This is a genomic window from Streptomyces sp. NPDC086549 (genome assembly GCF_044746205.1).
In the GTDB taxonomy this organism is placed as follows: Bacteria; Actinomycetota; Actinomycetes; order Streptomycetales; family Streptomycetaceae; genus Streptomyces.
On the sequence record NZ_JBIVBS010000017.1, the window covers coordinates 111871 to 168878 of the forward strand.

At 68.2% G+C, this 57008-nt stretch carries 49 protein-coding genes and 2 pseudogenes; 27 read left to right on the top strand and 24 right to left on the bottom strand.

All coding sequences use genetic code 11. The features are described 5' to 3' along the window. Positions 1 to 137: 137 nt before the first annotated feature. Complete coding sequence (locus tag ACIPSA_RS39710; RefSeq protein WP_003992177.1) at positions 138 to 341, bottom strand: cold-shock protein; 204 nt, start codon at positions 339 to 341, stop codon at positions 138 to 140. A gap of 287 nt (positions 342 to 628) precedes the next feature. On the opposite strand from ACIPSA_RS39710, the gene ACIPSA_RS39715 reads away from it, so the two are divergent. Together ACIPSA_RS39715 and ACIPSA_RS39720 are read left to right on the top strand one after the other, a co-directional pair. After that, positions 629 to 1477, top strand: coding sequence for a menaquinone biosynthetic enzyme MqnA/MqnD family protein (locus ACIPSA_RS39715; RefSeq protein WP_402644061.1), 849 nt, complete (start codon positions 629 to 631; stop codon positions 1475 to 1477). Between the two features lie 82 nt (positions 1478 to 1559). Continuing rightward, the gene (locus ACIPSA_RS39720) at positions 1560 to 3368 is read left to right on the top strand and encodes a serine/threonine-protein kinase (protein ID WP_402644064.1); all 1809 of its coding nucleotides are present in this window, start codon (positions 1560 to 1562) and stop codon (positions 3366 to 3368) included. 135 nt (positions 3369 to 3503) lie between these two features. Here ACIPSA_RS39720 and ACIPSA_RS39725 read toward each other — a convergent pair whose 3' ends face one another. Beyond that, entirely contained in the window at positions 3504 to 8057 is a 4554-nt protein-coding gene (locus tag ACIPSA_RS39725) for an FtsK/SpoIIIE domain-containing protein (protein ID WP_402644067.1), read from the bottom strand. 200 nt (positions 8058 to 8257) lie between these two features. Between ACIPSA_RS39725 and ACIPSA_RS39730 the strand changes: the two genes are divergently transcribed. Then, positions 8258 to 8560, top strand: coding sequence for a WXG100 family type VII secretion target (locus ACIPSA_RS39730; protein ID WP_402644068.1), 303 nt, complete (start codon positions 8258 to 8260; stop codon positions 8558 to 8560). Positions 8561 to 8771: 211 nt separating this feature from the next. On the opposite strand, the gene ACIPSA_RS39735 is transcribed toward ACIPSA_RS39730, so the two are convergent. The 4 genes from ACIPSA_RS39735 to ACIPSA_RS39750 form a co-directional block, all read right to left on the bottom strand. After that, positions 8772 to 9515, bottom strand: a complete 744-nt coding sequence (locus ACIPSA_RS39735; protein ID WP_402644069.1) for a hypothetical protein — start codon at positions 9513 to 9515, stop codon at positions 8772 to 8774. Beyond that, entirely contained in the window at positions 9512 to 11011 is a 1500-nt protein-coding gene (locus ACIPSA_RS39740; protein ID WP_402644071.1) for a C2 family cysteine protease, read from the bottom strand. The genes ACIPSA_RS39735 and ACIPSA_RS39740 overlap by 4 nt, the downstream gene beginning before the upstream one ends. A 4-nt stretch (positions 11012 to 11015) precedes the next feature. Then, complete coding sequence (locus ACIPSA_RS39745) at positions 11016 to 11333, bottom strand: hypothetical protein (RefSeq protein WP_402644073.1); 318 nt, start codon at positions 11331 to 11333, stop codon at positions 11016 to 11018. Between the two features lie 137 nt (positions 11334 to 11470). Continuing rightward, positions 11471 to 11797 carry a hypothetical protein gene (locus ACIPSA_RS39750; protein ID WP_402644074.1) on the bottom strand — a complete coding sequence of 109 codons (327 nt, stop codon included), beginning with the start codon at positions 11795 to 11797 and terminating at the stop codon, positions 11471 to 11473. Between the two features lie 1489 nt (positions 11798 to 13286). Between ACIPSA_RS39750 and ACIPSA_RS39755 the strand changes: the two genes are divergently transcribed. Further along, entirely contained in the window at positions 13287 to 13670 is a 384-nt protein-coding gene (locus ACIPSA_RS39755) for a hypothetical protein (protein ID WP_402644075.1), read from the top strand. 62 nt (positions 13671 to 13732) lie between these two features. Here ACIPSA_RS39755 and ACIPSA_RS39760 read toward each other — a convergent pair whose 3' ends face one another. Beyond that, a complete protein-coding gene (locus ACIPSA_RS39760; RefSeq protein ID WP_402644077.1) occupies positions 13733 to 15697 on the bottom strand; it encodes a hypothetical protein in 1965 nt (654 codons plus the stop codon). A gap of 59 nt (positions 15698 to 15756) precedes the next feature. Continuing rightward, the gene (locus tag ACIPSA_RS39765) at positions 15757 to 16083 is read right to left on the bottom strand and encodes a hypothetical protein (protein ID WP_402644080.1); all 327 of its coding nucleotides are present in this window, start codon (positions 16081 to 16083) and stop codon (positions 15757 to 15759) included. A gap of 200 nt (positions 16084 to 16283) precedes the next feature. On the opposite strand from ACIPSA_RS39765, the gene ACIPSA_RS39770 reads away from it, so the two are divergent. The 4 genes from ACIPSA_RS39770 to ACIPSA_RS39785 all read left to right on the top strand — a co-directional run bounded on the left by ACIPSA_RS39770 (position 16284) and on the right by ACIPSA_RS39785 (position 20206). Then, positions 16284 to 16556 carry a WXG100 family type VII secretion target gene (locus ACIPSA_RS39770; protein WP_402644082.1) on the top strand — a complete coding sequence of 91 codons (273 nt, stop codon included), beginning with the start codon at positions 16284 to 16286 and terminating at the stop codon, positions 16554 to 16556. A gap of 225 nt (positions 16557 to 16781) precedes the next feature. Continuing rightward, positions 16782 to 18773: a hypothetical protein gene (locus ACIPSA_RS39775; RefSeq protein ID WP_402644085.1), complete on the top strand. Its 1992-nt coding sequence runs from the start codon at positions 16782 to 16784 to the stop codon at positions 18771 to 18773. A 10-nt stretch (positions 18774 to 18783) separates the two neighbouring features. After that, the gene (locus ACIPSA_RS39780) at positions 18784 to 19902 is read left to right on the top strand and encodes a hypothetical protein (RefSeq protein ID WP_402644087.1); all 1119 of its coding nucleotides are present in this window, start codon (positions 18784 to 18786) and stop codon (positions 19900 to 19902) included. 13 nt (positions 19903 to 19915) lie between these two features. Then, the gene (locus ACIPSA_RS39785; RefSeq protein WP_402644089.1) at positions 19916 to 20206 is read left to right on the top strand and encodes a hypothetical protein; all 291 of its coding nucleotides are present in this window, start codon (positions 19916 to 19918) and stop codon (positions 20204 to 20206) included. A gap of 6 nt (positions 20207 to 20212) precedes the next feature. Here the strand turns inward: ACIPSA_RS39785 and ACIPSA_RS39790 are convergent, their stop codons facing one another. The 7 genes and pseudogenes from ACIPSA_RS39790 to ACIPSA_RS39820 form a co-directional block, all read right to left on the bottom strand. Next, entirely contained in the window at positions 20213 to 20803 is a 591-nt protein-coding gene (locus tag ACIPSA_RS39790) for a hypothetical protein (protein ID WP_402644091.1), read from the bottom strand. Between the two features lie 72 nt (positions 20804 to 20875). After that, entirely contained in the window at positions 20876 to 25315 is a 4440-nt protein-coding gene (locus ACIPSA_RS39795; protein ID WP_402644094.1) for an FtsK/SpoIIIE domain-containing protein, read from the bottom strand. Between the two features lie 556 nt (positions 25316 to 25871). Beyond that, positions 25872 to 26501 carry a hypothetical protein gene (locus tag ACIPSA_RS39800; RefSeq protein ID WP_402644097.1) on the bottom strand — a complete coding sequence of 210 codons (630 nt, stop codon included), beginning with the start codon at positions 26499 to 26501 and terminating at the stop codon, positions 25872 to 25874. A 37-nt stretch (positions 26502 to 26538) separates the two neighbouring features. Further along, entirely contained in the window at positions 26539 to 28524 is a 1986-nt protein-coding gene (locus ACIPSA_RS39805; protein WP_402644100.1) for a hypothetical protein, read from the bottom strand. Positions 28525 to 28569: 45 nt separating this feature from the next. After that, a complete protein-coding gene (locus ACIPSA_RS39810) occupies positions 28570 to 28902 on the bottom strand; it encodes a hypothetical protein (RefSeq protein WP_402644103.1) in 333 nt (110 codons plus the stop codon). Between the two features lie 19 nt (positions 28903 to 28921). Next, positions 28922 to 29185, bottom strand: a pseudogene (locus ACIPSA_RS39815) (hypothetical protein); the annotation flags it as partial. Positions 29186 to 29519: 334 nt separating this feature from the next. Beyond that, entirely contained in the window at positions 29520 to 29684 is a 165-nt protein-coding gene (locus tag ACIPSA_RS39820) for a hypothetical protein (protein ID WP_402644106.1), read from the bottom strand. A gap of 707 nt (positions 29685 to 30391) precedes the next feature. Here ACIPSA_RS39820 and ACIPSA_RS39825 point away from each other — a divergent pair. From ACIPSA_RS39825 to ACIPSA_RS39865, 9 genes are all read left to right on the top strand, one after another. Continuing rightward, a complete protein-coding gene (locus ACIPSA_RS39825) occupies positions 30392 to 31105 on the top strand; it encodes a hypothetical protein (RefSeq protein ID WP_402644108.1) in 714 nt (237 codons plus the stop codon). Positions 31106 to 31122: 17 nt separating this feature from the next. Continuing rightward, positions 31123 to 32022, top strand: a complete 900-nt coding sequence (locus ACIPSA_RS39830; protein ID WP_402644111.1) for a hypothetical protein — start codon at positions 31123 to 31125, stop codon at positions 32020 to 32022. Next, complete coding sequence (locus ACIPSA_RS39835) at positions 32019 to 33326, top strand: CpaF family protein (RefSeq protein WP_402644113.1); 1308 nt, start codon at positions 32019 to 32021, stop codon at positions 33324 to 33326. The genes ACIPSA_RS39830 and ACIPSA_RS39835 overlap by 4 nt, the downstream gene beginning before the upstream one ends. A gap of 98 nt (positions 33327 to 33424) precedes the next feature. After that, complete coding sequence (locus tag ACIPSA_RS39840) at positions 33425 to 34381, top strand: type II secretion system F family protein (RefSeq protein ID WP_402644268.1); 957 nt, start codon at positions 33425 to 33427, stop codon at positions 34379 to 34381. Further along, entirely contained in the window at positions 34378 to 35298 is a 921-nt protein-coding gene (locus ACIPSA_RS39845) for a type II secretion system F family protein (protein ID WP_402644116.1), read from the top strand. Before ACIPSA_RS39840 ends, ACIPSA_RS39845 begins: the two co-directional genes overlap by 4 nt. Positions 35299 to 35395: 97 nt before the next feature. Then, entirely contained in the window at positions 35396 to 35656 is a 261-nt protein-coding gene (locus ACIPSA_RS39850) for a hypothetical protein (RefSeq protein ID WP_402644119.1), read from the top strand. 25 nt (positions 35657 to 35681) lie between these two features. Then, positions 35682 to 36143 (top strand): TadE family protein, encoded by a 462-nt coding sequence (locus ACIPSA_RS39855; protein ID WP_402644121.1) that lies wholly within the window; start codon positions 35682 to 35684, stop codon positions 36141 to 36143. After that, positions 36144 to 36575, top strand: a complete 432-nt coding sequence (locus tag ACIPSA_RS39860) for a TadE/TadG family type IV pilus assembly protein (protein ID WP_402644122.1) — start codon at positions 36144 to 36146, stop codon at positions 36573 to 36575. Further along, complete coding sequence (locus tag ACIPSA_RS39865) at positions 36572 to 37033, top strand: TadE/TadG family type IV pilus assembly protein (protein ID WP_402644125.1); 462 nt, start codon at positions 36572 to 36574, stop codon at positions 37031 to 37033. Before ACIPSA_RS39860 ends, ACIPSA_RS39865 begins: the two co-directional genes overlap by 4 nt. 49 nt (positions 37034 to 37082) lie before the next feature. On the opposite strand, the gene ACIPSA_RS39870 is transcribed toward ACIPSA_RS39865, so the two are convergent. Together ACIPSA_RS39870 and ACIPSA_RS39875 are read right to left on the bottom strand one after the other, a co-directional pair. After that, positions 37083 to 37265: a DUF397 domain-containing protein gene (locus tag ACIPSA_RS39870; protein ID WP_402644127.1), complete on the bottom strand. Its 183-nt coding sequence runs from the start codon at positions 37263 to 37265 to the stop codon at positions 37083 to 37085. Positions 37266 to 37273: 8 nt separating this feature from the next. Beyond that, positions 37274 to 38125, bottom strand: coding sequence for a helix-turn-helix domain-containing protein (locus ACIPSA_RS39875; protein WP_402644130.1), 852 nt, complete (start codon positions 38123 to 38125; stop codon positions 37274 to 37276). A gap of 222 nt (positions 38126 to 38347) precedes the next feature. Between ACIPSA_RS39875 and ACIPSA_RS39880 the strand changes: the two genes are divergently transcribed. Further along, positions 38348 to 38758: an ATP-binding protein gene (locus ACIPSA_RS39880; protein WP_402644133.1), complete on the top strand. Its 411-nt coding sequence runs from the start codon at positions 38348 to 38350 to the stop codon at positions 38756 to 38758. Between the two features lie 15 nt (positions 38759 to 38773). Here ACIPSA_RS39880 and ACIPSA_RS39885 read toward each other — a convergent pair whose 3' ends face one another. Beyond that, positions 38774 to 39823 carry a hypothetical protein gene (locus ACIPSA_RS39885; RefSeq protein WP_402644271.1) on the bottom strand — a complete coding sequence of 350 codons (1050 nt, stop codon included), beginning with the start codon at positions 39821 to 39823 and terminating at the stop codon, positions 38774 to 38776. Further along, positions 39823 to 40476 carry a hypothetical protein gene (locus ACIPSA_RS39890; RefSeq protein ID WP_402644135.1) on the bottom strand — a complete coding sequence of 218 codons (654 nt, stop codon included), beginning with the start codon at positions 40474 to 40476 and terminating at the stop codon, positions 39823 to 39825. Before ACIPSA_RS39890 ends, ACIPSA_RS39885 begins: the two co-directional genes overlap by 1 nt. A 303-nt stretch (positions 40477 to 40779) precedes the next feature. Between ACIPSA_RS39890 and ACIPSA_RS39895 the strand changes: the two genes are divergently transcribed. The 4 genes from ACIPSA_RS39895 (at position 40780) to ACIPSA_RS39910 (ending at position 46461) form a co-directional block, all read left to right on the top strand. Further along, entirely contained in the window at positions 40780 to 43746 is a 2967-nt protein-coding gene (locus ACIPSA_RS39895) for a BTAD domain-containing putative transcriptional regulator (protein WP_402644138.1), read from the top strand. Further along, positions 43743 to 44471, top strand: a complete 729-nt coding sequence (locus ACIPSA_RS39900; RefSeq protein WP_402644141.1) for a prepilin peptidase — start codon at positions 43743 to 43745, stop codon at positions 44469 to 44471. The genes ACIPSA_RS39895 and ACIPSA_RS39900 overlap by 4 nt, the downstream gene beginning before the upstream one ends. A 124-nt stretch (positions 44472 to 44595) precedes the next feature. Next, entirely contained in the window at positions 44596 to 45810 is a 1215-nt protein-coding gene (gene mqnC, locus ACIPSA_RS39905; RefSeq protein ID WP_402644144.1) for a cyclic dehypoxanthinyl futalosine synthase, read from the top strand. 51 nt (positions 45811 to 45861) lie between these two features. Continuing rightward, entirely contained in the window at positions 45862 to 46461 is a 600-nt protein-coding gene (locus tag ACIPSA_RS39910; protein ID WP_402644146.1) for an imidazolonepropionase-like domain-containing protein, read from the top strand. A 38-nt stretch (positions 46462 to 46499) separates the two neighbouring features. Here ACIPSA_RS39910 and ACIPSA_RS39915 read toward each other — a convergent pair whose 3' ends face one another. Continuing rightward, positions 46500 to 47543, bottom strand: coding sequence for a chitinase (locus ACIPSA_RS39915; protein WP_402644147.1), 1044 nt, complete (start codon positions 47541 to 47543; stop codon positions 46500 to 46502). 390 nt (positions 47544 to 47933) lie between these two features. On the opposite strand from ACIPSA_RS39915, the gene ACIPSA_RS39920 reads away from it, so the two are divergent. The 4 genes from ACIPSA_RS39920 (at position 47934) to ACIPSA_RS39935 (ending at position 52705) form a co-directional block, all read left to right on the top strand. Continuing rightward, the gene (locus tag ACIPSA_RS39920; protein ID WP_402644150.1) at positions 47934 to 48239 is read left to right on the top strand and encodes a hypothetical protein; all 306 of its coding nucleotides are present in this window, start codon (positions 47934 to 47936) and stop codon (positions 48237 to 48239) included. Between the two features lie 20 nt (positions 48240 to 48259). Beyond that, positions 48260 to 50707: a bifunctional polysaccharide deacetylase/glycosyltransferase family 2 protein gene (locus ACIPSA_RS39925; protein ID WP_402644153.1), complete on the top strand. Its 2448-nt coding sequence runs from the start codon at positions 48260 to 48262 to the stop codon at positions 50705 to 50707. A 73-nt stretch (positions 50708 to 50780) separates the two neighbouring features. Further along, on the top strand, positions 50781 to 51887 hold the full coding sequence (locus ACIPSA_RS39930; RefSeq protein ID WP_402644156.1) for an acyltransferase: 1107 nt from the start codon (positions 50781 to 50783) through the stop codon (positions 51885 to 51887). 122 nt (positions 51888 to 52009) lie between these two features. Next, the gene (locus ACIPSA_RS39935; protein ID WP_402644159.1) at positions 52010 to 52705 is read left to right on the top strand and encodes a demethylmenaquinone methyltransferase; all 696 of its coding nucleotides are present in this window, start codon (positions 52010 to 52012) and stop codon (positions 52703 to 52705) included. Here the strand turns inward: ACIPSA_RS39935 and ACIPSA_RS39940 are convergent. Both ACIPSA_RS39940 and ACIPSA_RS39945 read right to left on the bottom strand, forming a co-directional pair. Next, on the bottom strand, positions 52692 to 52997 hold the full coding sequence (locus ACIPSA_RS39940) for a PASTA domain-containing protein (RefSeq protein ID WP_402644161.1): 306 nt from the start codon (positions 52995 to 52997) through the stop codon (positions 52692 to 52694). The two genes, ACIPSA_RS39935 and ACIPSA_RS39940, sit on opposite strands and share 14 nt — an antisense overlap. 125 nt (positions 52998 to 53122) lie before the next feature. Further along, a complete protein-coding gene (locus tag ACIPSA_RS39945) occupies positions 53123 to 53641 on the bottom strand; it encodes a GNAT family N-acetyltransferase (protein WP_402644163.1) in 519 nt (172 codons plus the stop codon). 47 nt (positions 53642 to 53688) lie between these two features. On the opposite strand from ACIPSA_RS39945, the gene ACIPSA_RS39950 reads away from it, so the two are divergent. Beyond that, entirely contained in the window at positions 53689 to 55023 is a 1335-nt protein-coding gene (locus tag ACIPSA_RS39950; protein WP_402644165.1) for a geranylgeranyl reductase family protein, read from the top strand. A gap of 32 nt (positions 55024 to 55055) precedes the next feature. Here ACIPSA_RS39950 and ACIPSA_RS39955 read toward each other — a convergent pair. Next, a pseudogene (locus ACIPSA_RS39955) lies at positions 55056 to 55339 on the bottom strand (peptide deformylase); the annotation flags it as partial. 110 nt (positions 55340 to 55449) lie between these two features. Beyond that, on the bottom strand, positions 55450 to 56262 hold the full coding sequence (locus ACIPSA_RS39960) for a C40 family peptidase (RefSeq protein WP_402644168.1): 813 nt from the start codon (positions 56260 to 56262) through the stop codon (positions 55450 to 55452). Between the last annotated feature and the right edge of the window lie 746 nt (positions 56263 to 57008).

Sequence of the window (57008 nt, forward strand, 5' to 3'; positions counted from 1 at the left end):
TCGTACTCATCACGCAGCACATGTGAACCCATGCGGCTTATGTGAACAGAAAATGAACGGGAAAAGGCAGGAGCCCCGTCGCCTTACGGCGTGGGGCTCCTTGGGTACTGCACTCAGGTTCTGCGATCAGGCAGAGATCAGACGGGGGTGACGTTCTCCGCCTGCGGACCCTTCGGGCCCTGCGTCACGTCAAAGCTCACCTGCTGGTTCTCCTCGAGGGAGCGGAAGCCGGAGGCGTTGATCGCGGAGTAGTGAACGAAGACGTCGGGGCCGCCGCCCTCCTGGGCGATGAAGCCAAAGCCCTTTTCGGCGTTGAACCACTTCACGGTTCCGGTAGCCATAAGCCCTCCTTGGGCTCAAAAGGGTTGCCCTGCTCCAGAACCTGCAAGTGCGAAACAGTGCTGCACAACTGCATTCGTCTGAAAACGACGAGAGCCCGCGGTCACATGCTCCGCAGGCTCTGTACTGCAAGGGAAACCAAACTGCAACTTGCGGCGAGCCTAGCATGTGGGCAGCGGAAAGCAATAGAGGCCAAGATCACGTCACCCGGATGTTTGAAGATCCCGCGAGTCGGGTTGACGATGGGGCCGGAGTCAGCACGGTACCCCATGGGGTCTAGTCTCGCGATGTGGACAATTCTCGCACCCGGCCGCGCGTCGGCCACATCCAGTTCCTGAACTGCCTGCCCCTCTACTGGGGGCTCGCGAGAACCGGCACCCTTCTCGACTTCGAGCTCACCAAGGACACACCGGAGAAGCTCAGCGAGCAGCTGGTGCGGGGGGACCTCGACATCGGGCCGATCACCCTCGTCGAGTTCCTGCGCAACGCCGACGACCTGGTCGCCTTCCCCGACATCGCGGTCGGCTGCGACGGCCCGGTGATGTCCTGCGTGATCGTCTCGCAGGTCCCCCTGGAGCAACTGGACGGCGCCCGGGTCGCCCTCGGCTCCACCTCCCGCACCTCCGTCCGCCTCGCCCAGCTGCTCCTCGCGGAGCGTTTCGGCGTACGGCCCGACTACTACACCTGCCCGCCCGACCTCAGCCTGATGATGCAGGAGGCGGATGCGGCGGTGCTCATCGGCGACGCGGCGCTGCGGGCCAACCTCCTCGACGGACCCCACTACGGACTCGCCGTGCACGACCTGGGCACGCTGTGGAAGGAGTGGACGGGCCTGCCGTTCGTCTTCGCGGTGTGGGCGGCCCGGCGGGACTACCTGGAGCGCGAACCGGTGATCACCCGTCAGGTCCACGAGGCCTTCCTCTCCTCCCGCAACCTCTCCCTGGAGGAGGTCGGCAAGGTCGCCGAGCAGGCGGCCCGCTGGGAGGCCTTCGACGAGCGGGTCCTGGAGCAGTACTTCACCACCCTCGACTTCCGCTTCGGCGAGTCGCAGCTGGCCGCGGTCGCCGAGTTCGCCCGACGGGTGGGGCCGACGACGGGCTTCCCGGCGGACGTGAAGGTGGATCTGCTCCAGCCCTAATCACTACGCTGCTGGGCAGCCAGGCGTAGGTCCCGTCGTTCGACGACAGGGACCGGACAGGCCCTAGGGGGAGGGGGACGCCATGCAGCCGCTCGGAGCCGACGAACCGACCGTCGTCGGACCCTACCGGCTCCTCGGCCGGCTCGGTGCCGGCGGGATGGGGCGCGTGTACCTGGGGCGCAGCACGGGCGGCCGCACGGTCGCCGTGAAGATCGTGCACCCGCACTTCGCGCTCGACGAGGAGTTCCGCGCCCGCTTCCGGCGCGAGGTCGAGGCCGCGCGCCGGGTGGGCGGCGCCTGGACCGCGCCGGTCCTGGACGCGGACCCGGAGGCCGCCGTGCCCTGGGTCGCCACCGCCTACGCGGCCGGACCGTCCCTCGCGGCGGCCGTGTCCGACGGCGGCCCGCTGCCCGCGCACTCCGTACGGGTGCTGGGCGCGGGCCTCGCCGAGGCGCTGGCCGCGGTGCACGAACTGGGCCTGGTGCACCGGGACGTGAAGCCGTCGAACGTCCTGCTGACCCTGGACGGACCGCTGCTCATCGACTTCGGCATCGCCCGGGCCACGGACGGCACGGCGTCGCTGACCTCGTCCGGCGTGTCGATCGGCTCGCCCGGCTACATGTCACCCGAACAGATCCTGGGCAAGGGGGTCACGGGCGCGGCGGACGTGTTCTCCCTCGGCGCGGTGCTGGCGTATGCGGCGACCGGGGAGCCGCCCTTCCCCGGGGACTCCTCGGCCGCCCTGCTCTACAAGGTCGTCCACGAGGCGCCGGAACTGGGCTCGCTCGACGGAGAGCTGCGGGAGGTGGCGGAGGCCTGCCTGGCGAAGGAACCGGGCGCGCGACCCGCCCCCGGTGAGATCGGCCGACGGCTGGCTCCCGAGGGGGCCGCGCGGCTGGTCGCGGGCGGGTGGCTGCCGGGGGCGCTGGTCGAGCAGGTCAGCCGGAGCGCCGTACGGCTGCTCAACCTGGAGACGGCGGAGGCGGTGCCGTCCGGGCCGGTGGGGTTCAGCAGTCCGTCGGTGGGCGGGACTGCGGGGTCGGAGGCCGGGGCGACACCGGGGGAGTTCGGACCGGCGCCGGACATGTCGGTGCCTGGAGTGCCTGGAGTGCCTGCTGGGGTGGTGGTGCCTGGGGTGTCTGGGGTGGCGCCTGAGATGCCTGTGGCGCCGACTGTCGCGCCGGGGGCCCAGGATGCCGTGCCGGGAGCCTCGACCGTCGTGCCCGTGCCCGTGCCGCGGGACGCGGTGCCTGCGGGTCAGCGCCCGGGGAAGGTCTCCGTCACCATGGCGGCCGGCTCCGCTCCGGGCGAGGGCGGCCGTGGGCGCCGGGTGAGCTGCACCGTGGCGCTCGCCGTCGCCGGGGCCCTGGCCGGGGTGACCGTGGGACTGGGCTTCCTGATCCGCCCGCTGATCGGCGGCGCCGACAACGACGCCGACAGCAGCGCAGGCGGCGGCCACGAGTACTCCCAGGCACCGAGCGCCGCCTCCAGCCCCGCCGCCTCCAGCACCGCCTCCAGCCCCGCCGCCACCGCGCCGACCGCCGTACCGGCCCGTTACCTCGGCACCTGGGAGGGCCAGGGCACCGCCCTCGACGGCAACCTGCCCATCGGCACGTTCCGGCTCACGGTCCACCCGGTGGGCCTCGGCGAGGAACTGGGCCGCATGACACAGACCGACCAACTCGGCGGCGTCTGCACCGACATCCTCACCCTGAAGAAGGTGACGAAGACGCAGATCGTCGCCACGTCCGTCGGGGCCAAGGGCAACCACGAGGGCTGCAACCCGGCTTCCCACGCGGTCGAGTTGACACCGGTGGGGGACGACCTCAAGTACACGTCGGACAGTTCGGCGGAGGGGAATCCGGTTTCGCGGATGTCGAAGGTCAAGTAGCCGTCGCGCGGCGCTGCCGGCGCGAAGGGCAGGAGCGCACCGACCGTCGCCGCGAACGTGCAGCCGCCGCCCGGCCGGCCGGATGCCAGGTCTCCCCACATCCGGTCTCCCCACTTCGGCCCCGCCGACCCCCGCTCACCCGGGAATCACCACGGTCCGCAGCTCACCGTCGCCCAGATGCAGCATCCCCTTGCCCGGCACCACCTGGCCGCCCACCATGCTCCGCGACAGCCGTACGCCGATGAGGTCCCCGCTCGACGACTCCTGCGGGGAGAGCAGGATGCCGCGGCGGGCCTTCTTCGCGTCGACCTGCCAGCCGGAGAAGCCGCTGCAGACGTCCTCCTCGTCACCGGCGATGACGAGGGCGAGGCCGCGCTCGGCGCCGCGCGAGACGATCCGCTTCATGTGCGACTCGGCGTCCAGGTCCTCCAGGATCTCGCTGTCGTCGACGAGGACGACGATCGGCTCCTCCAGGGACGCCGAGTCGATGACCTCCTCGAAGTCGTCCTCGTCGATGTCGTCGCCGGTGAAGACCTTCAGCACGCCTTCCGTGCCGTCGAGCCCGCGCAACGGCGACTGGCGAGGCGCCGCGAGGACCAGCCGTATGCCCTGCGAGAGATAGGACTGGGCGAAGTTCATCAGAACCGTCGACCGGCCGGACTTCGCCGGGCCCGCGATGACGAAGGACGGCACGCCCTCGGCCAGGTCCGGCCCGAAGCCGACGATCTCGTCGCCGCCGATGCCCGCCAGCGCCCACAGCCGGGAGCGGGAGGCCTCCGGGTCGCGCATCTCCCAGGCGTCGGCGAAGGAGATCCGGCTGGGCAGGCTGTCCACCCGGAAGGGACGGCGGGCGCGCGGGACGGACGCGTCCCGGGCCGTGGCCGCCTCGCCGATCGCGCCGATCGCCGCCGCCTGGCCCTGACCGGTGGTGTCCTCGGTGAGCAGCGCGAACTGCGTCTCCGTGCCCGACTCGTTGCGGAAGGCGCGCCCCGCCGGGATCTCCTCCGGCACCTTGCGGGCCGGGATGCCGAGCGTGGAGAAGTCGCTGCGGTCGGCGAGACGCAGGCCGTACTTGTCCTCGGTGAGCGTGGCGATTCGGCCGACGAGCAGGGTGCGGTCACCGGTCAGCACCAGGTGGATGCCGACGCTCGCGCCCTCCCGCATCATCGTCGTCAGCTCGTCCGTCAGCGAGCCGTGGTCGATCTCGCCGAGGGTGGGCACCCAGCCCTCCCAGCGGTCGAGGAGCACGACGATGTGCGGCAGCCGCTCGTCCGCTGGGGACGCGGCCCGCTGCTCGCCGATGTCGGCGTAGCCCTTCTCCGCCAACAGGTCCTGACGGCGGCCGAGTTCGCCCTTGAGCCGGTTGACCAGGCGGATCACCCGCTCGGTCTGGTTACGGCCCACGACCGCGCCGCAGTGCGGCAGCCGGGTCAGCGCGTTCAGCGCGCCGTTGCCGCAGTCGATGCCGTACAGATGGACGTCGGCGCAGGAGTGGGTGCGGGCGATGGAGCCCGCGATGGTCCGCAGCACCTGAGAACGGCCGCTGCGCGGCGCGCCGCCGATCATCAGGTGACCGAAGGTCGCGAAGTCGACGACGACCGGGCGGCGCGCCTGGTCGGCCGGCAGGTCCTCCACACCGTACGGCGCGGGCGGCAGCCTGCCCGGTGCGAGGGCCGCGACCGGCGCCTCGATCTCGTCGAGCAGCAGCGTCTCGGAGAGCGCGGGCAGCCACGGGCTGTGCTGGGCCGGGATGCCGAGCGCCTGGTTGGCGTCGCGGACCGCGTCCACGAGCACCTTGAGGTCGGTGATCTCCTCGTCTTCGCGCGCCTCGGCCTTCGGCTTCACCAGCGCGGCCCGGCCCAGGTCCTCCCAGGACAGCTCGCCCACCCAGGGCGCGAGGGCGGCGGGGTCGGCGGCACCGGGCCTGCGGCCGCCGACACGGCCGGACTGGAAGGGGACCAGGGACGCGTGACCGAGCCGTACGTACGCCCGGCCCGGCGTGTTCTTCGAGATGTGCCCGGCCTCGGGCGAGTCGATGACGTCGCTCGACTCGCCGCCGTCCGTGACGCGCAGGGCGATACGGAGGTTGGTGTTGGCGCGGATCTCGGGTGAGACGACACCACTGGGCCGCTGGGTGGCGAGCAGCAGATGGATGCCGAGGGACCGCCCCCTCTGGGCGATGTTGACGAGCCCCGTCACGAAGTCGGGCAGATCACGCACCATGGACGCGAACTCGTCGATGACGATGAGGAGTCGAGGAACCGGCGCGTAGGGCGAATCCCTGCGCACCAGGTCCTGGTAGTCCTCGATGTCCTTGGCGTCGGCGGCCGCGAGGATGTGCTCGCGCCGCTTCAGCTCGGCGCCCAGCGACTCCAGCGCGCGTTCGACGAGGTGCGCGTCGAGGTCGGTGACCATGCCGACGGTGTGCGGCAGCTTCACACAGTCCTTGAACGCCGAGCCGCCCTTGTAGTCGACGAGCACGAAGGTCATGTTCTCCGGCGTGTTGGCCACGGCCAGCGACGCCACGATCGTCTGCAGCAGTTCCGACTTACCGGAACCGGTGGTACCGGCGATCAGACCGTGCGGCCCGTCCTTGCGCATGTCGATGCCGAACGGACCGTCGTACGACTCACCGATCACCGCGAGCGTCGACTGTCCGCCCGTCCGCCACCGGGCGACGACGGCCTCGCTCGTCGGCGGCTCCAGCTGGAGCACGTCGAGCAGCCGGCTGGCACCCGGCAGGGCCGAGTCCTCGGTCTCTCCGCTGATGTCGCGCAGGGCCGACAGGGAGCGGGCGAGGCGCAGAGCCCAGGCGGCGGACACGAAGTCGGGCCGCACGTCCTTGATGCCCTCCGCGCCGGCCTCCTCGATGCGCAGCCGCAACTCGCGTGGCTGCTCGGCACGTTCGGCCTCGGGTGCCCCGGCCGCATGCCACGCCTGGAAGGACGGAAAGCCCCCGGCCACCTGCTGCTGGACCGCGGGCTGTGCGGACCCGCTCTCGTACTCCCGCGGCTTGGGCTCGGCGACGACGAACGCCTGGCACTCTCCTGGCAGGAACCGCTCCTCCGCGTCCAGGCAGATGGCGTACATGGCGACGGCGGGCCCCTCGCGCAGCACCCGTACGGCCCCCGGCAGCGACCGCAGCCGCCGCGACCCGTCCCACACCACGACGATGTCCGGCTCGCTGAAACCGGTGCCCTGCCCGCGGTTCTGCTCGGCGGCCTTCTTACGGGCGTCGAGGATCTGCGTCAGCTCGCCGATGCGGGCACCGACGGTCTCGGCGTCGGTGCCGATGAGAACGTTGACGTCCTGACCGCCGGACGGCCGGGCGTGCGGCAGCCACCGCACCCAGTCCCACTCGCTCTGCGCGCTGTTCTCGCTGAGCACGTAGCACTGCACGTCCATCGGACTGTGCAGCGCGACGGTCTGCCCGACCGCCCACCGTCCGAGGGCGCGGGCGGAGTCACCGGGCCCCGCCATGCCGATGACGCCGAGGGAGCGGAGGGACAGCGCGACGGGCGCGTCCTCGATGTTCCAGGTCACCTGCCGCCGGTGGTCGTCCTGCTCGGGATCGTCGAGCACGACCTCGGAGGGCAGCCGCCCGGTCCCGACACGGACGAGCAGATGATCGCGGTCGGTGCGCCGTCGCTCCCACAGCCGGGTACGCGGCCCCGTGCCCAGGGACAGGACGCCGGCCGGGTCGGGAACGGCGTTCCGCCGGTCCAGCCGCTCGGCAGTCAAGGCGTCCTGGGCGTCCTTCTCGATCCGCTCCTTCTGCTCCTTGTACTCCTTGACCTGCTTCGCATGGGACTTGCGCCCGTGCTTCTTGTCCATGAAGTAGTTGGCGAAGAGCATGATGGGGCTGAGCCCCGCCATGATCAGGTAGTACCAGCGGTGAAAGATGAGCACGGACACGACCGACCCCACGAGCGGCGTGAGCGCCATCAGCCAGGGCAACGGCCGGGCCTCGTACTCCCGGGGCGGGCTGGGCAGCCGGAACTTGGTCTGCCGGTCCGGCGGACGCAGCCGGGGCGGCCGGTTGTAGTCGAGCCCGACCCCGTCGTCGGACCACTTGAGGGCGGCGTTGGGCGGGCTGTAACGGGCCAGTTCCAGAAGGGTGTTGCCGACGGCGATCTGGAAGCCGAGCGGCCAGGAGTCGCCGTCGATCTTCTCGCCGTCGAGGGTGACCCCCTCCTTGCCCTGGTGCACGGCGACTTGGCAGGTGCCATCGGTTGCAACTGACAACGTCACTGCACGGGAGTCGAGTTCCGGATCCTCGATCCGGATGTACGACGCCGGCCCGCTGCCGATGTCGTACCGGCCGACCCCGAGCCGGTGCACGAACCCGGCCACGGGCCCGCCGACGACGCGCAGTTCGACGAGACCGGTGGGCTCGCCGGGCAGGCACCCGGCGGGATCCTGAAGGCTGACGACGGCCCCTTCGCGCAAGGGCGAGCCGACGACGGTCGCGCTCGGATCGACGGCGTACCCGTCTACGTACACGAGCGGCGCACCGCCCGCGGGCACCGCCCCGTGCTGCCCGATGGGAATGACCTGCGCCCCGATCTGCCCGACCAGCTTGGCCAGTTCCTGGGCGATGTCCCCCACGGTGGACTCGGGATCGGCATCGAGCACGACGTCGGCGGAGCCCCCGCCGAACGGATCGACGACGGTCAGAGTCAGGCGCACGCTGATCCTCCCAAGCCCGTGTGGCCGCTTTCGCCACGCAGGTCACAGAGAGTAGTTGAAGATATCCGTCCCCTTCGGCAACGGGGCAACGGGAGGCGGCCGGGCTTCCCGATGGCAACGACGAGTGCAACGGCCATAAGCTGCGCGCACAGGGAGCCACGTGGGATGGCCCTGCGGTGGTTTGAAGAGGGAGCGGCTTCATGGCCAAGGACCTTGATGTCACATACCAGGACATGCGCGATGCAGCCAAGCATGTCGTGAAGGAGAAGGAAAAGCTCCACGAGAAGCTCGACGCTCTGCGCAAGTACATCGCCAACCTGGTCGAGTCCGGCTACGTCACCAGGAGCTCGTCGAAGGCCTTCGACGAGAACTTCGGCGAGTTCGTGCGGGGAACGAAGAACGCGATCGACGGTCTTGACGGCATGGGGGACTACCTCACCAACGCGGCCGACAAGTTCGAGCAGATCGATGAGGAGCTGGCCAAGGCGGCCAGGAGCAGGTGACAGTCGGTTGACGGCCGTCGGCGCAGGCGCGACGAGCAGTCGACGCTCGCCGCGCCGGCTCGGCGGCGCCCAGTCGCAGGGCATTTCGGTGCGGCGGGAGTTTGCAACCGCGGTCACCCTTGCGGGTGACAATGAGTAGGGTGACCCGCCGACGCACCGTTACCGTGGCGGAGCCGTCTTCAGGGCTCCATGAACCCGGTACAGCTCAGCACTACTGGGCGTCGCCGACCTCGCGCAAGTCCACGTATCCCGCTTTGAAATCCGGCGAGTTCATCTCGACGTCCATGTTCCCGGCGTCGATGGTCACGACCTTCCACAGTCGGCCCGCGATCTCGACGGTGCCGCCGCCGCGTACATCGTCATAGAAGGCAAGCTGACCCTGACCCGGGGCCGTCACGCTGATCGAGACCCGGGGCGGACCACTTTGGATGTCCGACAGGACGGCTCCCATGGCAGGCCCGTTGTCGGGCACGTGCCAGCGCAGCCGCCAGTGACCGTCCTGCGTCGTCGGCCACTTGGCCATGTGCGCCCCCTCGATCGTTCCGCTGTGGTCCGGCGTGGTGAGAACCACCCGATAGGTGCAGATCTGGGCGACCATGAAGGAATGTCCCTTCAGGGTGACCTTCCGCCCCGCTGCCACGGTCTGCTTGGTCGTGTCCAAGGACAGCACTGCGGTGCGGTGCTTCCCGTCGGCGCCCGCCTCCGCGTAGGTCACCTTGCCGCCACCCGGCAGCGCGGCGGTGCCGCCCCGTAGGACGTGCACGCCCTTGGCGTCCTTGCCGCCGTCGCACTCCGGGCCCTTGTCGGCGGCCGGCACGGGCTGTGCTGACGAGGAGGAAGCCGAGAAGGTGGCCGAGGGATGCGTGGAGTCCGATGTCTTGGCACCGCCGTCCGTACCGCAGGCGGCGAGCATCAGCGTGAGGCAGACAGCACCGCCGATTTTCGCGATTCTCATTTCTTCACCTGCAGTTCCTGTGGGGTGTTGAAGTATTTTTCGTACTGATCGGCCGTCGCCACGACGTCCGGAGCGCCGCCACCCCACGGGTTGCCGAGGATGATCTTGCCGTCAGGGGTGAATCCTTTGACGTAGAAGACGTGCCGGCTGACGAAGCTGCTCTTCCATTCGTTCGGTACGTCCTTGGGGTCGACGGACCCGGTCGCCACGATCACCGGGTGATGCGACTCGAAGGACTTCTTGATGGAGTCCAGGTTGTTGTCGAGCGACTTGGAGTCGTGGCCGGTCACATAGGGCGGGGCCATGTTGGTGAAATCCCACTCGATGGCACCGTAGTCGCCGGACTCGGCGCGGTCGTAGAGCTTGTCCCCCATATGGTTGTCAGGGGATCCGCCCTTGTCGCCGCCGTACATCAGGGCGAACGCCTTCTCGTAGTACGCGGGCCAGGTCTCCTTGGATCCGTGGGCCGACACCAGGTTCCCGTTCTGGTCCATCGGAAGGTCGGGGGTGACGGTGACCCAGTGCTGATTGCCGTCCTTGTCCCAGATCCGGACGTCCACCGTGCCGTTTGGGTTCTGCTTGATCCCTTCGGCGATGAACTTCGGATCCGCCTGCGCTGTCGCGGTGAGGGACGCGATGTACCAGCAGTCCCCAAACTGACCCTGCGAGATGCTCGACGCGTCGACCTTTCCCGGGGTGGCGAACAGCGGGTCGGCGGGCGTGCCGTAGTGCATGCCCTGCACACCCTGGTTCAGCTGGGAGTTGTATCCCTGGAGCCACGCGTCCGTTGTGTCGAATCCCGGCTGCATTCCCGGGAACGCCGCCTCCAGCTTGGCCCAGTGTGACGGCCCTGTCTTCTTCAGCAGTCCGCTCAGGTGGTCGCGGAACTGGCCGACAGGAATGCCGTCGTGTGACTCCCACCACCACATGCCACTGTCGTCTGTCTTCTTCGCCAGGTCGCCGTAGCGGCGGAGGTCCTCGGCCGGGACCTTGGCCAGGAAGGCGTCGAATTCGGCGGGGGTCAGGGCGTTGAGCTTGTCCTTGACCGCGTTGAGATCGTCTCGGTTGCCGTCGTCGCCGAAGTCCTTGTCGTCCAGTGCGGCGAGCGCCGACAGTGCGTCGGTGATCTTCTTCTCGTCGGGGGCGTTCTCGTCGGCGAAGGCGAGCGCCGCGTCGATGGCGTACCCCTTGGCGAGCAGGTCGTTGCACTTCTCCAGTTGGTTGCAGCGGCGCGTGATCGAGTCGGACATGTCGTGCAGTTCGCCGCGAAGCGACCCCGGCAGGGTGCCGGCCCCGAAAGGCCAGAAGGAGAAGGGGTTGGCGAGCAGGGGTTCGAGGGCCGGGCTCGTGGTGGCGGGCTTGCCACCGAGCAGGCTTTGGGCCTGGGTCAGCACCGCGGAAATGTCGCTGTGCAGCTTGCCCACGTTGTCGCCCAGTGTCGTCAGGTTGCTCCCGAGGCTGCGGATCTTCGGGATGTCGAAGCCGGCGAATGGCATCAGCTCACCCGCCCGGCTTGTCGCTCTTGGCCTTTGCGGCCTCCTCATCTAGGTTGCGCGCCTCGGCCTCCCAACGCCGCGCGTCCGCCATCAGATCCCCGGCCATCGAGTGCAGTGAGCCTTTGCGGGCGCCGAGTGTCGCGGTGGATGCCTCTGCGAACGGGCCCTTCCATATGGCCTGTGTCGCGTACGACACCGTGTTGTCGAGATACGGCCCGAGCGACCCGGCAAGGGTCCGCGCCTTGCGGGCACACTCGCGCAGGTCATCCGCCCGTTGACGCAACTGTGCGGGTGTCTCGCCCCGTTCGACCGGTCTTCCCATGTCAACCCCGTAGTAGATCGGCCGCAAGGCACTGAGTGCAGATGCTAACAAACGAACGAACCGATCAAATTGCCACGCGCGTTCGGCAGTTGCCACACTTCCATGAGGGCGGGCACCGGCCGCCAAGACCGTCCGCCCTACGCCCCTCCGGCGGCGGATCCGACCCAGGTCTCGCAGCCAATGAGGTTGTTGACGGCCGTGAGGGCGGCGCGGAGGTGGAGGACGTACATCGCCTTGTCGCCATGGGCGTCGACGTAGGTGCTGTCGGCGCCGTCCGCGGTGAGGGAGGTGATCTTCAGATCGGCGGGTTTCTCCTTGACGCCTGCGATGGACTGGGGCAGAGCAACAGGGGCTGCCGTTGCATCGGTGTGGATCGCCGTGATACCCGAGACACGCCAGGAGCCAGATGAGTTCAGGGCGTATGGGGCCCTTGAGCCAGCGCTCTGTGTCCTGATCGCCCACAAACGGCCTGCGGTCCCGGGCGCCTTGGCCTGTTGCGCCCGGGACCCTCGCTGCCAAGGGATTCCGTATCGCTATCCCTCTGCGGCGCACCGCGTGCATGCGCAGGGCGGGTACGCCGACGTACTCGGCGCCGGATCGGTGCGCCCGCCGACCAGGACCTCGACCTCGCCTCGGTCCGCTGTCACCGCGCCCTCGGCGTCCATCTTGTAGCCGCGGAGAATGAGGCAGGAGAGGCGACGGGTGGAGTTAAGGAACGCATGCCCGGAATGCGCCGTGCGGGGCGGGTCAGCGGGTGGCCGCCGGGACTCGTACGCCGTGGATGCGTGTCGGGCCTACGTCGATGCCGAGGGTCGCCAGGCAGGCGGCGCGGCGACGATCGCGTTGGTGGCGGCGTTCGGTGAAGTCCAGGACGTCGGGCCGTACGAGGCGGGATGTGTTGCCGCCGAGGAGTTCGGTGAAGGGGGGGAGGTGGGGTGGGGGTGAATTTCTCCTGCTGTCTAGTTGAGCAGAAGGCCTGGGCGGATCTCCGTAAGCTTGGTCCAGCGATATAGCAGCCATACGAAGGGGGTAGAGGGTATGTATTGGCCTCCATGGTGGTTGATACTGGCGTGGGTATGCATTGTGCCGCTGGCTATCCGGATGCTGATCAACCCGCGTGGGTCGTGGAAACGCTCCCTCCAAACCTTGGCGGAGGAGAATCCGGATAACCGTTATATTCGGGACAAGGAAGCAGCGACGGGCTGCCAGGGTTGCGTAGGCCTCGTCATTGTCGTTATCTGCACGATCGCATGGGCGTCCCACGCATATGACAAAGCACACGCCCACCCGCACGTACCGAAGCTGCCGGCATCATCCGCGCCGGCGCTCTTGTCGACTGGCCCAGGCCGGAATGTGCGATCGCCGAAGGTGACGGGGTACACCTGACGGCCATTCAATCTGGCGGCAGAGACGATAGTTTCGTGGCTCACGCTTGCGGAGTTGTCACGAACTACCCTTCATTTGGCCAACATACCTTGCACAGGGTTGTGCTCCCAGCGCCTTGTAGGGCATTCTCGACGATGTCAATAGGACAGTTTTCCGCACCACTTGCCGGTTGACGCTGAGAGGAAAACCAATGAGGGGGAAGTCAACCAGTCAGCGCCTGCGTCGCGTTGCTGCAAGCACTCTCTTCGTAGGCCTGGGATCGACCGCGTCAGCATGTGTTTCATCGTCTTCGGGACCCACGGCGCCTGACGCCGGTAGACAGCTGTCCAAGCAGTCGAAGTCGCTGGTGGGCCTCTTGTCCGCCCGGGCCAAGAGCGAACTGTGTGGCAATCGGAAGGCGAGGCGTACATTCTCAGTGAACCGAGAGGTGACATATCAATGTGGTTGACGAGCGAGCGACGTTCCAAGCGAATGATGCTGAGTCTGGTCGCCATCGGGGCATCCGTAGCCCTTGCTGCGTGCGATTCATCGTCCGGCGGACCCACCAGCAAGGAGGCGGGTGCCCGCATGTCGAAGGATTCGATTTGGCTCCTGAGTCAAATGCAAACGCTGTTGAAGGCGCCGGATCGGTACACCGTCACGGATGATGGCTCAACGGACAGGGCATGTGGAAATGGTAAGCACAAACGGACGTTCTCCGCGCATATGAAAGTTCCCGCATCACCGAATGCTCATACAGCTCTGATAGTTGATGCGGGTGACGTCAGCGGGTTCCTTGTTTCGCGCGGATATGAACTGGACACCGAGGCAGGCATGGTTAGGAAAAGCGCCAATAAGTACGTCGAAGCGGTGTTCAACAAGAAGGCGCGCACTCACATCACCGTTACGCTGACTGCAAACGACACCTCAACCCTCAACTATATTTTGACGGCAACTACGGATTGCCTATGAGGCGCAGCGGGTCGCTGGGTGGCCGGATACCTACTTTCCTGGTCACCCGACCTACTTGACCTCTACTCCCCGTCAACTTTCTTGACGTACAAGTCTGCCTCCCGATTGGTCAGCAAGCCGGCTGAAATGACCTGCTTCGTGTGGAAGGAGGCCGCGCCTGGCTGTGTTTCTCGCTGTTCGTTTGTCCAATCGTTGAAGGCTTCGAGTTGATGATCCTTCGAGAGCTCTTCGAAAGACTTAAGTTTTCCGTCCTCGCCCTTGAGGTCGTCGGGTATCGGGGTGGTCTTCCAGCCACCTCCCATGAGTGTCGAGGCCATCGTGTACCGGGCCTGAGTGACCATTTCGAAATCCTTGTCGTTGACTTCCTCGGTCCGCTCGGTCCCGGATTCAACGTATGCACCACCGCCGTACTCCTTGAGGGCGAACATGCCGCCACGCCAGGCCAGTGTCGCGGCAGCGGGAAGCTCGGGCTCGCCTGCGATTTCCGACCCGAGGATCGCAGCCTGTTTGAGGTGTTCTTTGAAAGCTGTCTCCGACTCGTCCATTTCGCCGCGAATTTTCATCTCAGCGTCGTACTCAAGACGTTGAGTGTTGCCGAAGGCTTTGGCCGCGAGAGCATAGGTAAGCGGGTCCCCCTTCCCGGCCGCGATCGCGTCATGGTCGAATTTCGCCGCTCTGATGAGCACGTCGTTCTGCAGCTTGCCCATCGCCTCATCGAAGGGGGCTGTCATTCCGTCGTCATCGGAGAACGTCTTCATGAACCGGTACGTGTCTTGCGGGCTGAGATAGAAAGCCGGGTCGACGCCGGGTATGTTGTCGTATTCGGTCGGTGAGCCAAAGGAGGAGTCGCCGCTGTTCTCATCGACATTGTGTCCGCCGATCAGCATCTCGGGCGCGTAGGACGCTGCGAGCCTTCCCATATCCTTCTTGAACAGGCCGTTGAATTCGTGAGTCTCGGCGTGGCCTGCGGCGAGTATCGCATCGAAAGCGAATGTGCTCTCCCATGCATCGTGCTTGCCCGCATCAACATGCCAGTTCCCGTTCGCGTCCTCATGCCCGTGCACGCCGGAACCGACGTCGATGGCGTGGCCGAGCGCGGTCTGTGCGTCGCTGTTCTGCTTGCTGTACTCCAGGAGCAGCTTCAGGTGCTCGGGAAGGTTGGGGTTCTTCTCATCGCCCATCTGCGCAACGGCGTCGAAGACGGCACGCTGGTTGTCGCCGAGCGCCTCCAGGTTGAGGGCGACCGTGTCGTCCGGCAGGCCCAGGATGCGTGCGTTCGCGCCGCCGCCGCGAAAATCCTGGTCCTTGTCCTTCGCGACCTGGTCGAGGACGTTGGCTCGAACGGACTTGGCGAGAAAGGCGGAGGGAAAGTCGCCGTAACGCAGCATGGCGCCGCGATCCCAACCCAGGGGAACGCCCTTGGGTACCGGCTGGAGGTACATCTTCTTGATCTTCTCGAAGCCCGGAGCCGGATAGTCCGTGCTGCAGGCCACACCGAGGGCGTGACTGTACGCCTTGAGGTCCTCGCCGGCTGTCGAGCTGCCCGTGCTTGCGAGCAGGCTGGGGAGGGTCTCCGCCTGGATGGGTGGGTGCAGGTTGGCGTAGAACGACGAGCAGAAGTCCGGATCGTCCTTGTGGGCGGCGAGTTTCAGGGCGAGGTCGTGATATTTCTTCCCGGCCTTCTCGTCGCCGCTGGTGTTCTCGGAGAACTCGTCGGCCAGCTCCTTGCCGTCCTTGCGTGCCTGGGCTGCGCTGACGACCGGTTCGGGCACATGGACCATGTTCAGCCCAGGGTGCTCCCGTTCCAGTGCCGCTCCGAGGGCCTGGTGGCGGGTGAGGGTGGACAGTTGGTCGTCAAGCCAGGTGCAGATGCCCAGGATCTGTGTCAGGTCGCTGGTATCGATGCCGAAGCGGTCGAAGCGGGACTTGAGGTTCATCGCGCTGTTGCGAAGGTCACCCTTGTCCGCTGAATAGGACTTGATCATGCCCTGCATGGCCGTCGGATCTATTGCCGAAAACTCGCCCATTCTTTACTTCCCCGTTTACTTCCTTTTTCGGAGTCTTGTCGATGGCGGCGGGCGTGAACTCAGTAGCCCTGCAGGTCCATGCGCAGCATCTTGGCGTCGGCCTGCGAGACCTTCTCCGGACACTTGGCGATTTCGGCCTCAACAGCTGGAATCAGCTTGCCCGCCAATGTCCGGATCCGCTGCTTTTTCCCGTGGAGGTCGTCCCGGAAGTTCGCGGCGACTCCGCCCTTCTGGCTGGTCCACACCTTCTTGCCCTGCATGTCGGCGTCTGCCTTCTCCAGCAGGCCCTTGAGGCGTTCGGTTTCGGATCTGAGGTCGTTCCTCAGGGACACCAGGGCCGCTCGCCATGGATTGTCGACTTTCGGTTGGTCTGCCGGAGCACCCATGTGTTCTCCCCCACCATTCCGTCACGCCTGTGTAGGCCACAGCAAACGCCATGATGCTACTGGGAACCAACGGGCAGTAGATGGCGTGTAGTTGTAAAGAAACCCAGGACAGGGTTGTTCTGCGAGTGACGTAGAGTACGGTGCCACTTGCGGACGACGTGTCCGTAACTTTGCTGTTGATACGGGGAGGAGCGGTCTCCATGGCAATCAGTGGTGCCGATCTCGACGCGCTGAACAAGCTGGTCAGTCACTTCAAGAGCCAGAAGATCAACCTGGAGTCGGTGTTCAGCGGTCTGAACTCGGCCGCTGACGAGAGCCACGGCTACTGGACGGGCCCGCTGGCGGACAAGTTCCGTCACGAGTGGACGTCGATGAAGCCGCACCTGCAGAAGATCGTGGACCTGCTGCACGAGGCCCACCAGGCCTCGCAGACCCACCACGACAACATCCGCAGGGCCACCGCCGGCCACTGAGCCGATCAAGCTCCACGGAGCTTCTTGCTCAGGCCCGGGGCGACCCGTCCGACCGTCGGACGGATCGCCCCGGGCCGGTTCCGGTTCTTCGAGGGCCGACCTGGAGAAGGGGCACGGTCCTGTGCACGGTTGAGGTCCCGGAGTTCAACTCGCCCGTCGTGTGGTGGGTGTGCCACGAAGTCCCCTCGCTGAACCACTAGGCAGTCTTGAACGGGGAGAAACGGCATGTCTGAGTTCGCGGGGGTCGACCCGCATCGGGTGCGTCTGCTGGCCAACAAGCTCAAGGATCTGGCGGACACGCTGGCACGTGAGGCGCCGAACATCCGGAAGCTGTTCGACGAGTGGGGCGGCACGATCAACCAGGCAGCACTTGCACGGCAGGTGACGCAGGTTCAGGACGACGCGCGGGACATGGCCAAGCGCGCCGACGAGGCGCTGAACCTGCTGCACGGCCAGCGGTTCGTGGACCCGAACGACCCCCACAAGGACTTCATCAACATCCCCTGGGACGTCTCGCAGATCAACACCACGTACGAGGCGCAGCAGGAGGCGCAGAACCTCAAGCAGGCGATGGACAATCCGAAGGATCCGTCGTCGCGCGCGACGATCGTGGAGATCGCCCAGTCGCTGGCCGATCACCAGGACGACCCGGCGTACCTCCAGGCGTTCATGGCGAACGGCGGGATGGACCAGGCCGCCCGGGTCGCGCGCATCCTGCACGAGCAGGACGGCACGCACGACGGCGTGGTGCTGTCGAAGGAGTCCGAGGGGATCGTCGCGCAGTTCGGTCAGGGCGTGCAGGCGGCGACCAGCCTCGCCGCGGACGGCAAGATCACCCTGCCGCCGAACTATCTGGACAAGCTGACGAAGCCGGACGGCGGCGACATGTGGTCCGTCGGGATGCTCTTCAAGTACGGCCCGGACGGTGACAAGTGGGACCCCCACGTCCTGTCCGCGGTCGGCGGCGCGATGCTCGACTGGCGCCAGAAGAACCCGATGCGCCCCGACTACGTCGCACCCGACCTGAGCTCGGGGGGCTATGGCGGATACGTCGAGGGCAAGGACGACTACTGGTACAAGTCGCTCGGTCTCAGTGTCGACTACCTCAAGGGCAACAAGGGCGTCGACGCAAAGATCGCCGCCATCGACGCCAACGACCCCTCACTCGCCCTCATGCGGCGCCTCAGCCAGAACGCGGACGCGTCGCGCCTGGTGGTCACCGGGCCGGACGGCGCGAATCACGCCGCCGCTCTCGTCAGCGACAAGTGGGCCACTCCCGGACCGTACTCCTTCGACGACGCCAAGTTCCCTGCCGCCGTGATCCGTTTGGCGACCCTGGACCGGAAGAACCACGCCAAGGAGTCGGCGGAGGCGGCCGCCAACCTGATCAACGCGGGCGCCGCTGAGTACGCCAGGGAAAAGAACAAGAACGACTACGACAAGTCGCAGTACCCGGTCAACAAGGGCATCACGCAGGCACTGTCGACGGTCTTCCAGGCCTACGTACCGGACTTCGCGAACTCGACGGGCATCTCGAATCAGGCGGCCGACGCAAAGGACGGTCGGATCGTCATGGATCGCCAGCACGCCGAGGACTTCCTCAGCGAGATCATGCAGAACCACGACGAGGCCGGAAACGTCGTCCAGGCGATCAACGCGCAGATCAGCCTGACGTCACAGCAGGGCCTGAACAGCGCCGACGCGGACACGTACCTGAAGAACCTGGCCGAGCTGCGCGGCGAGGTGTCCGCCGCCGGCAAGCAGGTCAACCTGGACGCGGCAGCCCTGACGGATGCGGCGCACACCAAGGAACTGCTCTGGTTCAACATCATCGCCAGCGGTGCCGCCGCCATCCCGAACCCGACGACGCAGCTCACCCAGAACTGGATCCAGGCGGCGATCTGGGCAGGTATCCCGTACGCAGACAGCAAGTTCTCGACGAACAACGCCGCCAATGTCGAAGCCGGTTCCAAGAGCATCATGTTCAACGACGCCACCTCCATGCACGTACCCCTCGTCCAGGGTCTGGTCCGCGCCGGCAAGATCCAGCCGCCGTCGGATCACCCGGAGTGGGCCGACGGCAACATCACCTTCCGCAATGACCGCGACCGCACCGACTTCAACCAGTGGTGGGTGGATATCAAGAAGCAGCAAGGTGGTCTGCTCGACAACTTCGATGACGACATGAGGGATGGCTTCAAGCGTGGCTCCGAATAGGGACAGCGAGGTGCCGCGGACATCGGCGTCCGAGGTTGCGGCGAAGTCGAGGCGCGGCTTCGGTCGTGGCCGTCGTGGTCTTCTGCTCCTGGCCGCCATCGGCTCGCTCGTCGGCACGACCGCGTGCGATGACGGTGGTGACGGCGGTTGGAAGACGCCGGGCAAGGGGCAGGCGGCGGTCCTGCTGGACGGCAAGAACTCCGGTGCTCTCGACCTCCAAGGCGGCGGTGAACTGGAGGGCTTGACCATTACCGCGGACGGCACCGTTTATGTGCTGCGCAGTGGTATTCAGAGGATCAAGAGCGACCGCACGGTGGAATCGTTGCGGCCAGAACTGACCAAGGGTTCGTCCGGTCTGGTCGCGTTGCCGGACGGCTCTTTGGTCTTCGGTAAGGACCACGCCATCCAGAAATACGGCCGGGACCAGCATGTGACCGTGTTGGCAGGCGTACCTGGCAAGGGGCGAGCCGCCACAGCGCCGGTTCCGAAGTCGACCGCCGCCGCCGGGTTCAGGTTCGCTGACAACAGCGTCTCTCCGATCGGCGTCCGCCCCGACGGAGCGCTGATCTTGCTTGACGGTGACGTGGTCTGGTCGCTGGCCCATGACCGTCTCACTCGCGTGTACGAGATCCCGGCGGCCGACCGCAAGAACCGGGAGATGGACGGCTACGCGAAGGCCGCCGTCGACGGGAAGGGCACGGTCTACGTCACCAGTGGTCCAAAGGCCGGCACGGACATTTATTCGCATGTCACGGACGTAGTGGCCATCCATACAGATGGAACAGTCGCACCCATCGCCCTGCCCAAGTCGGTCAGAGGCGTCACGGGCAATCTCGCCGAGATGAAGCTCGTCTCCATCACCTCGGATGGCGCCGACGGCATCTACGCCGACACGTACAACGACGAGGGAATGTACATCCTCCACATCCATGCCGGATTGGTGGACCTGGTGATGCATCACGCGGTCGTCGGGGAAAAGTCGTCGTACTCCCCGTACGAGTGCCCGCTGAAGCACCCTGTGGACGCCAAGAAGCTGCCGTGCGCGTTGCCCTCGGCCATGGCCTACGGAGACGGGAAGCTGGTACTCGGAGGCAACACGCACTACCTCCTCCAAATCGGCACCAAGTAAACGGGGAACACAAATGGGCGTACCTGACGAAGACAAGCTCGGCTATATCTGCCGCCAGGACATGAACAAGATCGAGGCGTCCGTCTCGAACATCCGCTCCGCCATCAAGGCCGTCAACAACCTCATCGGTTGCGAGACCTGGGTCGGCTCCGCCGCCGACAAGTGGGGCAATGACTTCCAGGGCCGTATGGGGGCCCTGGGCACGTTGTTCGACTCCTACCCTCCGGAGGAGCAGCGCCTGATCACCAAGGCCCAGAAGGACCAGGCGGACATGGACCGCAAGCGGACGGGCGGAGGAGCCTAGGGTCGCCTAGTCCCGGCACGGGCCGTCGACAACAGAGCCGGTGCCGTCCGCCGTGTCCGGAATGGTGGCGCAGACCTGCTTGCCGCTGTCCGAGTCGGTCACGGTCACGTGCCCGTTTGTGTCGAAGGAGTCCGCGGCCTGTGTCTCGTACACGCCGTCGGAGGTCGTCACCGACGAGTCCACCGTGGCGTCGCGTGGTGAGGTGCTGCACGGCGACGGAACGTATGTGGCCGCGCCGCCGGACCCCGGTTCACTCGGATAGACGAAGGTCGGTTGAGGGGAGTCGGGGTCGCAGCTCCGGGCAGAGTCCAGTGCCTCGTCGATGATCTGGTGACCGGCCGCGTGGAGTCCGTCGCTCGTCCTCTGGTCCTCGAACGCTTCGCCCAGCAGTATGAATCCGCCCACGGCGCACATCGTCAGGCCGAGCCCGAACAGCCAGTTGATCAGGCGTTTGGCGCCGGGGTCCCGGCGTGACAGCGCGGCCGCCACGCCGGCCGTGAGGACGATCACCGCGCCGGCCCCGAGCAGGGCCCAGGCCGGCCCGGTCGAGATGGGTCCTGTGTGCAGTCCGGGTGGCAGCGGCTGGGCGACCAGCATGCGCACCGCCTCCGTTCGATTCGCAGTCCGTCAGTCCGGTGAGTCGGCCCTCTTCCGATCCCTGCCGCGCTCTCAGCCGTCGATCACGGCCTGGACCTGCGTGACCGCACCCCCCTGGATCAGCACCCCCCGGCCTGCGGGGCCGGCCGAGGACGTGCGGGGCAGGCGGACGCCGAAGAGCTGCTCGCCGGCGTCCGCGGTGGGCGCCAGGAGCAGGCCGTGCCGGTTGCGGCGGGCCTCTACGACGAAGCCGCGGTACTGGGAGCCGAGCGACTCGGCCGAACCCGCCGCGATGACGGCGTGGTCGCCGTCGAGTCCGCTGCGGACGACCTCTTCCAGAGCGGAGTCCAGCGGGGTGTCGTAGAGGAGTTCCGCGTCGTCCGCGAGGACCGCGTACCGGCCGCCCTGCGTCTGGGCCAGGAGGTCGGTGAGGTCCTGCTGGGAGGCGTCACCGGGGAGGACGCCGAGGACGCCGGGTTCTCCTTCCAGTTCCCTCAGCGGGGAGCGCTTCGGGGTGATCAGCACCACCGGCAGGCCTGCCCGCGTCATCGAGCGTGCCATCGCGATCAGGGTGCTCGACCGGCCCGACTTCGGCGGACCCGCGACGACGAAGCCAGGTCCGGACTCGGACAGGTCGGCGCCGAGCGGGGAGAGTTCGTCGCCGCCGACGCCGACGAGGGCCCACAGGTCCGAGGCGGGCGCGAACTCGGGCTCCAGGGCGATGGCTTCGCGGACCGTGCAACGTACGGGCAGGGCGTCCACCCGCATCGGGCGGAGTGGGCGCGGAGGGCGGGGGTGGAGTCCGGTGGCCTCCGTCGCGATCCGCTGCAGCGCCTCCACCTGGGCCTTGCCCGCGGGGTCGGCGGCGAGCAGGGCGAGCTGGCACTCCTGCACGCCGTCGTCGGTCAGGCGCAGGGCGCGCCCGGGCGGCATGTCCTTGGGTACGGAACGCGGGTTGATGCCGACCATGCCGTAGTCGTTGGGGTCGGTGAGCCGCAGGATCAGGCGTTCGCCGAACGAGGTGGTCATGGCGCCGGACATGCCGGTGCGGTCCGTGGTCATCACCACGCGCAGGCCGACCGCCGGGCCCTCGCGGAACAGCCGGGTGATGGCTTCGATCAGCTTGCCGTAGTCGTAGCCCTCGAAGGTGGAGACGTAGCTCTCCCAGCCGTCGAGGAGGAGCACCATGTACGGCAGCCGGTCCTCGCCCTGGGCCGATGCCCGCTGCTCCGCCACGCTGGAGACGCCGAGATGGGCCAGGAGCTGCTGGCGCCGGGTGATCTCGGCCTGGAGGCGGCCCAGCAGGCGGACGAGGCGCTCGGTCTCGTCGCGGGTGATGATGCCGCCGCAGTGCGGCAGCCGGGTCAGCGGCAGCAGGATGTTGGCACCGCAGTCGATGCCGTAGAGATGGACGTCGGCGGGACTCGTGGTCGTGGCCAAGGAGGCCGCGATCGTGCGTAGTGCGGTGGAACGGCCGGAGCGGGGGCCGCCGATGATCAGCAGGTGCTCGCCGTCCACCAGGTCCAGGTTGAGCGGGGAGCGCGCCTGCCGGGCCGGGACGTCGATGACGCCGAAGACCGCCGGGGCCACGTCGCCGTGTGCGGGGCGGGTCTCCTGGTACAGGTCGGTGACCGTGACGTGTTCGGGCAGCGGGGGCAGCCACGGGCTGTGCGGCGCGCCGAAGCCCATGCGCTGCGATCCCTCGGCGATCGCGTCGACCAGCACCGCGAGGTCCGTGACCATGGTGCCGTCGTCCCCGTCGTCGGCCCGCCGGGGCGGCGGGCGGCCGATGGAGCCCCAGGGCAGCGGGAGGAGACCGACGCTCGGCGCCGACGACGCACCGGGGCGTCGGCCACCGATGCGTGCCGACTGGACGGCCACCAGCGCGTTCGCACCGGACCGTACGTACATCCGGCCCGGAGTGGACTTCGAGATACTCCCGGCGTCCGGGGCGTCGATGACGTCCGCGGATTCGTCCCGGTTCGTCACGCGCAGCGCGATGCGCAGGTTGGTGTTGGCACGGATGTCCTGGCTGACGACGCCCGCGGGACGCTGCGTGGCGAGGATGAGGTGGACACCCAGGGAGCGGCCACGACGGGCGATGTCGACGAGACCGGCGACGAAGTCCGGCAGTTCGGCCACCAGCGAGGCGAACTCGTCGATGATGATGACCAGGCGGGGCATCGGCTCCAGCTCGGGCCGCAGCCGCCGGGTGTCGGCGTAGTCCTCGATGTCCTTCGCACCCGCGTCCAGGAGGATCTCCTCGCGCCGCCGCAGTTCGGCGGCGAGCGAGGCCAGGGCGCGCTCCGTCAGATGCGCGTCGAGATCGCTGACCATGCCGACGGTGTGCGGCAGCCGGGAGCAGTCCTGGAACGCGGCGCCGCCCTTGTAGTCGATCAGGACGAAGTTCAGGGCGTCGGGCCGGTTGTGGACGGCCAACGAGGTGATGAGCGTCTGCAGCAGCTCGGACTTGCCGGCTCCGGTGGTGCCGGCGACGAGCCCGTGCGGTCCGTCCAGCCGGAGGTCGAGGAAGAAGGTTCCCTCGGCGCCGACGCCGACCGGGAAGAGGGTCGTGGACCCCCCGGACAACCAGATCCGCTCGATGTCGGCGCCCGTCGGATCGGGCATCTGCAGCAGGCTCAGCAGGCGGGCCGCCGACGGCAGCGCGCTGTCCGCGTCGTCGCGGCTGACATCGCGCACCGGCGCCAGCGAACGCGCCAGCAACTCGCACCAGGCGTGGGGCACCTGGTCGGCCAGCACCTCGCCCAGGGCGTCCAGTCCGGCGCCACGCAGCACCACGTGGTCCACCGAGCCCATCGGCCAGCAGATCGCCGCCCGGCACTCCTCGGGCAGCAGCCGCTCGTCCTCGTCGACGCACAGCGCGAACATCCCGTACAGCGGGCCCTCCTGGAGGAGCTGCGGGACGCCGGGCACGCGGCGCAGCAGCCGCGCACCGTCCAGGACGATAAGTACGTAGGGGTCGGGCCGCAGCCGGCCCGTCGCGCCCGCCGCAGCGGCCTCCTTGCGGCGGTTCAGTTCGTTGAGCAGCTCGGTGACGCGCTTGCCGATGGTCTCGGCGTCCGATCCGACGAGGGCGACGCAGTCCTGGCCGATCTGCGGGGCGGCGTGCGGCAGCCAGTGCACCCAGCCCCACGCGGCGTCGGCATCCGGGGCCGAGGAGAGCACGACCAGGGACAGATCGCGTGGGCTGTGCAGGACGGCGGCCTGGGCGGCGAACCAGCGGGCGCCCGCCAAGGTCTGGGGGCGGGCCCCGGCCAGGCCGACCACGCCCAGCTCCGTGAACGGCAGCGGTACCGGAACATCCTGGACGAGCGGTGGCTCGGGAGGTCCGTCATCCGTTCCCCGTCCGGGGCCGGCGACGAGTTCGATGTTCGCCGGGAGATCCGTGACGCCGACGCGCAGGACGAGGGCGTCCGGGTCGGTGAGCCGGCGCTCCCAGAGGCGGCGCCGCGGTCCCGTCGCGAACAGAAGAAGGGAGGCGGCGTCCGGGTAGGCGCCGCGCCGCGCCCGCTGGTCCGCGGCGGTGAGGCTCGCCAACTCCTCGTCGTACTTGGCTTTCTGCGCCTTGTACTCCTTCACCGATGTGCGGTTCTTCTTCTTGCCCTCACGGTTCTGGCTGACCCATTCGCCCGCCATCATCACCGGACTCATCAGGCAGAACAGCAGCGTGTACACCTGCTTGGTCATGAGGTACATGACCACGCCGAAGATCAACGGGGTGACAGAGGCGATCAGTTGGAAGCGGTGGCGCTCGGCCTTGCCCGGCGGGTCCGGAACCACCAGCCGCGCCCGCGGTGGCAACGACGCCAGCCGGGGCGGACGGTTGTAGGCCAGACCGCCTTCTCCCATCGGCGCCAGGTGCGCGTCGGGTTCCACCGGGTCGTCGAGGACCAGCAGCGAACCGCCGCAGCGGACGAGCGTGCCCAGCGGCCACTCGCGTTCACTGGTGACGGCCTCACCGTCGAGGAGCACCTCAGCGCCGCCCGGCCCCGGAGCCAGCATGACGCGGCCGTCGACGGCGACGCTCACGCGCAGCGCCTCATGCGGGAGACGCGGATCAGCGATGGAGATGGTGCAGGTCTGCGCCGAGCCGATCACCGTCACGCCCGCGGCCAGGCGGGCGACCCGGCCGGCGCCGGGCCCTCCGGTGACGCGCAACTCGTAGCGCCCCGTCGGTTCGCCAGTCCGCAGGAACGGACCCACGCTGTCGTCGACGGATATTCGCATGCCGTCGCGGAGTACGTCCCTCGCGCGGGCGTCGGGTTCGCAGTACAGCCCGTCGGCCCACAGGCCGGGTGTGGTGGACGCCGCCGTGCCGCCGAACCGCGGGTCATACGAAACCTGCCCCAACCCGGCAACGACGGCGGAGGCGGGAGCGGCCGTCGGCGCCAACGCCTTGGCCACCTCGGCAACACTCGCGTCCTCACTGAAGTCAAGATTGACGTCCTGTGGATCCGTGCCTTGCCGGACCACCGTGACGGACACCCGCATCGACCGTGTTCCTTCCTGGGGACCCGTGGCACTGCCACGTTGACATGCCCGCACAGGCTATCCGGCTCAGCCGGGGGTCGCCTCGCGGGCCGACGGCCTTCGAGGGCCGGCACTCCAACCTGATTGGCTGCAGGGCTGCAACGAGGTGTTCGCCCTCTCGCAGTTTGATGCTGCGGCAGGCCGTTTATGCGCCCAGAGCCGCCGGCCGTTCCTCGTTGCCGATGACGAACTCCCACGCATCCGCCCCGGGCACGACGGGGACGGAAGGCTCTTCGACGTGCCTGCCCATTGCTATGCGCTCGTCCGCTTCATACGTACGACGTCGTCCGACAGCTCCGACACCTTGAACAGGACTCCCGCGAACTCGACCGTGTCACCGACCCTGACGTCTTTGTAGGCGGCTGCGGGGATCGCCGCACACTTCGCGGCGAACCCGGCGGTCGCTGTATCGGTGTCGATGTAGGAGACGGGCGACTCCCGACGGGAATCTCGTTGACTGTCACGGCGTCGTCACATGGATCGGGGGCCGGGACGGATTCCGGGGCACGCCCTGCTCTCAGGCCGGCAGCTTGGACGGGAGGTCGCATTTCGCGTCCTTGTGGGCTTGACGGGCGAAGGACGTCGCCAGGTCGATGAGCGTCTGGCGTGCATCCTTGTCCGAGGCTTCGAGTGGTTTCAGGGCGTGAGCGAAGACGGTCATGTTGTACCGGGCCTTGCTTGTTTTCTCGTGGGCGTAACAGGGCACCCAGATCGCGGCCACTTCGGCATTGGAGATGCCCTTGACGCCGGCATCGAAATAGGCGAGCTTCCCTCCCGAGTTGGGGGGGATTTCCGTATCGGCCCATTGTTTCCAGGGCCTAGCGGAGCCCATAGTGGCCTGAAGATAGAAGAGTGCCTTGTCGTCCTCGTCTTTGACTGCGCACACGCTTCTGAACTCCCAGTCCCGATTGGGCCTCCACGTCGCGGTGAAGTGGTACTCAGAAGCATTGGGCAGCACCGAGTTGAAGATCTTAGCCGTCTCTTGTCGGTTGGGAACATGCTGACAGACATCGTCGGCCTGGATGTGTCCGCGTTTTTCGAAGGCCCCGAGAAGGTAGGCCGCGATCACAGCCCCGCCCGTAAGGGCGATCACCGCACCGTAGACGTACGGGTTTCGCAGAAGTCTGCGTTTAGTCGGTTCGGTCAAGGTCGATCCTTCAGTCGCAGTAGAGCCAGGCGGGCGGCTACATCTCGGCGTTGCTGTTGTCGATCAGGGCATCGGCGTCACTGAAGCCCAGACCTGCCCTGTCGCCGGACCTGGATGCGGCCGCATCGTCGCCGGTGGCGGCTTTGACGGACTGCTCCGTCGTCAGAGATGCTGAGTTCTGAAGTTGGTCCATGCGGCGTACGTTGTGGTAGACCTGCTCCTTTTCTTGAGATCCGTCGCCGTCGAAGCCGTCGAGGATGCCATTGAAGATCTCGCCCGCAGCCGTGCCGGCCAAGCCTCCTGCATAGACTCCCGCTGTACCTGTGAACGGTGCCATCGCGACGGACGCGGTGCTTCCGACCAAAGAACCGCCCCATAGGCTCGCTTTATCCTTCCACGCGCTGTCTCGTGCGTTGGCGTCAGCGTTGTCCTTGTCGGCTTGGAACTTCTGGCCGTTGGCGATGATGCCCTGGAACAGGCCGGTCTGGTAGGCAAGTTTGTCGATGGTGGCGTCGGTCGACTGCGGATAGGCACCGGGGTGTCTCGCCTGTGCTTCCATCAGCGCTGCAGCGTATACGTGCTGAGATACGTTGAGTCGGTCGTACCCTTCCTTGTTACGAGACACCGCGTAGAGGAACCGCGTCGCGTCGTACATCCGAATATGGCTGGTGGCCCCGGAAGTCGGATAGAGCTTGTCCTTGTACATGGGATCTGAGTCCAGGCTGCGTTGCAGATCCGGCATGTACTCGGCCGAGATGTTCGCGAAGCTGTCCGACAGGAAAGCGTGGTCCAGGAGGCGGTCCTGGTCCTCGGACACCGACTTGACGAGGGCGCTGAACAACTCCGCCTGTTCTTTGGAGTGTTTGATGTCCTCTGACGTGGCAGGTTCGCCGGGGCGGTGACCGGTGGTGGCTGCCTCCAGGGCGAGGCCCATCGAATTGAGGCCGGTCACGCTCTCCTTGCCCGGCTTGCTGTCGTCCGGCCACTTGCGTTCCTCGAAGAGGTACTTGAAGTTCGTCTCCGCCTTGCCGTCGTCGCCCTTCTGCTTCGCGGTGAAGAACTTGGTCGCCGCGTCGGGGCTGTTGGCGAGTGCCTTCATGTAGCCGGTGAGAGGGTCGTTGCCCTCGTCGTTGCCGAGGTGGTTGACCGTGCTCGTGGTGCCCCAGCCGGAACCGTAGGGCTGGTCGGCGCCCTCCAGAACCCGTTTGTCCTCTTTGACGAGTGCCGTTCCGTAGTTCACGAGGAACTTGTCGTCGTAGTCGCCGTACCGCATGAGGTTGCTCATGATGATGAAGCCCTCGGGGCCGCCGGAGTCGCCGTGCGGGGCCGGACCTGGGTCTCGGATCGGTTTGTCGCCGATCGCGACCATGTCCTTCTTCCACTTCTGCATCGCCGGCGAATCCGAGTTGGTGGCCGCCGCCACGGTGAGACTCAGGTTCTTCTGCATCTCGTCGAGGTCGCCGGCACGCGCGAAGTCGGAGGTTTCGCCGTATCCGGCAGGCCTGTCGAGGTTGCTCATCTCATCCCAGAGCTGCAGCGTCTTTCGCGCCCCGAGAGCCCCTACGACTTTCTCCGCGAAGGGGTATTCGTCATAGTTCTGGGCGAAAAGATCGTTCAGTTCGTCGAATTCCTCGGGGCTCAGGTCCTCCGGGTCCTTCTTCGCGAGTTCCGTGGCACGCTTGGCGTCCCTGGCCGCGGCGGAGTTGGCGGCTCGGCTCACCTGCGCCTCGTTGATCTGGACCATGCCCTTGAAGCCGGAGTACGGGACGTTGTCCATGTTCATGGCCAGGTGGTAGCGGCGCTTCAGCATGGGCAACTCGTCCTGCGCCCAAGACGCCACGCGTAGCACATCGGAGAGTTCCTGGGTGCCCAGGCCGTAGTAGGCGAGCTGTGCCTTGTAGTAGGAAGCCCGGTCCTGAAGCGTCTCCTGGTCCCGCCGTACGGAGTCGATGGTGCCCTTGAACTTGTCGGGGTCGATCCCCGAGAAGACTCCCTTGCTGCTTCCCCCGTCGTCCGGGCGCATGCCCTCCCCGTTCCCCTCGTGTCGGATCCACTGCTCTTGAACCGGTCAGTACAGACGTCTGTTGCGGTTCATCGAATTGGCTTCCTCTTGTGTCACTTTCTCCGGCATGCTATCGATTTCACGCTGAATGTCCTCAAGGACCTTGGTGATGCGATTACGTACCGTCTTACGGTGACCGGCCGCGTCGTCGTGCCATTTGTCGGCGTTTTTGCCGACCCAGGACTTCGAGGAGTCCCGGCCTCCTTTGCCGATGTCCGTGACCGCCCTCTTGAAGGCGTCGACAAAGTCGCCCTGCTCCTTCACGAGTTGCAGCTTGATTTTCTGCAGCCGCTCCCGTTCCGGATTGTCCACCTTTGGCTTGTCGCCGTCGGATCCCATGCCCTTACCCATCGGTCTGTCAGCGGTTGACGGTTTGGATTTCCTGGACCGTGATGTCCTGGGTGGTGTCGAAGGTGCCGTTGGGGATGTCGCCGCCGGCGCCACCGGTGCCGGTCCAGCCGATTTCCCAGGTGATGGTGGCCTGGAGCTTGAAGGTGCCATTGCCTGAGGAGCGGAGGTACTTCAGGCCGCAGGGCGGAGTCTCGTCGGACTTGCCCTTGGCGTAGGGCTCGCCGACGGAGCCGTCGGCGTTGAGGGCGCACTCGCCGGAGGCGGGGAAGGTAGCTGGCTTTGTCGTCACCGCTTCCGCAGGCGGTCAACAGCCGTGCTGCCGTTGCCGCCAGCGCGGCAGCAACGGGCAAAGTACGGCGCTTCACAGTGAACTCCCCGTGAGAAAAAAGACCATTCAAGAGAGCCGACGCTATCGGGGAGGTTCTCGGTTTCGCCAGAGCGAACCTCCCCGTGAATGGTGATAAGTCTGGGCGCATGGGGTGCTTGGGGACATGACCTGTGTCCTGATCGTGCCCGAACGGATGACGACCTCAGATGCGTTGGGGCGCTGTGCCAGGGTCGCTGTGAGGCGTGAGTTCCGTTTCGCTATCGCGGTGCCTTGCATCTCAGGCAGGCACACGGCGGATATGCGGATATGCGGATGTGTACGGCACCGGTTCGGCTCGACCGCCGGTCAGGATCTCGCGCTTGCCGCGGTCCTCGGTCACCTCACCCTGCGCGCCGACCTTGTAGACGCGCAGGGCGATCGGTACGACGGCCCCGTCGGCCACCCCAGCAACTTGCCCTGGATGTCCAGTCGTTCCCGGTCCTCGAACCAGCGCCGCCCCTGGATCCGGCTCGCCGTGCCCGTCGCGAAGGACACCCGGCCGCGCGTCACGAGGTTCTCGCCCTCGGGAGGTTTCCAGTGATGTCGGTACGACGGCTCGATCACGGTCTGGCATCCTCACGGTCATTCACGGTGGCGAACCCCTCACCCGGCCGGGTGATCCTGTTCAGACCGTTCCCCTGGTAACCCCCGTAGTGGCCACGACAGTTCAGGCAGCCGACGCCCCGGCCGCTTGGGCCACTCCAGGCGACGATCACGGCACGTGTCGGCCAACCCGACGTGAGCAATTCGTGCAGGCCTCATGGGTGCACGGTGACGGTCGCGGGCGCGGACCGTGAGCGAGCAGGGCGGTCTGGATTCGCCCGCGCACAGTTCGGCTTGCCTTCGCTTCCCCGTACTCCCAACCGTCGCACGGATCGCCGCCGTTGCAGATCGCAACGACGATTTCAGTGAGGTCAAGGTGTCCGGGTGCGCCTTGAGGGGCTTATGTGCGGCTGATACGGTGCGATCGCTTGACACTCGCCCTGCTGCCGAGTAATCGACCGAGTCGGGGTGATTGGTGTGGAGTGTCCGCTTTCACGTTGCTGACAAGCGTTGACAGAGTTTCAGAGTTCTTGACAGACAGAGTCTTGGGTTACGGGGAGCGGTTGCGTGAAGATCCAAGAGCGTACGGGGGCGGGCGCCGGGCGTTCCGCCGGTCCGGCTCAGCCGTCGGTCGGTGACCGGCTTCCCACTCCGCCTCGCGAGCGCAAACCGGCGTTGGCCGCCCTCGCCGTGCTGCTGATCCTGCTCGGTGCGCTCGGCGCCACGACGCTCGTGCTGCGTGCCGGGGACCGGATCGAGGTCGTCAAGGTGACGAAGGAGATCGAGGCCGGGGAGTCCGTCGGCGACAACGTGACGTCCGTGATGGTGGCCGCCGACGACACCATCCACTACGTCAAGTGGTCCCAGCTGGGCGCCCTCAAGGAGCTCAAGGCCAAGTCCACGATCTACGCGGGCACGGTCGTCATCGGTGACATGTTCGCGGAGGGCAGCAGCCTCCCCGCCGGCAAGGCCGCCGTGGGTGTCGCCCTCAAGGAGGGTCAGTACCCGGCCGACATCAAGGCCGGTGACGTCGTCGCCGTCTACAACGTCGACACCAGCAGCACCAGCAAGACCGGGTCCTCCGCCACCTCCACCTCCGGCGGGGCCGCCATCGTCGAGAACGCCAAGGTCAGCAAGGTCAACGACGACAGCGACGCCACCGTGAGCACCGGCAACCTCTCGGTCACCCTGCTCGTCGACCAGGCCGACGCCGCCGCCGTGGCGCGTGCCGCGTCCGCCAGTGCGGTCGCCATCGTGCACGTTCCCGGCACCGGCAACTAGAAGGCGGCTCCCACCCCATGGCGCTCATCGCAATCGCCGCCGACAAGGGTTCCCCCGGCGTCACCACCACGGCCGTCGCCCTCGCGGCGGTCTGGCCGCGGCGCTCGCTGCTCGCCGAGACCGATCCGGCGGGCGGCGACCTGGTCTACCGCAGTGCCGCCGCGCACGGCGGCCAGCTCAACCCGAACATCGGCATGCTGTCCATAGCGGCGACCGCCCGCCGCGGACTCGTGCCCGACCAACTCTGGGACCATGTCCAGCCGTTGAGCGGTGGCCTCGAAGTCCTCGTCGGTCTCGGGAACGCCGAGCAGGCCACCGGGCTCGCCGGGCTCTGGCCCACCCTCGGCCACGCCTTCTCCTCCCTCGCCGACTCCCCGAACTCGCCCGCCGACGTCATCGCCGACTGCGGACGGATCAGCGGGGACACCCCGGCCGTCGAGCTGTTCCCGCACGCCGCCCTCGTGCTGCTGGTCTCGCGCACCGAGCCCGAGGCCCTCGCCCGCGTCCGGGACCGGGCCGCCGCCCTCTCCGCCAAGCTGCACGGCGGGCCGCGCGGCGCCGCGGCCCTGGCCACCCCGCTCATCGGTGTCGTCCTGATCGCCGACCCCGCCAGCTCCGGCAAGCTCGTCAACCAGGTCAACGACATGCTGGTGCACGCCCAGACCGGCGCCCGGGTGGTCGGCACCATCGCGGACGACCCGGCCGGTGCCGACCAGTTGGCCGGCCGCAAGCGCGGGCGCCTCGACAAGTCGCTGCTCATCCGCTCGGCCCGCAAGGTCACCGCGGATCTGTACCAGCAGTACGGGGCCGCCTGGGCCGCGTCGGCCCAGGCGCAGCAGGCACACCAGGCACACCAGGCCAACCACGCGCCCCAGACGCAGCAGGCCGGTCAGGGCCACGCGGGGGCCGGGCGATGACCGCTGTCGACCACCAGTTGGTCAAGCGGTTCCGGCAGGAGGCCGGCGACCGCATCGCCGAGCAGCGCCGCCTCGACCAGGTCAACGGTGTCTCACCGATGTCCACGGAGGACGAGCGGCAGTACGCCCGCGCGGTCATCGCCCAGATCCTGGAGGAGTACGCCCGCACCGAGATCAACGCGGGCCGTACCCCCCTCGACGCGGAGACCGAGGAGCAGTACGCGGCCGCCGTGCATGCCGCGCTGTTCGGCGTGGGCCGGCTCCAGCCCCTGCTGGACGACGTTGATGTCGAGAACATCGACATCAACGGCTGCGACCAGGTCTTCGTCGGGTATTCCGATGGGCGGGAAGCGAAGGGCGACCCCGTCGCCGAGACCGACGAGGAACTCATCGAGCTCATTCAGGTGCTCGGCGCGTACTCCGGTCTGTCGTCGCGTCCCTTCGACTCCGCCAATCCCCAGCTCGACCTGCGGCTGCCCGACGGCTCCCGGCTCTCGGCCGTCATGGACGTGGCCCGGCGGCCCGCGCTGTCCATCCGCCGCGCGCGCATGGGCAAGGTCTTCATCTCCGACCTCGTCGGCAACGGGACGCTCACGCCCGAGGTCGCACACTTCATGGCCTGCGCGGTCCGTGCGCGCAAGAACATCATGATCGCGGGCGCCACCAACGCCGGCAAGACGACGCTGCTGCGTGCCCTCGCCAACGAGATCCCGCCGCACGAGCGGCTCATCACCGTCGAGCGCGCCCTGGAACTCGGACTGGACACCTTCCCCGACCTCCACCCCAACGTGGTGGCCTTCGAGGAGCGGCTGCCCAACTCCGAGGGTCAGGGCGCCATCGCCATGGCCGAACTGGTCCGCCGTTCCCTCCGTATGAACCCCTCCCGGGTCATCGTCGGTGAGGTCCTCGGCGACGAGATCGTGACCATGCTCAACGCGATGTCGCAGGGCAACGACGGCTCGCTGTCCACGATCCACGCCAACAGCTCCAGCGAGGTCTTCAACCGTATTTCCACCTACGCGTTGCAGGCCTCCGAGCGGCTGCCCATCGAGGCCAGCCAGATGCTGATCGCGGGCGCGGTCAACTTCGTCGTCTTCATCCAGCGGCGCAACAACTACCAGACGGGCGGCCGCCTCCAGCGCATGGTGACCTCCGTCCGCGAGGTCAACGGCGTCGATGGGCGCGTGCTGTCCAGCGAGGTGTTCGCGGAGGCCCCCGACGGACGGGTCGTACCGCACGCACCCATAGCCTGCCTGGAGGACCTGATGGCGTACGGCTACCAGCCGCACGGGGCATGGGGGTGACCGGCATGACGTACTCAGCGCCCGCCTACGAGGCTCTCGGCCACGAGGCTCTCGGTCACAAGGCTCTCGCCTACGAGGCTCTCGGCTCCCTCGGCTCCATGGGCGGCCTCTTCTCCACCGAGGTCCTGTACTCCATCGGCAGCGGTGTCGCCGTCGGCGGCGGACTCGCGCTGCTGATGGTCGCCGTACGCGGACTGCCCGCCAAGCCCGAGCACGAGAAGCAGAAGGCGAACGAACGGGCCGCCGAGCTCGTCCGGTTCGCCGGGCAGCGCGGCTCGCTCGCCGCCATCGTCGGGCTCGCCGTCCTGCTGCTCACGCGCTGGGCGGTGGCCGGCATCGCGGCCGGTGTCCTGGTCTTCTTCTGGGACCGCCTCTTCGGCGGCGCCGCCGAGGAACGGGCCGCCATGCGCCGCGTGGAGGCCCTCGCCTCCTGGACGGAGTCCCTGCGCGACACGATCGCCGGTGCCGTCGGCCTGGAGCAGGCCATCCCGGCCTCCGCCCGCGCCGCAGCCCCGGTCCTGCGCCCCCATCTCGACGCCCTCGTGGACAAGTTGCGCGCCCGCACCCCGCTGCCGGACGCGCTCCAGATGCTCGCCGACGAGATCGACGACGCGTCCGCGGACATCATCGTGGCGGCACTGATCCTCAACGCCCGTCTCCGCGGCCCGGGTCTGCGCCAGGTCCTGGGCGCGCTGGCCAAGTCGGCCCGCGAGGAGGTCGACATGCGCCAGCGCGTGATGGCCCAGCGCGCCTCGACCCGGCGCTCGGTGCAGATCGTGGTCGCGGTGTCGATCGCGTTCGTCCTCGGCCTCGCCGTCTTCAACCGCGACTTCGTGAAGCCGTACGGCACCGCGGTCGGCCAGCTCGTGCTCGCCCTGGTCTGCGCCCTGTTCGCCCTGGGCTTCTGGTGGCTGCGCAAGCTGTCGACGATCGAGACGCCCGAGCGCTTCCTGGTCCGCGACGAGTCCTCGGTGCAGTTCGTACGGCCCCACACCCCGGCCCAACAGGGCGCCCAGCCCCAGCCGTTCCAGCCGGAAGAAGGCGTACGCCGGTGAACCTGACGATGCCGATCATGGTCGGCGTGGCCTTCGGACTGGGCGTCTACGCGCTCGTCCGCGCCCTCATGCCGACCAAGCGCAGCGCGGTCGCGCAGGTCGCCCGGATCGACGCGATGCGGGCGCGCGGCACGGCGTACGAGTCGGTCCGGCAGACCAAGGACACCGGACGATTCGGTTCGCTGCGGGCCGAGATCGGCGCCCGTGTCTCCGAGTTCTACCTCCAACAGGGGTGGGAACAGCGCTCGCTGCGCGCGGATCTGGCCGTCCTGGACCGCAGCTGGGAGAAGTTCCTGGCGACGAAGGTCCTGCTGGCCACGGCCGGTCTGTTCTTCGGCCCGTTCCTGTTCGCGGTGGTCTGGACGCTGGGCTTCGGCTCCAGCCCGGCCATCCCGGTCTGGCTGGCCCTGCTCTTCGCGGCGCTGTTCTTCTTCCTGCCCGACCTGGAGGTACGGCGGGACGCGGCCGACAAGCGGCGCGACCTGCGGCGTGTGATCGGGGCGTACCTGGACCTGGTGTCGATGAGCCTGGCGGGCGGCCGCGGTCTCCCCGAGGCCCTCATGGCGGCGGCCGAGGTCTCCGACGGCTGGGCCAACCAGCGCATCCGCAACGCCCTTTCCGACGCCCGTATCACCGGAGTCAGCCAGTGGCAGGCGCTCGGCGCGCTCGGCGAAGAGCTGGGTGTGGAGGAGCTGAAGGACCTCTCCGCCTCGCTGGCCCTGGTCGCCGACGACGGCGCCAAGGTCCGCGAGTCGCTCGCCTCCCGCGCCGAGACCATGCGGCACCGCGAACTCGCCGAGATCGAGGGCAGCGCGGGCGAGAAGTCGCAGTCGATGCTCGTGGCCCAGCTGCTGCTGTGCGCCGGCTTCCTGGTGTTCCTGATCTTCCCGGCGGCGATGCGGGTGTTCCAGGTGTGAACCGTTCGACTCGTACGAATCGTCCTACGTCCCGTATCCGCTCCATCCACTGCCCAGACAACCGACCGAGTTGAGCTGAGCCGAGAGGACAACTCCCATGACCGACCGCACTGTCCGTACCGTCCGCACCGGAATCCCGGCGGTGGACTTCCTCGTCACCTTCCTTCAGGCCCGCGTGGAGCGGGCCCGCTCCGGTGAACTGGACCGCGGCGCCTCCGCGGTCGAGTGGGTCATCATCTCCGCGGTCGTCGTGGCGATCGTCGGCGTGGTGGCCGCGATCATCAACACGGCGCTGAGCGACGGCGCCAACAAGGTCGGCGACTGCATCAAGGGCGCCAGCGCGAGCAAGACCTGCTGACCGCACGGACGACACGACGACGGGGATGACGGGGTTGTTTACGGGCCTGGGCAGATGGGCGCGCCGCCGCGCCGATGCCGCGCGCGGCGAGGCCGGTGACTCCGGCATGACCGCGATCGAGTTCGTGCTGCTCACTCCCGTCCTGTTCTTCATGATCTTCGCGACGGTCCAGTTCGCCCTGTACTTCTTCGCCGACCACGTGGCCCAGGCGGCGGCCCAGGCGGGCGCCCGCAAGGCCCGCGCCACGGCCGACGAACAGCCGGGCGCGTGGCGTGGCGAGGCGCGGGACGTCGTCGACGCGTACATCCGGCAACTCGGGCCGCAGCTGGTCCTGTCGCCGGACGTGACGATGCTCCAGCCGGAGCAGAACACGGTGGGCGTGGAGATCTCGGCGCGGGTGCCGACGGTGTTCCCCGGACTGGACCTGACGGTGCACGCGCAGTCGTCGGGTCCGGTGGAGCGGTTCGTGAAGGACGGGGGGAACTAGATGGACTTCGCCTCCGTGCGGGAGCGGATCACCGATGACGACCGGGGCCTGTCGACCGTCGAGGTCGTGATCCTCGCCCCGGTGATGATCATGTTCATCCTGGTCCTGGTGGCCTTCGGCCAGCTGGTCGACGGCCGGGGCGCGCTGGACGGAGCCGCGCGCGACGCGGCCCGCGCGGGCTCCATCCAGAAGGACCACGCCACGGCGATGGCGGAGGCCCGCAAGGCCGCCGAGGCGGACCTCGCGGACGTCTGCTCCGGTCCGGTGTCCGTCGTGCAGAAGAGCGCGGGTTTCGACCCGGATGTGGACCCGTTCTTCACGGTGGAGGTGAGCTGCCAGGTCCGTGGCCTGGCGATGCTCGGCCTGGACGTCCCCACCCATCTGTCCGCCAGCTTCTCCTCGTCGCTGGACCCGTTCCGGAGGTCGGCGTGAGGGATGCCGTACGGACCTGGTGGTCCACTCGTCGCAGCAGGCTGGACGACCGGGGCTCGGGCGCCGGGGCGGTGATCATCTTCGCCCTGGTCTTCCTGTCCCTGGCCGCGTTCGTGATCGACGGCGGCCTGTCCATCTCCAAGCGCGAACGGGCCGCCGACATCGCGGAACAGGCGGCCCGCTACGCCGCCCAGGACATCGACAAGGCAGCCCTCTACGAGAACCAGGGCGGCGCGGCCCCGATCAACTTCCAGAACTGCGACGCGCGGGTGAAGGCCTTCGCCCGCGAGATGGACATGTCCGGCGCCGACATCGCCGCGACCCACTGCGTGGCGGCCGACGCCGACCAGGTGGAGGTCGAGGTCCAGCTCACCTACGAGCCCGTCTTCACCGGCATGTTCTACGGCGGGAACGTCGTCGTCCACGGCCGGGCGGAGGCGGAGAACGAGGTCGGCTGAGACGTGGCCGACTCCGTCTTCGGCCTGGGGGACGTCGACGGTGTGACGGTCACCCTTGGCGGAGGTGGCCTATGAGTGCCGCGAGTTGGGGGCGGGAGGTTTCGAGGACGGTGGTGGGGGAGTCGCTCTCGCGGAGGAGGAGGATGTTGTCCGAGGTCGCGAGTTCGAGGCAGTTGTTGCCGTCGCCGCCACCGGAGTAGGACGACTTCTGCCAGTTGACGGTGATGGTCATGGCGCGCCTCACAGCTCCTTCGTCAGCTTGTGGATGAAGTCACGCGAACGGGCGGGTTCGAGTGACACAGCCTCCACCTTACGGAAAAGGGTTCGAAAGGAGCGGAGTTGGGCTTCGGAATCGATCAGTGCCGTTCCATGAGGCGCGTCGCGCACGGCGGTGTCCAGCTTGGTCACAGGTCCACCCACGTACATCATGGCGCTCCCGGCTCCGCCGAAGCCGTCCAGGTCGAAGGGGATGACGCGGACCGCGATGTGATCCGCTTCGGAGAGCAGCAGGACCTGGGTGAGCTGAGCTCGCGCGGCGGCGCGGTCGCCGACCCTGATACGTAGCGCGGCCTCGTGGATCACTGCTTCGTACGGGATCGGATCGGCACCTTCTAGAACGGTCCTCCGTTGCATCCGGTGCCTGACGCGCAGCTCCGTGTCCTCCCCGGGGAGTTCCGGAACCCGGTAGGAGAAGACAGCGCGGGCGTAGTCCTCCGTCTGGAGAAGGCCTGGGATGGTCAGGAACTCGATGTCATGCCGGTAGGCGGCGTGGTGCTCCAGCTCGGCGAGATCCAGGAACGAGGTCGGCAGCAGACCGCGGAATTCCTCCCACCACCCGCGTGTACGGTCGGCGGCCATCGCCACCAGTCCTGCGATCAGTGCATCGTCAGTGCACGCGTAATGGGCGGCGAGTTGGCGTACGCGCGCCTCGCTCACCCCAGCCGTGCCGAACTCGATCTGGCTGATCTGAGCCGAATCCGTGCCGAGCAACGCGGCAGCGTCGCGCCCCTTGAGCCCGGCGGCTTCACGAAGCTTTCGCAGCTCGGAGCCCAGACGCTCCTGACGTGCGGTGGGTTGCTGCCTACGCGGCATCGCTTCCTCCTCGCCCCGAACTGCCTGATGGCAGCGACTCGTTCGAGGGGAAGATTACGGCAACGACTTGCGATGTCCCAAATTGTGGCCCTACCTTCGGTGACGCGACGCACACGCTGCGAAATCGCCGGGACCCCGGAAGCGCACCACTCCGTCATGCCGTGACGGCTGAGGCAATGCCACCGCCCCGCCCGAATCCCCACCACCGAATCGGAGATCACCATGCATATGGATACCGAGCCCTGGGAGTACGTCCTCCACATCCCCCACGACGTCAGAGCGGTCACCGTCTGCCGCCGTACCCTCCGGCTGATCCTGACGATCCACGGCTTGATCCGCCTGACGGACATCGCCGAGCTTCTCGCGACGGAGCTGGTCTCCAACGCCGTACGGCACACGAAGGGACCGGCCGCGCTCAGGCTGGTCTGGAAGGACGGTGTGCTGCGCATCGGCGCCTGGGACGCCGACCCCCGACCGCCGGAACCTCCGCTGCCGCCGGCCGACTTGGCGGAAGCGGAGGAGGGGCGGGGCCTTGGTCTCGTCCGGGCGTGCGCGGATCTGTGGGGATGGAACCCGCTGTCCAGAAACGGTCACTGGGGAAAATACGTGTGGTGCGAATTGTCCGCCGCGTAGCGGCTCGCCATGGGGTCAGTGGTTGACCGACTGGATCTCCTGGACGTTCATGTCCTGTGTGGTCTCGAACGTGCCGTCGGGCAGGTCGCCGCCGCTGCCGTCGGAGCCCTTCCAGCTGATCTGCCAGGTGATGCTCGCCTTCAGTTGGTACGGGGTGCCGTTGGAGGCGTGCAGGTAGGTGATGCCGCAGGGCGGGGTCTTGTCCGCGTCGGCCTTCTCGTACGGCTCGCCGATCGAACCGTCGTCGTTGATGGTGCAGTCACCGGAGGCAGGGATGGTCTCGGCGTCCGGCGTGCCCGGGTCGAGGTGGAGGGCCACCGGCTTGGCGGTCGTCTCCGCCCAGAGGCCGGTGTCGGGGAGCTCCGCGCGGACCTTGACCTCCCTGAAGGTGCCCTTGTCCAGCCACACCCAGGTCGGGATCTTGACCGTGGACTTGGCCGTCGGCTTCAACTCGACCGAGGTGGTGGGTACCTTGATCTTGTTGTAGGCGTAGTCGGCGAGGGTCTCGGGGGTGGGGGCGTTCTCCACCTTGGGGATCTGGCCGGCAGGGACCCAGAACATCAGCCGGCTGCACAGCGAGGTGTCGTCGATGGAGACGACGTCCGGGGCGACTCCGCGCCAGAAGTAGCCGTCCTTGCCGAGGTTGTAGTTCTTGTAGCCCTTCACGGTGGACGGGGAGGTGAAGATGGTGATCGCGTCCTTCTCGTCCTTGAAGTGGTCGGTCCAGAGCTTCGATCCGTACCACCCGTCTCGCAGGCCGGCGTCGCCATTGCCGTTGTTCTCGGCGAAGTCCTTCAGCTGCGCGGGGGAGAAGACGGGCTCGTACCAGCACGGCGGAGGCTTCCAGTTCACGTCCGTGGAGGAGAGGGTGCCCCGCTTACCGCTGGTGGGGCCGCTGATCTGAGTGACCTTGATGCGGGACTGGGATGCCGACGCCGAGATGGTGCCCTGGCCGTTCGACCCCCCTTTGACACCACCGCCTCCCACGGCATGAGCCGGTGACGACGCGAGAGCGGTCGACATGAGCGCGGCGGTGATCAGCGATGCCCAGCCGTGGAACCTCATCACGAGCAGCCGCCCCTCGTGCCCTTGGTCGACACGTTCTGCCAGACGCCCTGCTTGTTCTTGCCCAGGCTGACGACGTAGAGGACGTGCGGGTTCGTTCCTGCGGGATTGCCCTCCACTTCCTTGGTCTTCCGGTTCCTCGTGTAGGCCTTGTTCTCGTTGGTGCAGTACGAGAGAGATGCGGCTTTCTTGTCGGCGGAGAAGATGACCTTGGCGTCGTACGCGGGCAGCTTCCCGAACACGGTGAGGTTCTTGCTCGTGTATGTCTTGATCCACTGCTGTGACTGCAGGATGGCGGTGTCGGTGTCGTAGAAGGCCAGAGCCGCACCGCCGTCGGGGTTGTTCGCGGTGATCGCCGCGTACCCCGCCTTGAGTTCTTCCCTGGCGTCGTTGAGCACCGCCTGCTTCATCGCGTCGCTGCTCGTCCAGTTCTCGAACGTGAGCTGGAAACTGCTCGGCAGGCTGATCACCGGGCGCTTGACGTCCGACACTGCCGACGACGACGCCGAGGCGGAGGCCGACGGGCTCTTCGACCCCGTGTCCGCCCCCTTGATGTCGTCCGTCTTGCCGCCTCCGCCTCCGCCTCCACAGGCGGTCAGCAGCAGTGCCGCGGTGGTTGTCAAAGTGGTCAGGGTCAGGATGCGGCGGGCCACGGTTGAGTCTCCCCCGGAGTTCGGCGTGTGCAGCTGAGAACGAAGCTATCAGGGGCGTATGACGGTGACTTGAGTGGCCGTGGGGGATCGTGCGGGGATTGTGAAGGGGTGGTGCGTGACCGTCCTGAGGCCAACTTCCCTCAGAAGTAAATCAATTGGATATTTCGGGGTGAATAGGGTGGCGATCGGCCTTCCGATCCCCATCCACCTCTTCGACGCTGTCGGTCCCACTCAATAGGATCTCTGTAGGCTCGACCCACCCCCCGAACCAACTCCTCCCACACACGACCCAGGACACCCGCCATGGCGCGACGCAGGACATCAAGCTCGACGGGAAGCCCGACGGGCCCGCGGAACCGGACACCGCAGCCGGTGCGTATCCGGCGGCGTTCGTTCGGGGACTTCGTCAAGGCCTTCTTCGCGTTCGTCGCCCTGCTCGTGCTTGTCGTCGGCGTGCCCGGCGCGCTGGCCATGAGCGTCGGGTGGCCGCTGCCGCACGGAGCGCCGTCGCTCGACTGGTTGCAGCAGGAGATCACCGTCACGACCTTCCTGCACGTCCTCACCGTGATCGTGTGGCTCGCCTGGGCCCAGTTCACGGCCTGCGTGCTGGTGGAGGTCAAGGCCGCGCTGTCCGGCGTGGGGATCCCGGGGCGGGTACCCGGCTCCGGCCCCAGCCAGCTGCTCGCCCGGCAGCTCGTCGCCGCGCTGCTGCTCGTCGGTGCCACCGCGGCCAGCCTCACGCCGGGGCTCTCGCAGCTCGGCCACAGCCTGGAGGGGAACCAGAAGGGGACGGTCGCCGCGGCCCAGCAGACCCCGGGGCTGTTCGCGCAGCAGCAGGAGCAGGCCGCGAGCACCGCGGCCGCCCTCGCCGAGCAGGCCTCGCACGCCGCCGCCCAGGCCGACGCCGGGGGTGGCACCGCCAAGCACGGCGACACGAAGTACTACCGGATCCAGCCGCCCGAGGGGCGCCACCACGACTCCCTCTGGGAGATAGCGCAGCGGCACCTCGGCGACGGCCGCCGGTACAAGGAGATCTACGAGCTCAACAAGGACCGGATCCAGCCCGACGGTTCGCGCCTCTCCGAGGCCAGCCTCATCCGTCCCGGCTGGATCATGGAGATGCCGGGCGACGCTCACGGCGGCGAACTCGTCGAGAACCCCGACGCCCACGTCTCCCACGACGTGCGGCAGCAGATCGCCGACTACGCCAAGACCGGCGACCACGCTCAGGAACAGGGGCACGGGCAGCAGGCGGACGGGACCCAGGGCTCCGGCGCCTCCCAGGTCTCCGTGCCCGCGCAGCGGCCCGCCTCCGACGGGGGAGAGGGACAGCAGCACGTCACCCCCGCCACCCCCGCCGCCGACAGCAGCTCCGGCAGCCACTCCTTCGGCCTCCCCGAAGCCCTCATCGGTGCCCCCCTCCTCGCGGCCGGCCTCCTCGGCGCCCTTGGTCGCCGGCGTCGGCAGGCGCTGTGGCAGTCGGCGCTCGGGACCCTCGGCGGGCGGCGCGGCATGGAGCCGCCGACGCCGACCGGGGACGCCCAGGACGTCCAGGACGCGCTGCTCGTCGGGGCCGATCCGGAAGGCGTACGGCTGCTCGACCGGTCGTTGCGGGGCCTGGCCGCCTCCCTCGCCGCCGAGTCGCGCGCGCTGCCCGTCGTCTACGCCGCCTGGCTCAGCAACGGCGACCTGCACCTCCAGCTCGCCCAGCCGGCCGGAAAGCCCCCGGCGCCCTGGCAGGTCGGGCAGGACCAGACGTTCTGGATGCTGTCCCGGACGGACGCCGCGAGGTACGAGGACGTCGACACCGCGGCGCCGTACCCAGGTCTCGTCAGCCTCGGCACCATGGACGACTCCCGTCTCCTGCTCAACCTGGAGGCCGTGCCCGGCATCGTCTCCCTGAGCGGCCGCGAGGCCGACCGGGCCGCCGTGTTCGCCTCCGTCGCCGCCGAACTCGCCACCAACGGCTGGTCGGACCGGATGACCATCACCCTCGTCGGCTTCGGCGAGGACCTCACCGCGCTCGCCCCCAACCGGCTGCGCCACCTCGACGGCATCGAGGCCCTCATCGAGACGATGGAGGCCGAGACCCGGCAGCGGCGCGGCGCCCTCGGCGCCGCCGGGCACGACTCCGTGCTCACCGGCCGCTCCGGGCCCGCCCAGCACACCCGTTGGGCCCCGCACCTCGTCCTGCTCGCCGCCCAGCCGTCCGCCGAGGACGCCGTCAAGCTCGCCGAACTCGCCGCCGACGCCAGCCGTCTCGGCATCGGCTACCTCGTCGGCGCCGAGACCGGCGATCTGCCCGGCGCCGCCTGGGAGATGGAGATCACGACCGAGGGCAAGCTGCTCGCGCCGCTGCTCGGGCTGGAGCTCGACGCCCAGCTCCTGCCCGCCGTCCAGCAGCGCGCGGTCGTCGAGCTGTTCGTCGAGGCCGACCCCGAGCGCGACCCGGACGGGCCGACCACCACCCCGCCGTTCCTCGTCGACGTCAGCGAGCAGGGGCGGCCCGCGGTGTACGCGCGGCTCGTCGGGCCGTACGAGATCATCGGTCTCGGCACCCCGGACGGAGAGCGCAGTGTGCTGCTCCACGAGGCGCTCGCCCTGCTGCTCCTGCACCGCGAGGGCGTGCACCCGCGCGTGCTCGCCTCCGCGTTGTGGCCGCGCGGGGTCACCGAGGACGTACGGGACGCGCTCGTCGAGCGGTTGCGCGCCTGGCTCGGCACGGACCCCGACGGCACGCCCCGGCTCGGCGTCGACGCGACCGGGCGGCTCACGCTCGCCAAGTCCGTCGTCTCCGACCTGGACGTGCTGCGCTCCCTGTACCACGAGGCCACCCAGGGCAAGGGCGTCGACAGCCGCGCCGTACGCGGACGGCTGCTCACCGACGCGCTGGTCCTGGTCCGCGGACCGCTCCTCGCCGACCGTGCCGAGGGCCGCTACCGCTGGCTCACCCACGAGATCATCGACGCCCAACTCCCGCTGCTGGTGGCCGACATCGGCCTCGCCCTGTCGGCGTTCCACCTGGAGAAGGACCGCGCGGGGAAGGCGATCGAGGCGCTGAACGCCGCCCTGAACTCGGCCCCGGACGACGAGCGCCTGTGGAACGAGCTCCTGCGCGCCACCCACGCCACCGGCGACACCGCCCGCGTCCGCTCGCTCGCCGTCGACCTCCTCGGCCGCAGCGGCGCCCGCGGCCTGCCGCCGCGCACGGAGGCGCTCCTCGACGAACTCCTCCCGACCTGGCGCGACGGCGCCGCCGCGGCGGGATGAGCGACCTCCTGCTGATCGCCGCCGCAGCGCTGTGGGGTGCGGCGGCGGGGACGTTGCTGCCCCGGGCGGCCTACCGCTTCTCCGCCCCCGAGGGGGAGGAGTGGCGGACCCTGTGTCCGGGCGGACATCCGGTACGGGGGTGGATCGGCCGGGGCCGATGCCCGGAGTGCGCGGAGCCCTCGTACGGCCCCGGCGCTCTCGTCCTAGCCACGGTCTCCGCCCTCGTGTGTGCGGCCCTGGCCGCGGCCACCGGCACCCGGCCCGAGCTCGGTGTCTGGCTGCTGCTCGCGCCGTTCTGGGTGCTGCTGGCGGTCATCGACTTCCGGGTGCGGCGGCTGCCGGACCCGCTGACGCTGCCGCTCGCGGGCGCCGCCCTGGTTCTGCTGGGCCTGGTCTCCCTGTTGCCCGAGCACGCCGGCCACTGGCTCACCGCGCTGTACGGCGCCCTCGCCCTCGGCGCCGGCTACCTCGTGCTCTGGCTCATCAATCCCGGGGGCATGGGCTTCGGGGACGTGAAACTGGCGCTCGGGGCGGGGGCCGTACTGGGCTGGTACGGGTGGCCGACCGTGATGCTGGGCACCTTCGCCGGATTCCTGCTCGGGGCGCTCTACGGCGGTGCCCTGGTCGTCGCGGGGCGGGCGGGGCGCAAGACGGCGATAGCGTTCGGGCCGTTCCTGATCGCGGGGGCCCTCGCGGGGGTACTGATCGGCGCGTACGCGGCCTGAGGTCAGGCGGATGAAAGCCCTGGCGTAGGCTGGTTCGGTCCGCCCACCCGTCTCCCACCACCACCCTTGTTTCGAGCGCTTCGCGCACTGTCCATCTTTAACCCTTGACGAAAGGGACGCTCCGGTGACCGAGAAGGCCGACCTCACGTCTTTTGATGTCACAGCCGTCCTCGACCGTGCCGCAGCGGGCGGACGCATCACGCCCGAGGAGGCGCTCGTCCTCTACCGCGACGCCCCGCTGCACGCGCTCGGCGCCGCCGCCGACGCCGTGCGCCGCCGCAACTACGCGGGCGTCGAGCACATCGCGACGTACATCATCGAGCGCAACATCAACTACACGAACGTGTGCGTCACGGCGTGCAAGTTCTGCGCCTTCTACGCCGCCCCCAAGGACACCGCCAAGGGCTGGACCCGCGACCTCGACGACATCCTGCGCCGGTGCGCGGAGACCGTGGAGCTGGGCGGCACGCAGATCATGTTCCAGGGCGGGCACCACCCGGACTACGGCGTCGAGTACTACGAGAAGCACTTCGCCGCCATCAAGAAGGAGTTCCCGCAGCTCGTCATCCACAGCCTGGGGGCGAGCGAGGTCGAGCACATGGCCCGGATCTCGAAGGTGTCGGTCGAGGAGGCCATCACCCGGATCAACGAGGCCGGTCTCGACTCCTTCGCAGGCGCCGGTGCCGAGTTGCTGCCGGAGCGGCCGCGCAAGGCCATCGCCCCGCTGAAGGAGAGCGGCGAGCGCTGGCTGGAGATCATGGAGACCGCGCACAAGCTGGGCGTGGAGTCGACGTCGACGATGCTCATGGGCACCGGCGAGACCAACGCCGAGCGCATCGAGCACCTGCGGATGATCCGGGACGTGCAGGACCGCACGGGCGGCTTCCGGGCCTTCATCCCGTACACCTACCAGCCCGAGAACAACCACCTGAAGGGCCGCACGCAGGCCACGCTCTTCGAGTACCTGCGGATGATCGCGATCGCCCGCCTCTTCCTCGACAACGTCCGGCACATCCAGGGCTCCTGGCTGACCACGGGCAAGGAGGTCGGCCAGCTGTCCCTGCACTACGGCGCCGACGACCTCGGCTCGATCATGCTGGAGGAGAACGTCGTCTCCTCGGCCGGTGCCAAGCACCGCTCCAACCGCCTGGAGATCATCGACCTGATCCGCAAGGCGGGGCGTGTCCCGGCGCAGCGCTCGACAACGTACGAGCACCTCGTCGTCCACGACGACCCGGCGAACGACCCCGTCGACGAGCGGGTGATGTCGCACATCTCGTCGACGGCGATCGAGGGCGGCACGGCACATCCCGAGCTGAAGCTGCTCGCGTCCAACTAGAGCCGACCAGAGCCGACTAGAGCCGACCAGAGCCGACCGATCAGGGGTTCCGTGCTGACACTTCACGTCGCCGAGCAGTCGCCCGAGGCGGCGGTACTGGTCGATGGGGCGTCCGTCGCCGCCGTCGGCCCGTACCAGGAACTGGCCGCCGCCCACCCGCGGGCGCGGGTGCGGCGCTGGCCCGGCATCCTCACGCCGGGACTGCTGAACCCGTACGGCCCGGAGCTGCTGGAGGCCACCTACCATCCGGACCCGCGCGAGGCCGATGCCCTCGGTACCGAGCCCATCGGCGGGGAGCGGGCGTGGGAGATCTTCCGCACCGACCCCGCCCGCCTCGGCGCGAGCGCGCGGCGCGGGGTGCAACGGATGCTGGCGCACGGCACGGTGGCGGTGGCCGGTGAGCTGCGGTCGCGGGCCGTGGTCGACGCGGTGCGCAGGGCCGGACTCGCGGTGGGACAGCGGCCGGACCGGCTCCCGGGCCCGGCGGCGCTGTCGCCCACCCCGCTGATCCTGCTGCCGCGGCTGGTGCCGGGCGGTCCCGCCCGATTCGCCGTGTTCGACGTCTCGGACCGCGCCGAACTGGTCCGGCGCGGCGCCGGGACTTGCGTGGCGACCGTGATCGGAGGGCGGCTGGTGTACCGCGGCCGCTGATCCCGGCATGTGCCACCACTCGTCCGGGGAACGCCGGCTCAGCCCGCGAACGCCTTCGCGAACGCCCCCGAACTCTGCTTCACCCCGCTGCAGTCGGTCGCCGCGTCGTCGGACGAAGAGTCGTCGGACGAGGAGTCGTCGTCCGCGCACTGCTGGTCCCGGAACGTCGACCACATCGACACCCAGGCGATCTCCTTCTCCTCGGCGAACTTCCGTACCTGGGCCGCGTCGGAGAGCGTGAACGTCTCGCCCGCGACGTCGTTGACGCCGATCATCGAGGTGAGCGCCATGCCCCGCCAGGCGTCCGCGTCGGACAGCCCGAATACCTTCTTCAGCTGGGTGTGGACGGCCTTGGCCGAGGTGAGGGCGTAGTCGCCCATGTCGCCGTCGTACGACTCGCTGTAGTTCATCGTCATGATGTTGACGCTGGAGACCTGGACGTCGTGGTCGTTGGCGGACTCCAGCAGTGCGAGTCCGTCCGAATCGAGTCCGTCGGGCATCACCGGGAGCGTGAAGGTGACCTCCAGGTCCGGCCGCTCCTTCTGGAGCAGGGCGATCGCCTCCGACCGCAGGGCGACCGAGTCGGAGTCGGTCAGCGTGTCGCCCTCGATGTCGAAGTCGGCCTGCGAGGAGCCGGCCGCGTCGAGCGCGTCGGCGTAGGCGGCGGCGAGCTTCGACGCGCTGGAGCAGGTCGTCGCCAGCTCCTTCCCGGACGCTCCGCCGAAGGAGACGCGGGCCGTGCCGCCGTCCTGTTTCAGCTTCGTGATACGGGACTTGACCGACGAGTCCGTGATCGCCTCGGTGCCGTTCCACTTCGGCGTGCACCTGCTGCCGCCGGAGATCACGAAGGCCAGGTTGTACGTCGTCGGCGAGCCCGCGGAATCGGTGTCGGCGGCCTCCGTGGCGCTGACGTAGGGGGCGTACGAGGTGGCCGCCTCCACTGCCTGCGGGGTCCCGGAGGCCGTCCGTTCCGGGGCCGCGGGCGCCGCGTCCGACATGGCGTCGGAGTTCGCGGAGCATCCCGTCACTGCCATGGCAAACAGGCAGGTAAGCCCGGTCACCGGCCTCAGGAAACTCCTCATTGCGCATGCACCCGCTCTCGTGATTTGTGTCTCAGGTCCGAAACAAAGCCTGATTCAAAAGGAAAACGTCTCATGCGGACGCGATGTTCATTCATTCGACGAATACACAGGGAATCCACGGGGAGTGTGTCGCAATTCCGGCCAACCGGGCGGAGCGAAAAGGGATTTTCGGTTGTTTCCGCTCTCCGGGGAGCAGCGCAGGTATTCATAGAATCTCTAAGGGAAAGGACAGGTTAAGGCGTCTCTCATGGGTCTCTCACAAGAACACCGCACACGGGCACATGGAGACTCTCTAATATCCGAGGAATGCAATCCGAACCCGCCATCGAAAGTCGCGCCGCCGGGCGCGGTCGCCAGCGCAAATATGGCAACGGGTCCGCCGAGGGGCCCGTGTTCGTTGACTCCTCCGGACGCCGGTCGAAGGTGCTGCGCCGCCTCGGACTGCTCATTGGTGTGGTCTGCATCGCTTACGCGGGGGTGCTGGGCGCGGCCTTCATGGGCTGGGGCACCTCGCTCACCCCGTCCTCGCTGATTCCCTTCGGCAACGGCGGGCGCGGCAACGCACCCGGCCTCCGGCCGCAGGGCGGCGTCGGCCGCCAGGCCGGCCTGCCGAGCGGCGTCCCGTCGGCGCGGCCCACGGGCACCGCCTCCCTGTCTCCGTCCTCGTCCGCGTCCGCGTCCGCGGACGCCAACTGACCGGAACGCAGGCCACCTTCATGACTACACCGACGTCCTCACGCGGCCGCCGGCGTGCCCCCACCCGCATGGAGCGGGCGGCGGGCAAGGCCGCGGCGCTGCAGAAACCACGTGTCATCCTCGCCCTGCTGCTCCTGCTGGCGCTGACCTGCGTGATGCTGCTCGACGGCTATCTGCGCGCCGAGGTCGGCGGCGACCAGCGGGTGCGCACCGGAGCCAGCTCCAGCAACGTGCCGAAGAAGATCCTCAACGGCGGCCCGATTCTCAGGTTCCGCGGCGGCCGGGCGAGCACCGTCTCCGTGCCGGCCAAGACCATCGCGCTCACCTTCGACGACGGTCCCAACCCGACCTGGACGCCCCAGGTCCTCAAGATCCTCCAGGAGTACGACGTGCCCGGCACGTTCTTCCTGGTCGGCTCGATGGTGTCGCGCTACCCGGACATCGTGAAGACCATGGTCGACCAGGGCAACGAGGTCGGCGTCCACACCTTCACGCACGTCGACCTGTCGTACCAGAGCAGCGCCCGCGTCAACCGTGAGATGCAGCAGACGCAGCTCGCCCTCGCCGGCGCGGCGGGCATCACGACGACCCTGTTCCGCGCGCCGTACTCCTCCGAGACGGACGCCATCGACAACTACAGCTGGCCCGTCTACAAGAAGCTCGGCAAGGACGGCTACACCAGCGTCTTCGTCGACACCGACAGCGACGACTGGAAGAAGCCGGGCGTCTCGAAGATCGTCAAGTGGGCCACGCCCAGCGGGACCAAGGGCGCGGCGGTCCTCTTCCACGACGCGGGCGGCGAGCGCTCGCAGACCATCAAGGCGCTGCCGCAGTACATCAAGAGGATGAAGGCGAAGGGCTACACCTTCACCACCATCAGCGGTGTCATACAGAAGCAGAGCGTGGCGGCCCGGCAGGCCGCCACGGGTACGGGCAGCCAGTCCGCGGGTGCCGCCGAGGCCGGCGCGGCTGGGGCGGGTGCCGCTGGGACGGGCGCAGTTGGAGCGGGTGCCGTTGGGACGGGTGCCGCCGAGGCCGGCGCGGCGGGCGCGACCGGCAGCCGACCGGGCGGCACCGCGCCGAACGGCGAAGGCAGCCAGAACAGTCAGAGCGGCCGGAGCGGTCAGAGCGGCCCGAACGGCAACTCCGCCAAGTCCCGTCTCCAGGCGGCCCATCGCACGGCCACCGGCGCGACCCTGTACGAGGGCAAGGCCCTCATCGTCGCCGTCGCCGTCGCCGAGTGGACGGTGCCCGCCCTGTCGGTCGGGCTGTTGGTCGTGGGCATCGCGGTCATGGGCCGCTTCGGGATGATGCTGATTCTCGCCCGGCGCCACTACGGACAGCGCAACAAGCGTCGGTTCAGCTGGGGGCCGCCGGTCACCCGGCCGGTGAGCGTGATCGTCCCGGCGTACAACGAGAAGGAGTGCATCGCCAACACCCTTGCCTCGCTGGCGCAGAGCACCCATCCGATCGAGATCATCGTCGTCGACGACGGCTCCACGGACAACACCTCCGAGATCGCGAACGAGGCGGCCTGGTCCCTCGGCATGACGAACGTCCGCGTCATCCGTCAGGAGAACGCGGGCAAGCCGGCCGCCCTCAACAACGGTGTGCGCAACGCCAGTTATGACATCGTCGTGATGATGGACGGAGACACCGTCTTCGAGCCGGACACCGTACGGCAGCTGGTGCAGCCGTTCGCCGATCCGGAAGTCGGCGCGGTCGCGGGCAACGCCAAGGTCGGCAACCGCAACACGGTCATCGGCGCCTGGCAGCACATCGAGTACGTGATGGGCTTCAACCTCGACCGGCGCATGTACGACCTGCTGCGCTGCATGCCGACCATCCCGGGCGCGATCGGCGCGTTCCGCCGCGAAGCGGTGCTGGAGGTCGGCGGGATGAGCGAGGACACCCTCGCCGAGGACACCGACATCACCATCGCCATGCACCGCGCGGGCTGGCGGGTCGTGTACCAGGAGCACGCCAAGGCCTGGACGGAGGCGCCCGGTTCGCTCAAGCAGCTGTGGTCCCAGCGCTACCGCTGGTCGTACGGCACCATGCAGGCGCTCTGGAAGCACCGCAAGTCCCTCACGGACAAGGGGCCTTCGGGTCGATTCGGCCGCGTGGGCATGCCGCTGGTGGTCGTCTTCCAGATCGTCACGCCGGTCTTCGCCCCGCTCATCGACGTGTTCACCGTCTACTCGATGGTCTTCATCGACTTCCAGGCCGCGCTGCTGGCCTGGCTCGCGGTCCTGGGTATCCAGCTGGTGTGCGCGGCGTACGCCTTCCGCCTGGACCGGGAGAAGTACCGGTACCTGCTGATGATGCCGCTGCAGCAGCTGGCCTACCGCCAGATGATGTACCTCGTCCTCATCCACTCCACCATCACCGCCCTCACCGGCGGCCGCCTGCGCTGGCAGAAACTGAAGCGGACCGGCGAGGTCGGGACACCGGCGGGGGTGAGCTGAGATGGGTTCGCATCGCAAGGGCGGGTCTGCGCGGATCGCCGCGGACGGTGTGGCGGTCGCTACCGCTACCGCCGTGCCCTCAGCGCCGGAGGCCCTCTCGGACACCGCCCGGCTGCCTCAGGCGGAAGCACCCTCGCAGCCGGGGCCGGCAGGACGCGACCGCTACTTCGACACCCTGCGGGCCGTCGCCCTCATCCGCGTCGTCACCTATCACACCTTCGGGTGGGCCTGGTGCGGCATGGTCTTCCCCTCCATGGGGATCATGTTCGGCCTGGCGGGCACGCTGATGGCGAAGTCCCTGGAGCGCCCGGCGCTCAAGGTGGTGAAGAGCCGGCTGCGGCGGCTCCTGCCCCCCTTCTGGTTCTGGGGCTTCTTCGTCGTCCTGGCGATGCTGATCCACGACTGGATACCGGGCTGGCAGATCGTCTACTGGGTCGTGCCGCTCGGCGACCCGCCGGGCAACGCCTGGGGCGAGCAGGCCTGGGAGATCCTCTGGTACCTGCGGACGTACCTCTGGTTCGTCCTCCTCTCCCCGGCCCTGCTGTGGATCTTCCGCAAGGCGCCGGTCCCGGTGCTGGTGCTGTCCCTCGCGCCGATCCTGGTCCTGAACTTCGTCTGGTCGGGACCGGACAACCGGCTGGGCAGCGCCCTGTGGGACCTGTCGACGTACCTCTTCTGCTGGATCCTGGGCTTCGCCCACCGGGACGGCGTGCTGCGGAGGATGAGGCCGGCCCTGGTGGTCGTGCTCTCGCTCACCGCGATCGGGTACGGCGGCTGGTACGCCTTCTCGCACCAGGCCGACTTCGGGACCTACGACCTGGACGAGAACCCGCTCGCGCAGGCCTTCTGGTCGGCCGGCTTCGTCATGCTCCTGATGTGGGCCAAGGCGTACTTCCGGATCGACTTCGCCTGGCTCACCCGGCTGCGGCGGCTGGACCGGACGGTCACGGTCTTCAACGCGCGCGCCGTGACGATCTACCTCTGGCACGAGATCGCCCTGATTCTGGCCGTCCCGCTGATCGACCAGTTCTGGAACGTCCCCGCCTTCGAGAAGTACCTGCCGCTGGACAGCCAGTGGTTCATGTTCGGCATCGGCTGGGTCCTGATCGCGGTCTTCGTCCTGCTGTGCGGCTGGGTGGAGGACGTGGCGGCGAAGAAGAAGCCGAGGCTGCTGCCGTGATGACGCGTGGGCCGGTGCCATGAGGATGCGTGGGCCGCTGCCGTGATGACGCGTGGACCGGTTGCGTCAGGATGCGTGGGCCGCTGCCGTGGCGTCGCACCCCCTGCTGCCACAATGGGGCCGTGACCCGCGCATCCCTGGACAAGCAGCCGCACGAAGTCGCCTCGATGTTCGACAACGTGGCGGAACGGTACGACCTGACGAACGACGTGCTGTCACTCGGCCAGGACCGGCGATGGCGCAAGGAGGTCGCGACGGCGGTCGACGCCCGCCCCGCGCAGAAGGTGCTGGACCTGGCGGCGGGCACGGCCACCTCGTCGCTGCCCTTCGCGCAGACGGGCGCGTACGTCGTCCCCTGCGACTTTTCCCTCGGCATGCTCCAGGTCGGCAAGAGGCGCAACCCCTGGCTGCCCTTCACGGCGGGGGATGCGACGCGGCTGCCCTTCAAGGACGACACCTTCGACGCGGTGACGATCTCCTTCGGGCTCCGCAACGTGCAGGACACCGATGCCGCGCTGCGCGAGATGTACCGGGTGACCCGGCCCGGCGGGCGCGTCGTGATCTGCGAGTTCTCGCACCCGACATGGGCGCCCTTCCGGACGGTCTACACCGAATACCTGATGCGCGCCCTGCCCCCGGTCGCCCGGGCGGTCTCCTCCAACCCGGACGCCTACGTCTACCTCGCCGAGTCCATCCGCGCCTGGCCCGACCAGCCCGCGCTGGCCGAGCGGCTGCGCAAGGCGGGCTGGTCGAAGGTGGCGTGGCGGAACCTCACCGGTGGCGTGGTGGCCCTGCACCGGGGCTTCAAGGAGAGCTGATCACCTCGAAGGCGTTCCCGGGTTCGTCGAGCTCGCGCTGCAGCCCGCTCCGGGGCGGCTTCGGGATACGCGGCTCGCGCACGCCTCCGCCACCCTCGCCGTCGCCGAGGTCGAACCACACGTACACCATCGAGTCCCGCGGCACTTCGGCGCCGGGCTGTGGGTACTGGCGTACGACGTAGTCGACGACGGTGAGGTGGAAGTCGGGCCGGTCCGGCGCGTTGAGGGACAGGCCCCACGCCTGGGCCGTCTGGCGCGCGTCCACGGCCATCAGGCCGACGAGCCGTGGCACACGCGTTTCAGGCGTTTTGGGTGTTATACGCACAGATGTCACCCCCAGCGGTATCCGAAGGGTAACTCCGGCATGCTCCACCCGGAAGCGTTTGGTGTCTTTCTGTGACAGTCAACTACCCTTAGTCACAAGTCGAGTCGGTAGCAGAGCACCTCACGCGACTTCCGCCCCTGCGTTTCCGGCCTCGCGTACGCCTCCGCCCGGCGCATGCCCAGCCGCCGGGTGACCGCGATGGAGCGCTCGTTGCCGGCGTCCACCATCGCCACCACGCTCGGCGTGCCCGCAGCCCGCAGCCGCTCCAGGGTCTCCCGCGCCGCCGCGGTGACGTACCCCTTGCCCCAGTGCGCCCGTCCGAGCCGCCAGCCGATCTCGGTCTCGCCCGTCGGCCCCCACTCCCGCTCCCACGGCTGGGCGCCCGTGAATCCGATGACCTCGCCGGACTCGTCGAGCAGGGACCACAGGCAGAAACCGCGCTCGGCGTCGTGCCGGCGCTGGCGGGCGGTGAGCTCCTCGTAGACGTACAGTTCCGCGGCCCTGCCGCCGTGGAACTCCATGACGTCCGGGTCGGCGAAGACCCGGTGCCAGACAAACGCGTCCTCGTGGGTGGGCACGCGCAGCCGTACTGCGGGGAGAGCTCGGTTCACGGGGGCAGCCCTTCAGCCGGTGATCAATCGTGCTGAATAGACTGCCCATGTCCAGTGCCGGTCGGCACGCAGATTTCGAACCTTGGGGAGATCCCGTCGTGACCGAGCCCCTCTCCGACCACACCGCCGATGTGATCGTCGTGGGCGCGGGGCCAGCCGGCTCCACGACCGCCTACCACCTCGCCCGGGCCGGCCTCGACGTGCTTCTGCTGGAGAAGACCGAGTTCCCGCGCGAGAAGGTCTGCGGCGACGGCCTCACCCCCCGTGCCGTCAAGCAGCTGGTGTCGATGGGCATCGACATCTCCGAGGAGGCCGGCTGGCTGCGCAACAAGGGCCTGAGGATCATCGGCGGCGGCTCCCGGCTCCAGCTCGACTGGCCGGATCTCGCCTCCTTCCCCAACTACGGACTCGTCCGCAAGCGCGACGACTTCGACGAGCAGCTGGCCCGCAACGCCCAGAAGGCGGGGGCGCGTCTGTACGAGCGCTGCAACGTCTCCGGCCCGATCGTCGACGACCGCACCGGCCGCATCACCGGTGTGACGGCCAAGCTCGGCGAGGAGAAGCGGGAAGTCACCTTCCACGCGCCACTGGTGGTGGCCGCCGACGGCAACTCCACCCGCCTGTCCCTGGCGATGGGCCTGCACCGCCGCGAGGACCGCCCGATGGGCGTCGCGGTCCGTACGTACTTCACCTCCCCGCGCCACGACGACGACTACCTGGAGTCCTGGCTGGAGCTGTGGGACCGCCGCGGCCCGCAGGACCGCCTGCTGCCGGGCTACGGCTGGATCTTCGGCATGGGCGACGGCACGTCGAACGTCGGCCTGGGCGTCCTCAACACCTCCGACTCCTTCAAGGAGCTGGACTGGCGGGAGGTCCTGAAGGCGTGGTGCGCGTCCATGCCGGAGGACTGGGGCTACACCCCGGAGAACATGACCGGCCCCATCCGCGGGGCGGCGCTCCCGATGGCCTTCAACCGCCAGCCGCACTACACCAAGGGTTTGCTGCTCGTCGGTGACGCCGGCGGCCTGGTGAACCCCTTCAACGGCGAGGGCATCGCCTACGCCATGGAGTCCGGCCAGCTCGCCGCCGACGTCATCGTCCAGGCGCATGCGCGGGCGACGCCGGGCCAGCGCGAACTGGCGCTGCAGCGCTACCCGCGTGTCCTCAAGGACACCTACGGCGGCTACTACACGCTGGGCCGCGCCTTCGTGAAGCTCATCGGCAACCCGAAGGTCATGCAGATCGCGGCCCAGCGCGGCCTGACCCACCCGCTCCTGATGAAGTTCACCCTGAAGCTCCTGGCCAACCTCACCGACCCGACGGGCGGCGACGCGATGGACCGGATCATCAACGGTCTGAGCAAGGTGGCACCGAAGGCCTGACCCGGCCGGTCAGCGCTCAGGTCCACGGCCGGTCAGCACTCAGGTCCACGCTCGGCCGGCGCCTCGGTCCTGGCGGCCCGGCGGGCGGACACCTCGTCCCGCCGGTCCGCCACCTGCCGCAGCGCCTCCCTGCGCTCCCGCCCGGAGAGCCGGTCCAGGTAGTGACGAGCGGCTCGCCGTCCTTGTCCTGCTCTCGTACGACGACGCGGTCCGGGCGGGGTACAGCCAGCACAGGGTTGATGGCGTGTCCGATATGTCGGACACCATCGCCAATGGGGCAGTCGTACACGAAGAAAAGCAGATCGACACCGACTTGGCCGGTCTCGGCCGAGCGTGCCAGGAGAGCCTGAAGGGCCGCTGCCCCCGAGCGGCTGCGGCCCTTCACGTGTGTACGGCTGTACGGCGTCGTGCGCGCCGTTCGTGCCCCTAGAGCACCCGAACCGCGCCGGTCGGCGGGTCGTACGACAGCGGCTTCTCCACGATGCCGGTGGACGGGTTCTGCGCGCCGACGAACATGCCGTCGCCCACGTACACCGCCACGTGGTACGCGCTGCCCGCGCTGCCCCAGTAGAGGATGTCGCCCGGCTGCAGGTTGCTCAGCGAGACCTGGGTGCCGGCGGTCGACTGGGACTGCGAGACGCGCGGCAGGCTGATGCCGACCTGCTTGAAGGCAGCCTGCACGAGCCCGGAGCAGTCGTAGGCGCTGGGGCCGGTGGCGCCCAGGACGTAGGACTTGCCGATCTGCGCCTTCACGAAGGAGATGACCGCCGCGGCCGAACCGGTGGCCGTGGACGTGCTCGTGGAGGTGCTGGTGCCGGTGCTCGCCGTGGTGGAGAGCGTGGTCCGCTCGGCGCTGCGCGAGGCGCGCGCGGCGGCGGCCTTGCGGGCGTCCTCGGCGGCCTTCTTCCTGGCCTCGGCCTTCTGCTTGGCGTCGGCGAGGTCCGCCTTTGCCTGCTTTGCGGCGTTTGCGGCGGCTGTGTCGCGCTCGGCCTGCAGTTGGTAGTTCGCGGCGGCCTGCTGCGTGGCGTCAGCGGACTGGGCGACCTGGGTGGCCATGTCGGCCGTCAGGGTGGGCAGTTCGAGGGTCTGCGTCACAGGCTCGTCGGCGTAGGCCGACGCCGACGCGCCGGCGGCGGCCAGGCTGAGGACGCCACCCGCAACTCCGGCCCGCATCGCGATCGTCGACGCACTGCGGTTGCGGGGCTTCCGGTGGCTGCGTATGTGAGCGGTGTGGGACATGGGAATAACGGGTACCAGGGGCTCCTTCATATCTTCAAGAAACGTGTGCTGCGCCACAGTTGTTCAATCGAGACCTCGAATGCCGGGCGTGTCGTTCTTTATTGACGCCGTAACGGACATTGCGGACGTCCGTGATCAAGCCCGTGATCACGCTCTTTCGTCATTACGCCCGAATTGCCCAGCACCTACCATCGCTTTGGGTCGATGGCCAAGCCCGGTTCCCAGGCGGCTCTCACGAATGTGGCGCAGGTCACGGAACGGTCACCGGAAGGGCCGCGTCTCGCGCGCGGTTCGCGCACCGTCGAGCTCGTGAACGCGTGCACGCGTCCACACCTGCCCCCGGGCCTCCCTCTGACGTGTGAACGGGATCCTCTAGCAGGACGTCTCGTCCAACACCAATTTGCATGCAGGGGAACTCTCTTGATATTGAGACGACCCCGCCGGCCTGCGATGACGAGCGAAAATGTCACTTCTGGTGATCAGTTGAACGCTTCGCGTGCGAAGATCACCGATCATCCGACTTCATGATCGTTCGCCAGGTGGTGGAGATCACAAAGCTTGTGTAATACCCCGTGTCGCAGATCACAGAGCTGCGGGCATAAGATGCGAGGCAGTTGGGCTTGTGACCTGCTTCACATGTTCTCGATCTTCGCCCGGGACGAGCGGGGCTCATGGAACAGGTGGGGCGGAAGTGGGCCCACGGCAACCCGCCAGCAGTCAGTGCCGACTGAGAGGAGCGAGGAGCG

What these genes read in the sequence shown, in the direction of transcription:
- ACIPSA_RS39960 (WP_402644168.1), bottom strand. Translation starts at nt 56,262, where the DNA reads ATGTCCCACACCGCTCACATACGCAGCCACCGGAAGCCCCGCAACCGC.
- ACIPSA_RS39735 (WP_402644069.1), bottom strand. Translation starts at nt 9,515, where the DNA reads ATGAGAATCGCGAAAATCGGCGGTGCTGTCTGCCTCACGCTGATGCTC.
- ACIPSA_RS39870 (WP_402644127.1), bottom strand. Translation starts at nt 37,265, where the DNA reads ATGACCATCACCGTCAACTGGCAGAAGTCGTCCTACTCCGGTGGCGGC.
- ACIPSA_RS39915 (WP_402644147.1), bottom strand. Translation starts at nt 47,543, where the DNA reads ATGAGGAGTTTCCTGAGGCCGGTGACCGGGCTTACCTGCCTGTTTGCC.
- ACIPSA_RS39925 (WP_402644153.1), top strand. Translation starts at nt 48,260, where the DNA reads ATGACTACACCGACGTCCTCACGCGGCCGCCGGCGTGCCCCCACCCGC.
- ACIPSA_RS39810 (WP_402644103.1), bottom strand. Translation starts at nt 28,902, where the DNA reads ATGGGATCCGACGGCGACAAGCCAAAGGTGGACAATCCGGAACGGGAG.
- ACIPSA_RS39765 (WP_402644080.1), bottom strand. Translation starts at nt 16,083, where the DNA reads ATGGGTGCTCCGGCAGACCAACCGAAAGTCGACAATCCATGGCGAGCG.
- ACIPSA_RS39885 (WP_402644271.1), bottom strand. Translation starts at nt 39,823, where the DNA reads ATGAGGTTCCACGGCTGGGCATCGCTGATCACCGCCGCGCTCATGTCG.
- ACIPSA_RS39900 (WP_402644141.1), top strand. Translation starts at nt 43,743, where the DNA reads ATGAGCGACCTCCTGCTGATCGCCGCCGCAGCGCTGTGGGGTGCGGCG.
- ACIPSA_RS39895 (WP_402644138.1), top strand. Translation starts at nt 40,780, where the DNA reads ATGGCGCGACGCAGGACATCAAGCTCGACGGGAAGCCCGACGGGCCCG.
- ACIPSA_RS39730 (WP_402644068.1), top strand. Translation starts at nt 8,258, where the DNA reads ATGGCCAAGGACCTTGATGTCACATACCAGGACATGCGCGATGCAGCC.
- ACIPSA_RS39875 (WP_402644130.1), bottom strand. Translation starts at nt 38,125, where the DNA reads ATGCCGCGTAGGCAGCAACCCACCGCACGTCAGGAGCGTCTGGGCTCC.
- ACIPSA_RS39790 (WP_402644091.1), bottom strand. Translation starts at nt 20,803, where the DNA reads ATGCTGGTCGCCCAGCCGCTGCCACCCGGACTGCACACAGGACCCATC.
- ACIPSA_RS39760 (WP_402644077.1), bottom strand. Translation starts at nt 15,697, where the DNA reads ATGGGCGAGTTTTCGGCAATAGATCCGACGGCCATGCAGGGCATGATC.
- ACIPSA_RS39745 (WP_402644073.1), bottom strand. Translation starts at nt 11,333, where the DNA reads ATGGGAAGACCGGTCGAACGGGGCGAGACACCCGCACAGTTGCGTCAA.
- ACIPSA_RS39740 (WP_402644071.1), bottom strand. Translation starts at nt 11,011, where the DNA reads ATGCCATTCGCCGGCTTCGACATCCCGAAGATCCGCAGCCTCGGGAGC.
- ACIPSA_RS39840 (WP_402644268.1), top strand. Translation starts at nt 33,425, where the DNA reads ATGGGCGGCCTCTTCTCCACCGAGGTCCTGTACTCCATCGGCAGCGGT.
- ACIPSA_RS39775 (WP_402644085.1), top strand. Translation starts at nt 16,782, where the DNA reads ATGTCTGAGTTCGCGGGGGTCGACCCGCATCGGGTGCGTCTGCTGGCC.
- ACIPSA_RS39850 (WP_402644119.1), top strand. Translation starts at nt 35,396, where the DNA reads ATGACCGACCGCACTGTCCGTACCGTCCGCACCGGAATCCCGGCGGTG.
- ACIPSA_RS39785 (WP_402644089.1), top strand. Translation starts at nt 19,916, where the DNA reads ATGGGCGTACCTGACGAAGACAAGCTCGGCTATATCTGCCGCCAGGAC.
- ACIPSA_RS39830 (WP_402644111.1), top strand. Translation starts at nt 31,123, where the DNA reads ATGGCGCTCATCGCAATCGCCGCCGACAAGGGTTCCCCCGGCGTCACC.
- ACIPSA_RS39880 (WP_402644133.1), top strand. Translation starts at nt 38,348, where the DNA reads ATGCATATGGATACCGAGCCCTGGGAGTACGTCCTCCACATCCCCCAC.
- ACIPSA_RS39710 (WP_003992177.1), bottom strand. Translation starts at nt 341, where the DNA reads ATGGCTACCGGAACCGTGAAGTGGTTCAACGCCGAAAAGGGCTTTGGC.
- ACIPSA_RS39835 (WP_402644113.1), top strand. Translation starts at nt 32,019, where the DNA reads ATGACCGCTGTCGACCACCAGTTGGTCAAGCGGTTCCGGCAGGAGGCC.
- ACIPSA_RS39805 (WP_402644100.1), bottom strand. Translation starts at nt 28,524, where the DNA reads ATGCGCCCGGACGACGGGGGAAGCAGCAAGGGAGTCTTCTCGGGGATC.
- ACIPSA_RS39860 (WP_402644122.1), top strand. Translation starts at nt 36,144, where the DNA reads ATGGACTTCGCCTCCGTGCGGGAGCGGATCACCGATGACGACCGGGGC.
- ACIPSA_RS39770 (WP_402644082.1), top strand. Translation starts at nt 16,284, where the DNA reads ATGGCAATCAGTGGTGCCGATCTCGACGCGCTGAACAAGCTGGTCAGT.
- ACIPSA_RS39950 (WP_402644165.1), top strand. Translation starts at nt 53,689, where the DNA reads ATGTCCAGTGCCGGTCGGCACGCAGATTTCGAACCTTGGGGAGATCCC.
- ACIPSA_RS39795 (WP_402644094.1), bottom strand. Translation starts at nt 25,315, where the DNA reads ATGCGGGTGTCCGTCACGGTGGTCCGGCAAGGCACGGATCCACAGGAC.
- ACIPSA_RS39720 (WP_402644064.1), top strand. Translation starts at nt 1,560, where the DNA reads ATGCAGCCGCTCGGAGCCGACGAACCGACCGTCGTCGGACCCTACCGG.
- ACIPSA_RS39755 (WP_402644075.1), top strand. Translation starts at nt 13,287, where the DNA reads ATGTCGAAGGATTCGATTTGGCTCCTGAGTCAAATGCAAACGCTGTTG.
- ACIPSA_RS39855 (WP_402644121.1), top strand. Translation starts at nt 35,682, where the DNA reads ATGACGGGGTTGTTTACGGGCCTGGGCAGATGGGCGCGCCGCCGCGCC.